Annotated in this window: 52 protein-coding genes and 1 tRNA gene (1 of these 53 running past the window's edge); 23 read left to right on the top strand and 30 right to left on the bottom strand. The window is 68.5% G+C overall.

From position 1 onward, the window contains the following. Positions 1 to 381 precede the first annotated feature (381 nt). A complete protein-coding gene (locus BLR49_RS04820) occupies positions 382 to 675 on the top strand; it encodes a type II toxin-antitoxin system Phd/YefM family antitoxin (RefSeq protein WP_092534255.1) in 294 nt (97 codons plus the stop codon). A 4-nt stretch (positions 676 to 679) separates the two neighbouring features. Beyond that, the gene (locus BLR49_RS04815; RefSeq protein ID WP_092534252.1) at positions 680 to 991 is read left to right on the top strand and encodes a type II toxin-antitoxin system RelE/ParE family toxin; all 312 of its coding nucleotides are present in this window, start codon (positions 680 to 682) and stop codon (positions 989 to 991) included. Positions 992 to 1053: 62 nt separating this feature from the next. On the opposite strand, the gene BLR49_RS04810 is transcribed toward BLR49_RS04815, so the two are convergent. The 3 genes from BLR49_RS04810 to BLR49_RS04800 form a co-directional block, all read right to left on the bottom strand. Then, the gene (locus tag BLR49_RS04810; protein ID WP_092534249.1) at positions 1054 to 2643 is read right to left on the bottom strand and encodes a DUF5597 domain-containing protein; all 1590 of its coding nucleotides are present in this window, start codon (positions 2641 to 2643) and stop codon (positions 1054 to 1056) included. A gap of 136 nt (positions 2644 to 2779) precedes the next feature. Then, positions 2780 to 3172: a C-glycoside deglycosidase beta subunit domain-containing protein gene (locus tag BLR49_RS04805; RefSeq protein WP_092534246.1), complete on the bottom strand. Its 393-nt coding sequence runs from the start codon at positions 3170 to 3172 to the stop codon at positions 2780 to 2782. 9 nt (positions 3173 to 3181) lie between these two features. Then, positions 3182 to 4216, bottom strand: a complete 1035-nt coding sequence (locus BLR49_RS04800; RefSeq protein ID WP_092534243.1) for a sugar phosphate isomerase/epimerase family protein — start codon at positions 4214 to 4216, stop codon at positions 3182 to 3184. Between the two features lie 311 nt (positions 4217 to 4527). Between BLR49_RS04800 and BLR49_RS04795 the strand changes: the two genes are divergently transcribed. Beyond that, a complete protein-coding gene (locus BLR49_RS04795) occupies positions 4528 to 5733 on the top strand; it encodes an ROK family protein (protein WP_176765781.1) in 1206 nt (401 codons plus the stop codon). Between the two features lie 108 nt (positions 5734 to 5841). Beyond that, the gene (locus tag BLR49_RS04790) at positions 5842 to 6126 is read left to right on the top strand and encodes a putative quinol monooxygenase (protein ID WP_092534237.1); all 285 of its coding nucleotides are present in this window, start codon (positions 5842 to 5844) and stop codon (positions 6124 to 6126) included. A 447-nt stretch (positions 6127 to 6573) separates the two neighbouring features. Here BLR49_RS04790 and BLR49_RS04785 read toward each other — a convergent pair whose 3' ends face one another. After that, a complete protein-coding gene (locus BLR49_RS04785) occupies positions 6574 to 6756 on the bottom strand; it encodes a hypothetical protein (protein WP_143013699.1) in 183 nt (60 codons plus the stop codon). Positions 6757 to 6937: 181 nt separating this feature from the next. Here BLR49_RS04785 and BLR49_RS04780 point away from each other — a divergent pair, with 181 nt between their 5' ends. Then, a complete protein-coding gene (locus BLR49_RS04780) occupies positions 6938 to 7729 on the top strand; it encodes a sugar phosphate isomerase/epimerase family protein (protein WP_092534230.1) in 792 nt (263 codons plus the stop codon). A gap of 57 nt (positions 7730 to 7786) precedes the next feature. Here the strand turns inward: BLR49_RS04780 and BLR49_RS04775 are convergent, their stop codons facing one another. Then, complete coding sequence (locus BLR49_RS04775; protein WP_092534227.1) at positions 7787 to 8068, bottom strand: hypothetical protein; 282 nt, start codon at positions 8066 to 8068, stop codon at positions 7787 to 7789. Positions 8069 to 8287: 219 nt separating this feature from the next. On the opposite strand from BLR49_RS04775, the gene BLR49_RS04770 reads away from it, so the two are divergent. Continuing rightward, the gene (locus BLR49_RS04770; RefSeq protein ID WP_092534224.1) at positions 8288 to 9289 is read left to right on the top strand and encodes a sugar phosphate isomerase/epimerase family protein; all 1002 of its coding nucleotides are present in this window, start codon (positions 8288 to 8290) and stop codon (positions 9287 to 9289) included. Positions 9290 to 9296: 7 nt separating this feature from the next. Here BLR49_RS04770 and BLR49_RS04765 read toward each other — a convergent pair whose 3' ends face one another. Continuing rightward, positions 9297 to 11552 carry an MMPL family transporter gene (locus BLR49_RS04765; RefSeq protein ID WP_092534222.1) on the bottom strand — a complete coding sequence of 752 codons (2256 nt, stop codon included), beginning with the start codon at positions 11550 to 11552 and terminating at the stop codon, positions 9297 to 9299. Positions 11553 to 11836: 284 nt separating this feature from the next. Here BLR49_RS04765 and BLR49_RS04760 point away from each other — a divergent pair, with 284 nt between their 5' ends. The 3 genes from BLR49_RS04760 to BLR49_RS04750 all read left to right on the top strand — a co-directional run bounded on the left by BLR49_RS04760 (position 11837) and on the right by BLR49_RS04750 (position 14905). Next, positions 11837 to 13861, top strand: a complete 2025-nt coding sequence (locus BLR49_RS04760) for a hypothetical protein (RefSeq protein WP_092534219.1) — start codon at positions 11837 to 11839, stop codon at positions 13859 to 13861. A gap of 70 nt (positions 13862 to 13931) precedes the next feature. Beyond that, on the top strand, positions 13932 to 14390 hold the full coding sequence (locus BLR49_RS04755) for a DUF2218 domain-containing protein (RefSeq protein ID WP_092534216.1): 459 nt from the start codon (positions 13932 to 13934) through the stop codon (positions 14388 to 14390). Positions 14391 to 14467: 77 nt separating this feature from the next. Further along, a complete protein-coding gene (locus BLR49_RS04750) occupies positions 14468 to 14905 on the top strand; it encodes an organic hydroperoxide resistance protein (protein ID WP_092534212.1) in 438 nt (145 codons plus the stop codon). Between the two features lie 244 nt (positions 14906 to 15149). On the opposite strand, the gene BLR49_RS04745 is transcribed toward BLR49_RS04750, so the two are convergent. From BLR49_RS04745 to BLR49_RS04725, 5 genes are all read right to left on the bottom strand, one after another. Then, positions 15150 to 16640 (bottom strand): MFS transporter, encoded by a 1491-nt coding sequence (locus BLR49_RS04745; RefSeq protein WP_092534209.1) that lies wholly within the window; start codon positions 16638 to 16640, stop codon positions 15150 to 15152. A 10-nt stretch (positions 16641 to 16650) separates the two neighbouring features. Then, on the bottom strand, positions 16651 to 17403 hold the full coding sequence (ispD, locus tag BLR49_RS04740; protein WP_092534206.1) for a 2-C-methyl-D-erythritol 4-phosphate cytidylyltransferase: 753 nt from the start codon (positions 17401 to 17403) through the stop codon (positions 16651 to 16653). Between the two features lie 48 nt (positions 17404 to 17451). Beyond that, on the bottom strand, positions 17452 to 17946 hold the full coding sequence (locus BLR49_RS04735) for a CarD family transcriptional regulator (RefSeq protein ID WP_092534203.1): 495 nt from the start codon (positions 17944 to 17946) through the stop codon (positions 17452 to 17454). 75 nt (positions 17947 to 18021) lie between these two features. Next, positions 18022 to 18720, bottom strand: a complete 699-nt coding sequence (locus BLR49_RS04730; protein ID WP_092534200.1) for a response regulator transcription factor — start codon at positions 18718 to 18720, stop codon at positions 18022 to 18024. Then, positions 18717 to 20024, bottom strand: a complete 1308-nt coding sequence (locus BLR49_RS04725; protein WP_092534197.1) for a sensor histidine kinase — start codon at positions 20022 to 20024, stop codon at positions 18717 to 18719. Before BLR49_RS04725 ends, BLR49_RS04730 begins: the two co-directional genes overlap by 4 nt. Positions 20025 to 20096: 72 nt before the next feature. Here BLR49_RS04725 and phoU point away from each other — a divergent pair, with 72 nt between their 5' ends. Further along, positions 20097 to 20747: a phosphate signaling complex protein PhoU gene (gene phoU, locus BLR49_RS04720; RefSeq protein WP_092534194.1), complete on the top strand. Its 651-nt coding sequence runs from the start codon at positions 20097 to 20099 to the stop codon at positions 20745 to 20747. Positions 20748 to 21647: 900 nt separating this feature from the next. Here the strand turns inward: phoU and BLR49_RS04715 are convergent. The 3 genes from BLR49_RS04715 to BLR49_RS04705 form a co-directional block, all read right to left on the bottom strand. Next, positions 21648 to 22385: a phosphoglyceromutase gene (locus tag BLR49_RS04715; RefSeq protein ID WP_092534191.1), complete on the bottom strand. Its 738-nt coding sequence runs from the start codon at positions 22383 to 22385 to the stop codon at positions 21648 to 21650. A gap of 146 nt (positions 22386 to 22531) precedes the next feature. Further along, entirely contained in the window at positions 22532 to 22864 is a 333-nt protein-coding gene (locus BLR49_RS04710; protein ID WP_092534188.1) for a histone-like nucleoid-structuring protein Lsr2, read from the bottom strand. A gap of 159 nt (positions 22865 to 23023) precedes the next feature. Next, positions 23024 to 23099: transfer RNA gene (locus BLR49_RS04705), tRNA-Thr, on the bottom strand. Between the two features lie 122 nt (positions 23100 to 23221). Here BLR49_RS04705 and BLR49_RS04700 point away from each other — a divergent pair. Continuing rightward, positions 23222 to 24304, top strand: a complete 1083-nt coding sequence (locus BLR49_RS04700; protein WP_092534185.1) for an asparaginase — start codon at positions 23222 to 23224, stop codon at positions 24302 to 24304. Between the two features lie 93 nt (positions 24305 to 24397). On the opposite strand, the gene BLR49_RS04695 is transcribed toward BLR49_RS04700, so the two are convergent. Further along, a complete protein-coding gene (locus BLR49_RS04695; protein WP_092534182.1) occupies positions 24398 to 26020 on the bottom strand; it encodes an alpha/beta hydrolase in 1623 nt (540 codons plus the stop codon). A gap of 173 nt (positions 26021 to 26193) precedes the next feature. Here BLR49_RS04695 and BLR49_RS04690 point away from each other — a divergent pair, with 173 nt between their 5' ends. Then, complete coding sequence (locus BLR49_RS04690; RefSeq protein ID WP_092534179.1) at positions 26194 to 27126, top strand: helix-turn-helix domain-containing protein; 933 nt, start codon at positions 26194 to 26196, stop codon at positions 27124 to 27126. Between the two features lie 36 nt (positions 27127 to 27162). Here the strand turns inward: BLR49_RS04690 and BLR49_RS04685 are convergent, their stop codons facing one another. The 6 genes from BLR49_RS04685 to BLR49_RS04660 all read right to left on the bottom strand — a co-directional run bounded on the left by BLR49_RS04685 (position 27163) and on the right by BLR49_RS04660 (position 33443). Beyond that, a complete protein-coding gene (locus tag BLR49_RS04685; RefSeq protein ID WP_092534176.1) occupies positions 27163 to 28416 on the bottom strand; it encodes a DNA polymerase III subunit delta' in 1254 nt (417 codons plus the stop codon). A 284-nt stretch (positions 28417 to 28700) separates the two neighbouring features. Then, the gene (gene tmk / locus BLR49_RS04680) at positions 28701 to 29408 is read right to left on the bottom strand and encodes a dTMP kinase (RefSeq protein WP_245690459.1); all 708 of its coding nucleotides are present in this window, start codon (positions 29406 to 29408) and stop codon (positions 28701 to 28703) included. 214 nt (positions 29409 to 29622) lie between these two features. Next, positions 29623 to 30855: an OmpA family protein gene (locus tag BLR49_RS04675; protein WP_092534171.1), complete on the bottom strand. Its 1233-nt coding sequence runs from the start codon at positions 30853 to 30855 to the stop codon at positions 29623 to 29625. A gap of 142 nt (positions 30856 to 30997) precedes the next feature. Then, positions 30998 to 32041 (bottom strand): sensor histidine kinase, encoded by a 1044-nt coding sequence (locus BLR49_RS04670; protein ID WP_245690457.1) that lies wholly within the window; start codon positions 32039 to 32041, stop codon positions 30998 to 31000. Beyond that, positions 32038 to 32802 (bottom strand): response regulator transcription factor, encoded by a 765-nt coding sequence (locus BLR49_RS04665; protein ID WP_092534168.1) that lies wholly within the window; start codon positions 32800 to 32802, stop codon positions 32038 to 32040. The genes BLR49_RS04670 and BLR49_RS04665 overlap by 4 nt, the downstream gene beginning before the upstream one ends. Before the next feature lie 41 nt (positions 32803 to 32843). Beyond that, a complete protein-coding gene (locus BLR49_RS04660; RefSeq protein WP_092534165.1) occupies positions 32844 to 33443 on the bottom strand; it encodes a DUF3060 domain-containing protein in 600 nt (199 codons plus the stop codon). A 566-nt stretch (positions 33444 to 34009) separates the two neighbouring features. Between BLR49_RS04660 and BLR49_RS04655 the strand changes: the two genes are divergently transcribed. The 9 genes from BLR49_RS04655 (at position 34010) to BLR49_RS04615 (ending at position 43354) form a co-directional block, all read left to right on the top strand. Continuing rightward, positions 34010 to 35233, top strand: coding sequence for an arginine deiminase (locus BLR49_RS04655; protein ID WP_092534162.1), 1224 nt, complete (start codon positions 34010 to 34012; stop codon positions 35231 to 35233). A 34-nt stretch (positions 35234 to 35267) separates the two neighbouring features. Then, entirely contained in the window at positions 35268 to 36275 is a 1008-nt protein-coding gene (argF, locus tag BLR49_RS04650; protein WP_092534159.1) for an ornithine carbamoyltransferase, read from the top strand. Positions 36276 to 36282: 7 nt separating this feature from the next. Then, positions 36283 to 37263 carry a carbamate kinase gene (arcC, locus tag BLR49_RS04645; RefSeq protein WP_092534157.1) on the top strand — a complete coding sequence of 327 codons (981 nt, stop codon included), beginning with the start codon at positions 36283 to 36285 and terminating at the stop codon, positions 37261 to 37263. A 128-nt stretch (positions 37264 to 37391) separates the two neighbouring features. Then, positions 37392 to 38519 carry a serine/threonine protein kinase gene (locus BLR49_RS04640; RefSeq protein ID WP_092534154.1) on the top strand — a complete coding sequence of 376 codons (1128 nt, stop codon included), beginning with the start codon at positions 37392 to 37394 and terminating at the stop codon, positions 38517 to 38519. 193 nt (positions 38520 to 38712) lie between these two features. Continuing rightward, positions 38713 to 39687 (top strand): DMT family transporter, encoded by a 975-nt coding sequence (locus BLR49_RS04635; protein ID WP_245690456.1) that lies wholly within the window; start codon positions 38713 to 38715, stop codon positions 39685 to 39687. Positions 39688 to 39738: 51 nt separating this feature from the next. Then, the gene (locus BLR49_RS13850) at positions 39739 to 40002 is read left to right on the top strand and encodes a creatininase family protein (RefSeq protein ID WP_092534148.1); all 264 of its coding nucleotides are present in this window, start codon (positions 39739 to 39741) and stop codon (positions 40000 to 40002) included. Positions 40003 to 40038: 36 nt separating this feature from the next. Further along, entirely contained in the window at positions 40039 to 40803 is a 765-nt protein-coding gene (locus tag BLR49_RS04625) for a creatininase (protein WP_092534145.1), read from the top strand. Further along, positions 40793 to 42436, top strand: a complete 1644-nt coding sequence (locus tag BLR49_RS04620) for a BCCT family transporter (protein ID WP_092534142.1) — start codon at positions 40793 to 40795, stop codon at positions 42434 to 42436. Before BLR49_RS04625 ends, BLR49_RS04620 begins: the two co-directional genes overlap by 11 nt. A 207-nt stretch (positions 42437 to 42643) precedes the next feature. Next, positions 42644 to 43354, top strand: coding sequence for a TetR/AcrR family transcriptional regulator (locus BLR49_RS04615; protein WP_245690452.1), 711 nt, complete (start codon positions 42644 to 42646; stop codon positions 43352 to 43354). 371 nt (positions 43355 to 43725) lie between these two features. Here BLR49_RS04615 and topA read toward each other — a convergent pair whose 3' ends face one another. The 4 genes from topA to BLR49_RS04600 all read right to left on the bottom strand — a co-directional run bounded on the left by topA (position 43726) and on the right by BLR49_RS04600 (position 49117). Continuing rightward, positions 43726 to 46677, bottom strand: coding sequence for a type I DNA topoisomerase (gene topA / locus BLR49_RS04610; protein ID WP_092534136.1), 2952 nt, complete (start codon positions 46675 to 46677; stop codon positions 43726 to 43728). Between the two features lie 157 nt (positions 46678 to 46834). Further along, a complete protein-coding gene (locus tag BLR49_RS13605) occupies positions 46835 to 47257 on the bottom strand; it encodes a hypothetical protein (protein WP_245690450.1) in 423 nt (140 codons plus the stop codon). Positions 47258 to 47263: 6 nt separating this feature from the next. Next, the gene (locus BLR49_RS13600) at positions 47264 to 47611 is read right to left on the bottom strand and encodes a hypothetical protein (RefSeq protein ID WP_245690449.1); all 348 of its coding nucleotides are present in this window, start codon (positions 47609 to 47611) and stop codon (positions 47264 to 47266) included. 153 nt (positions 47612 to 47764) lie between these two features. Beyond that, positions 47765 to 49117, bottom strand: a complete 1353-nt coding sequence (locus tag BLR49_RS04600; RefSeq protein WP_092534133.1) for a diguanylate cyclase — start codon at positions 49115 to 49117, stop codon at positions 47765 to 47767. Between the two features lie 209 nt (positions 49118 to 49326). Here BLR49_RS04600 and BLR49_RS04595 point away from each other — a divergent pair, with 209 nt between their 5' ends. Continuing rightward, the gene (locus BLR49_RS04595) at positions 49327 to 50058 is read left to right on the top strand and encodes a response regulator transcription factor (protein WP_092534130.1); all 732 of its coding nucleotides are present in this window, start codon (positions 49327 to 49329) and stop codon (positions 50056 to 50058) included. 25 nt (positions 50059 to 50083) lie between these two features. Continuing rightward, a complete protein-coding gene (locus BLR49_RS04590) occupies positions 50084 to 51802 on the top strand; it encodes a sensor histidine kinase (protein WP_092534127.1) in 1719 nt (572 codons plus the stop codon). Positions 51803 to 52033: 231 nt separating this feature from the next. Here the strand turns inward: BLR49_RS04590 and BLR49_RS04585 are convergent, their stop codons facing one another. The 5 genes from BLR49_RS04585 to BLR49_RS04565 all read right to left on the bottom strand — a co-directional run. Next, on the bottom strand, positions 52034 to 52549 hold the full coding sequence (locus tag BLR49_RS04585) for a PH domain-containing protein (RefSeq protein ID WP_092534124.1): 516 nt from the start codon (positions 52547 to 52549) through the stop codon (positions 52034 to 52036). Positions 52550 to 52553: 4 nt separating this feature from the next. Continuing rightward, positions 52554 to 53570, bottom strand: coding sequence for a phosphatase PAP2 family protein (locus BLR49_RS04580; RefSeq protein WP_092534121.1), 1017 nt, complete (start codon positions 53568 to 53570; stop codon positions 52554 to 52556). Next, positions 53533 to 54567 (bottom strand): class C sortase, encoded by a 1035-nt coding sequence (locus BLR49_RS04575; protein WP_092534118.1) that lies wholly within the window; start codon positions 54565 to 54567, stop codon positions 53533 to 53535. The genes BLR49_RS04580 and BLR49_RS04575 overlap by 38 nt, the downstream gene beginning before the upstream one ends. Before the next feature lie 179 nt (positions 54568 to 54746). Next, a complete protein-coding gene (locus tag BLR49_RS04570) occupies positions 54747 to 56330 on the bottom strand; it encodes a SpaH/EbpB family LPXTG-anchored major pilin (protein WP_092534115.1) in 1584 nt (527 codons plus the stop codon). Between the two features lie 117 nt (positions 56331 to 56447). Next, a protein-coding gene (locus BLR49_RS04565) for a CshA/CshB family fibrillar adhesin-related protein (RefSeq protein WP_092534112.1) crosses the window boundary here: on the bottom strand, positions 56448 to 56555 show its end. 2553 nt of this gene lie beyond the right edge of the window; 108 of the gene's 2661 nt are visible here — the last part of the coding sequence; its start codon lies off the right edge, out of view; it ends in the stop codon at positions 56448 to 56450.

Genomic DNA, 56555 nt, shown 5'->3' with positions numbered 1-56555 from the left:
AGGAACGCATCATCAAATTCGCGCTGGTGTTCCTGGACGATCACCCCTCAAAGACACCAGGAATGCCGCGCCCAGGTTCCCCGCGCGCGTCGAGCACGCGGGATGGCCCGCGAGAACGCTCCACCGCCGTCGAGGACGCAGTCCCGGAGAGCGTCCTGGGCGGCTGCCCAGCGTTCTCGACGGCGGAGCCGCGTCCTCGGCGAGCCGAGACAAGCCCTCAGCGGCGCAGGACCTTGATACGCACGGCGGCCAGGCGGTCCAGCGGCAGCAGGTTCAGGCGCTCGTCGCCGTTGAGGTTGCGTCCGCTCACCCACTCCCCGCCTCACAGCTCTGCTATCATGCTGATGATAAAACGTCTTCAATGAGGGGTTGAGGATATCCATGCCAGTCATCCGCCCGATCTCCGACCTGCGCAACAAGTTCACGGAGATCTCAAAGACTGTCCACGATGCCGACCGCCCGGTCTTCCTGACTCGCAACGGGGTGGGTGACATGGTGGTGATGAGCATCGAGCACTACGAGGCGCTCGCGCTGCATCGGGAGATCACCGAGGCGCTGGCCGCGGCGGAAGTCGAGATGTCGACGACCACGGAGCGGTTCACCACGGCCGACATCCGCGCCGACCTCGACGAGCTCCTGGCAGCCAGAGCGACCGAGCAGTCGCAGAGCGTATAAAAACATGTATCAAGTCGTCGTCCTGCAGTCAGTCCGTAAGACGATGTCTGCGATCAACGCCCAGCTGATCAACGAGCTCAACGCGCCTGAAGCTGCTGACCGTCTAACCGAGGCGATTATTCGGACAGTCGACTCCTTGAGCACCATGCCCTACCGTCACCCGGTATATAGGCCATCGCGTTCACTCCGGCACGAGTACAGGTACGCACGTGCCAGAAGCCATCTGGTGTTCTATCGCATCGACCAGGCCGAGCAGGTGGTCACGGTCACCCACATCGTGCACAGCAGCAGGGATCTTGACTCTCACCTCGACTGACGACGCCGTTTGTCACTGTCACATTAGCTGCCGGAGGCGAAGGAGACAGGCTGCCGCAGCGCTCACCGCCGCAGGACCTTGATGCGCACGGCGGCCAGGCGGTCCAGCGGCAGCAGATTCAGGCGCTCGTCGCCGTTTAGATTGCGTCCGTTCAGCCACTCCCCCGCCTCGTAACGGCCCTCGACGGCGTCGTCGATCTCCACGATCTCGCCCGGGGCGCCGGCCGGCTCCAGCATGAGCCCTTGGCCGATCACGAGCACCTCGTCCTCACCCAGGTCGATCAGCACGCCCATGGCGCGCGTGTCCGCCGGGGCGGGCATGAGCGCCTCCTCCAGGTTCTCCTGCTCGCCGCGCGCCTGCGTGCGCACCTGCACACCGGCATCCAGGAAGATCCGGCTCAGTACATCTGCGGCCCCGCGCACGGTCCAGGTCAGGCCGCCCAGCTCGACGACGGCGCTCTCACCCGACTCCAGTAGCACCGGCCGGATACGGCCGGTGCGCTGCGCCGCCACGATCACGTCCTCCGCTCCGGTGAGCAGGTGGTAGGCGGCGGCGAACTGTCCGTCCGGGCGCAGGTCGTCCACCCCGAAGACGTTGAAGCCGACCGCCCCCGAGCCGACCGCCCAGAAGACGTTGCCGACGGCCACCCGCGACTCGGGCACCAGCAGGGCGTTGTCCTCGCGCACATACCCGGCCACGGCGCCCTTGACGTCGTCGACGTAGATGTCGGGGCCGAGCAGGGCGAGCGTGGGAGCGGCGGCCTTCCACACGTCCACGACACCGGCCACGGGCCCGCCGCTGGGGTACTGGCCCGGCAGCTCCTGCCCCGGCTGGGGTCCCAGCCAGGCGTTGGCGTAGTAGGCGACGTCCAAGTGCTCAGCCGCGGCGGCGGCCAGCGCCTCGCAGTAGGAGGCGAAGCCCCAGGCCATGAAGACCTCGTCGGCGCCCGGGCCGTCCCCGAACACCTGCGCCCACGTGCCCGAGGCGGGAGAGCCCTGCTCGCGCCACAGCCGCGAAGCGGTGCCAGTGGCCTCTGGGTGCGCGGCGAGCCAGTCCAGCAGCGCCGTCGGCACCGGAGCGGCCCAGGCGGCCTCGGCGTCGGCCGCACGGTCGCGGGAGGCGCCCAGCAGCCCGGTCTCGTTCTCCACCTGCACCATGACCACGGTGCCGTCGGCGTCCACTTCGGCGATGTGGCGGGTCAGGGCGGTGAAGGCGCGCCGGTCGGCCTCCAGCAGAGCCGGAGAGAACACCGACAGCACGGGGGTGCCGGGTCGGGTGAAGGCGCCGGTGGCGCCGTCGGCGCCGGCCTGCGCGCGTGGGAAGCGCCCGGCATCGGCGCGTACCCAGCGGGGCGCGTAGGTGGAGGCGGCGTTCTTGAAGGCACCGAACCAAAGCAGCGTCAGCGCCAGGCCGCGCTCGCACGCCAGGCCGATCAGGGCGTCCACGCCCGTGAAGTCGAAGGTGCCCTCGCGAGGCTCCACCAGGTGCCAGCTGACGGTGGCGGTGACGGCGTTGCCGCCAAGCTCGACCACCCTGTCGAAGGCGGCCCGGGCGAGCTCGATGTCGGAGCTGGTCGAGTTGTGCAGCTGGCCGCCCAGCAGCAGCCGGGGCCGCCCCCCGACCACCGGGTGACGGCTGTCTTTGCGGTTCATTATGAAAGTCTCCTTCGTCTTTCGGGTCGGTAGCGGCGGTGGCGGCTGTGGTCGGTTGTGGATTCGGTGCCCGACGGCGGCGGTCCAGCGCGGATGCCGACCGAGCCGCCGCCGTCGGGATGCACCTGAGGCGGTTCTAGACCGTGACGGTGCGCTTCATCTCGCCGGAGAAGGGCACGGGGATGTAGGCCACGCGCGCCGAGACCCGCAGCAGCACCTCGTGCTCGCCGGGGGCCAGCCCGCCGTCCTTGAGCACCCGCACCGTCGCCTCGTCGGCGTACTCCCAGCGGAAGAAGGTGACCGTCTCCATCTCCTCCAGGGTGAACCAGTGCTTACCGTCGTCGGCGGTGAAGCGGATGTCCTCGCGGGGCACCGCCTGGCCGTCCACCTCTACCTCGACGTCGTGCACCATCGACAGCGGAATGCCGCGGTAGTACGGGATGCGGGTGCGCATCTCGAAGCCGATGGTCTTGCCGTCCTCCTCGACGTTGGCGAGGGAGTTCTCAGTGAAGATGTATCCGTCGAACATTGGTCCTACTCACTTTCCGTCGTTCTTGCCGTCGTTGAGGTGCCGCTCCATGAGCTCCTGGTGGCGGCGCACCTGCTCCAGATCCTTGATCTCCTCGCCCGGCAGGGTGAAGCGCTGCCCCTCGTACTCGGAGCACACGTAGCCGTCGAAGCCGAGCTGGTTGAGCCGGGTGAAGATGCGGCCGTAGTCGATGGAGTACTCCTCGCCCTCATCGGTGACCTCCCAGAACTTGCCGTGGAAGGACTTGATGTAGGGCAGGTACTCGTCCAGGGTCTCCAGCGGGGTGTTCTCGTACCCGGTGGACATCATGGCGTAGAAGCGGTCCTGGAAGCTGTGGAAGTGCCGGCTCAGCTCCTCGGGGAACATGTAGTCGTCCGGGTTGTCCGGGTTGCGCGGGAAGAACTGGCGCGGGTCGGTGCCGCGGGCGAAGATGTCGTCGATGTACTTGATGACGTCCTCGTTGACCCCGAGCGTCTCGCGGAAGTAGTTGGTGGACACGCGCGGGTGGCGCTGGCAGTAGATGCCGAAGTCGACCACGAGCCCGACGTGCGGGTTGTCGACCTCCTTCATCTCCTTGATCCAGGCGGCGGTCATGGGGTGGTCGTAGCTCATGCCCGCGTGCACCTCCACCGCCATGGTGATCCCCAGCTTCTCCGCCAGCGGCAGGGTCGGGCGGATGACGGCCGGGTCAGTCTGGGAGACGATGCGCACCAGCGGGAAACCCAGCCGGTGGGTCAGGCGCAGGTCGGCACTGAGCAGCTCTACCTGCTCCTCCAGCGTCAGCCAGCGGTTCTTGTACAGCGAGGAGTTGATGAAGATGTCGTTGGAGACGCGCTCCAGCGGGTGGCGCTCCATGATCGCGTCCCACTCGGCGAGGGTCTCCTCGCTGGCGCGCGCGGCACCGCGGATCATCTCATCGGAGAGGATCTCAATGCCCTGCGTGCCCATGTCCTCGACGGCGGCGACGGTGCCCTCAAGCCCGAGGCCGCCGCGTCCGTAGGCGTCCTGCAGCGAGTACAGGGAGACGCCCTTCTTGATAGTCATGTATCCGTCCTCTCTCCGTCCTTGGAGGGTTCCTGGAGGGTGCTTGTCAGTGCAAGCGCGGCCGGCAGGCGCCGCGGGCGGGATTGCCCACGGGTGATAGCCGCATCTTTCTCGGGATGCCCCGGTTGCCCCGAGGCTATGGCGCCGCAGGTGCGCAGGGCCAGGCCCCCGGGCGCGGCTTCTGCACGATCACGGCATTAGCCCCGCCGCCGACGCCTACCGGCCCGCCCGGCGTGCCCGTCTGTTCTAGGCTGGGCCCACGCCGACGCCCTCCCCCTGCGGCGCCGTGGTCACTATCCCGGGAGGCAGCCGTGTCCAGCCCCATCTCCGCAATCGACACCGACGTGCTGACGACCGTTAACCTCATCCGTACGGGCCGCGCCCGTACCCGGCAGGAACTCGCCCGCTTGACCGGCATGGGGCGCAACACGATCTCCTCGCTGATCAACGTCGCCATAGAGGCCGGGCTCATCGCACCGGACGGGTCCGCGCCGTCTACGGGCGGCAGGGCGCCGGCCACCTGGCGCTTCCGCCAGGAGGCCGGGCTGGCGCTCGTCGTCGGCGTACACACTTCGACGCTGCGCCTGGCGGTCACGGATCTGGCCGGGAAGCCGATTGAGCGGCGCACCCTGAACTGGCCCATCACCCGCGGTCCCGCGGCGACGCTGGCACGGGCCGCCGAGGGACTGCATGACATGGTGCGCGGCCACGATCTGCCGGTGTGGGCGGCGGCCGTCTCCCTGCCCGGCCCGATCGACCAGGAGACGGGGCGTCCATCGAGTCCGCCGATCATGCCGGGCTGGGACGACTTCGACATCATCGGCACCCTCAGCCGCTCCCTCGAAGTACCGGTCACCACGGGAAACGACGTCAACATCATGCTGCTCGGCTATGCCTCGGCGCTCCCCGGCAGGGTCAGACGCGAGCCCGCGAACATCCTCTACCTGCAGGTCGGCACCGGCATCGGCGTGGGGATCATCTCCAACGGCCACCTGCACCTGGGGGCCGCGGGAGCGGCCGGCGACATCGGGCACGTGCAGGTTTCCGGCATGGACTCGGTGATCTGCCGCTGTGGTCGCACCGGCTGCCTGGAGGCCGTGGCGGGCGGCTGGGCGCTGCTGCGCGATGCCCGCCGCGCCGCAGTGGAGGGGCTGAGCCCCCACCTGCGGGAGTGCCTGGACCGCAGCGGCGAGTTGACCACCGAGGACATCGTGGCCGGCGTGAGCTCGGGCGACACCGAGTGCGTCACGCTGATGGTGCGCTCGGCGACCGCCGTCGGCGACGCGCTGGCGATGCTGGTGAGCTTCTTCAATCCAGACCGGGTGGTGCTAGCCGGCCCGATGCCGCAGGGCTGCACCATGTTCCTCGACGTCATCAAGCGGATCGTGGGGGAGCGAGCGCTGTCCCTGGCCACGGCCGACCTGGAGATCCTGCCCGCCACCAGCGGACTCGACGACGAGCTGCGCGGCTGTGCCCTGCTCGCCGTCGACTCGGTCTTCAAGGCCGCCACCGCCTGATCCGCCCGCCCCCATTCGCCGAGATCGGTAGAAGTAACATGCCGAGATCGGTAGAAGTAGCATGCCGGAACCGACAGTTGTTACGCGCCGTCCCTCGAAGGAGTTCCCGTGATCCGCATCATCGCCACATTCAAGGTCCGCCCCGACGCCGTCGAGGGGTTCACCGCCAAGGCGCGTGAACTGGTGGCGGGCTCACGCGCCGAATCCGGAAACATCTCCTACGAGTTGCTGCGCGCCCGCGACGACGACGCCACCCTGACCTTCCTCGAGGCGTGGGCCGACGACGACGCCATCGCGGCGCACAACGCCTCGGCGCACTTCACCACGCTCATCCCCCAGCTAATCGCCCTGTCCGACGGCGACCCCGCCATCGTCCAGTACGAGCAGGTCTGAATCCGGCTCTTCGCGTTTGCGGATGTGGCCTCTAGCAGTCGTGGATGGAGCCCTGGCTCGCCTCTTGGCTGCCGAAGAACAGGCCTCGTCCTCCAGGTGTCTGCATCCGCTACCACGCACACACCGACCCTCGGCGCACATCACGAAAGTGGGATCGTCCTAGTGCGCACAGTGTCAGCACCGGGACAAGGCATCATCCGATTCAAACCGGAAGAGCCAGTAGTGTCCATCGGTGACCAGTTTCGGCGCTCTCCTCCACAGTATCAGCTGGACACCGAAGGAAAACCGCGTTAAGTCAACCACAGCGATCCGCGTACAACCGCCACCATGCGGCAAAGTGGTCACCGATGGACATTTTCAGTTAGGCAGCCGCCCCCTGAACGCTTCGGCCGACCAGTGCATGCAACAAACTCCCCGGTCGTGGGCGCCGCGCACCCAGCAGGAAGGTCAGCCGTCGGGCGTCGTGGTAGTGAAGCCGGTTCCGGCGATCACAGTATGGAACGCCGCCAGCGGCACGGCCGCAACCACGAACACGCGCGACAGCAGTTCAGCAATTAGGCAACCGTAACCCCGGATGAGGTTGGGAGCACGGAGGAGGTATGCGATGCCCTCATCCTGTGCCGCTTCCATGTCCGTAGCACAGATGAAGGTACGGACCTGCAGGCGCTGTAAGTAGGGTTTTGCGGGAGCCAAAAGTGGGAGATTGCAGACTCCTTCCGCCCGGGACGTGCAGTACCAGCCGCATCCCCCCTGCCGGAGGCGGCCCGCCCGCACGAGGATGGCAGAAGCCGGTCAAGGAGGATCCCCCGCCATGCAAGCGCTCAGTGTTCAGCTATACGCCGTTCGCGACGCCCTCGCCGCAGACCTGGAGGGCACCCTCGCCCGCATAGCCGAGATCGGCTACGCCCGGGTTGAGGCCTTCGCCTTCGTCGAGCAGGCCGCGCGCCTGCGCCGCGCCCTGGATGCCGCCGGGCTGGCCGCCCCGAGTGTGCACGCCTCGATCATTGAGGCTGCGGACCCAGAGCCGGTGCTGGAGGCGGCGCAGGAGGTCGGAGCCGAGCTGCTCATCGACCCGTACCTGCCGCCAGATCGTTGGCGGACCGCAGACGACGTCGCCCGCCTGGCCGAGAGGGCCAACGCGGCGGCCGCACTCGCGGCGCAGGCGGGGATGACGCTCGGCTACCACAACCACTCCTGGGAGACGTCCACACTGATCAACGGCAGGCACGCGCTGGAGGTCTTCGCCGACGAGCTCGAGTCGGGCGTGGCGCTGGAGGTGGACACGTTCTGGGCCGCCTTCGGCGGTGCGGACGCCCCGGCGCTGCTGCGACGGCTGGAACAGCGGGTCAAGGCGATCCACATCAAGGACGGCATCATGCCGACCACTCCCCCACCGCTTCCCGACGACGCCGAGGGGATCACCGCCGTCATGGCACAGTACACCGCCCAACAGCAACCGGCCGGCCGCGGCGAGGTCGACATAGTCGCATCATTGCGGGCGGCGCCACAGGCGCTGCGCGTGGTTGAGTTCGATGATTACGCGGGCGACATCTTCGAGGGCATCGCGACTTCGCTGGCCTGGCTACGCGAGCACGACGCCTGAGCCCGCGCACGGCGCCCCGGCTCCCAGCCCGGTTGGGCGCCGTCGTGGAGCATCGTCTTACTTGCGTCGCCTCAAGAGCCGGGGCTGCTTGTCATAGAGCTTCGCCGTACCCTCCTCCGGCATGGGGATGTAGGACGGCGACTCCTTGTGGGGTCCGTAGGGCTCGGTGCCGGCCCAGGTGTCAACCACCCAGCACTTGAACGCCCACAACGCCCCGACGATGGGGCCGTACTTACGGGTCTTCTCCCGCACCTGGTCACCACCGACGAAGGAGGTGGAACGCATATCGGCCTTGAGCCAGTTGAGGAAACGGTTGCGCAGGGACTTCTTCTCAGCCATGCGTACATGATATCGGTCACATTCGTTCTGCGGAAGGGCTGCTATCCGATGAACCGTGAAGAACGCAGGCCTTCTGCACCGTGCGCACAGAAGTCAGGTGATCGCCCCTGTCGGCGGCGGGACCGGCGTCGGTAGCTTCGTGGGCGTCGGGGGGCTCGGGTCGTGCGACGCCGCCGCATCAGCCTCCAGACGACCGTTCGTCTGCGAAGGAGCTTTATCATGCCGCGTCCGATCAACCTGTTCACCGGCCAGTGGGTGGATCTGCCGTTCGAGGAGGTGTGCACCCTGGCGGAGCAGTGGGGCTTCGACGGCCTGGAGGTTCCCGTGGCCGGCGACCACCTGGACGTCTACCGCGCCGCCGAGGACGACACCTACTGCCAGCAGTGGAAGGACACCCTGGCACGCCACAACCTGAGCGTTTACGCCATCTCCAACCACTCCACCGGCCAGTGCATCTGCGACGACCCGATCGACTTCCGTCACCGCGGCCTGCTGTCGGACAAGGTGTGGGGCGACGGCGAGGCCGAGGGCGTGCGCACCCGCGCCGCCGAGGAGCTCAAGCTCACCGCCAAGGTGGCCGCCAAGCTCGGCGCCAAGGTCGTCACCGGCTTCACCGGCTCCAAGATCTGGAAGTACGTGGCCATGTACCCGCCGGTAGGCGCCGACGTGATCGCCGACGGCTACGAGGACTTCGCCCGCCGCTGGAACCCGATCATCGACGTCTTCGACTCCGAGGGCGTCAAGTTCGCCCTCGAGGTCCACCCCAGCGAGATCGCCTACGACTACTGGACCACCAAGGCCACCCTGGACGCCATCGACAACCGCGAGGCCTTCGGCATCAACTGGGACCCCTCCCACATGATCTGGCAGCAGATCGACCCGGCCGTCTTCCTCACCGACTTCGCCGACCGCATCTACCACGTCCACTGCAAGGACACCAAGACCCACTTCGACGGGCGCAACGGCCGCCTGTCCAGCCACCTGCCCTGGGACGACCCGCGCCGCGGCTGGACCTTCGTCTCCGCCGGCCTGGGCGAGGCCGACCTGGACGGCTACTTCCGCACGCTGAACCAGATCGGCTACGAGGGACCCATCTCGATCGAGTGGGAGGACTCCGGCATGGACCGCCTGCACGGCGCACCCCTCGCCCTGAAGTTCGCGCGCGAGCACGTCTACGACCTGCCCGAGGCCGCCTTCGACTCCCACTTCGACAACCGCTGAGCGCGTCTCAGACCTGCTGACGGAAGCGCTGGTACAGGTGGGCCAGGGGAGCCGGCGCCCACCAGTTCCAACGGCCGAGTACCGTCATGGTCGCGGGGACCAGTAGCAGCCGCACCAGTGTGGCGTCCACCGCGACCATGACGGCCAGGCCGACCCCGAGCTCCTTGATGGCGATCATCTCGCCCGAGACGAAGCCGAGGAACACCGCAATGATGATCACCGCGGCCGAGGTGATGATGCGCCCCGAGCGCTGGAGGCCACGGGCAACGGCGTCGTCGTTGTCGTGACCGGCCTCCCAGTACTCGTTGATGCGGGCCAGCAGGAACACCTCATAGTCCATGGCCAGCCCGAATCCGAAGGCCATCAGGCAGGCCACCACGAAGGTTTGCAGGCCCGGGGTCTGCGGCAGGCCGAGGCGGACATGCTCGAAGAGCCAGGAGGTGGCGCCGAGGGCGGCGATCAGCGAGGCGCTGTTTATCAGCAGCGCCTTGAGCGGAACCACGAGCGAGCCGGTCATGCAGAACAGCAACAGGAATACGGCTGTGATGACGATGAGTGCCGCCCAGGGCGCCCGCTCGGCCATGGAGTCGATGAAGTCCTCCTGCTGGGCCGCCGCGCCGCCGACCCAGTACTCATATCCGGGTTCCATGCCGCGGATGGTCTCGACGGCGTCGCTCGCCTGCGGGCCGACCGGGTCCTCTACGTCCATGAGGACGCTGATCAGCGTCATGCCTTCCTGCCCGGGAAGCTCCGCGGCGGTGACCCGAGCGACGTCGTCCAGTGCCCGGATGGCGGAGACGAGCCCGTTTGCGTCGTCGGCACCGGCCTGAGCCACGACGCTGATAGTGGGCGTGGCCAGCGCGGGGTAGTCGTCCTGGATGATGTTGTAGCCGGTACGCACCGGTGCGTCCTGCGGCACGTACTCGATGATGTTGGTGCGCATGCGCGCCGACCCGATCGGCGCCACCATTACGGCCAGGACGGCGGCGACTGCGGCCATGACGATCCACGGGTGCGCCACCACGCGATGCGACAGCCGACTGAATACGCCGTGATCCGAGGAGGAGTCGCCGACGGCGCGCAGCACGCGGCCCACCCCGGGAACCCGGCTCAGCGCACTCGGGCGAACCAGGCGGCCGCCCAGCAGCGTGATCACGGCGGGCACGAGCGTTATGGTGCACAGCACCGCCACCAGCGCCACGGCAATCGCGCCCGTGGCGATCGTCTTCAGCATGGAGGAGCTCATCACCAGCAGTCCGGCGATCGAGCAGGCGATCGTCAGCGCCGAGAAGGAGACCGTGCGCCCGGCGGTGGCAACGGTACGTTGGACACTGACGCGCACCAGTTGCTTCATCTGCTCGCCGGCGGGCAGCTCCTCGGACCGCTTGGCGGCCCCATGGCCGGCCTTCGCGAGCTGTGCGGCCACTTCCTCGCGGTAGCGGCTGACGAACAGCAGCCCGTAGTCGATGGACAGGGCGAGGCCGAGTATGGAGATGACGTTGAGGATGAAGGACTGTACTTCGAGGACGAAGGTCAGGCCCCACAGCGCCGCCATGCCGATGACTATCGAGGCGAGCGCGTTGACAACGGGGAGCCCTGCCGCGAGCAGTCCGCCGAAGATGATCACCAGCAGGATGAGGGCCACGGGGAGGCTCACGGACTCCCCCTGGGCGAGGTCTCTTTGCACCAGTTCGCCGATCGAGTCGCCGATCAGCTCTGAGGACACGGCGTACGCCTCGGCGCGCGGCTCGTAGGTATGCAGGGAGTCGACATAGGCCCCCTCCGCAGTCTCGGCCACGCGCTCGGAGACGGAGGCGACCTCCTGCTCGGACAGGTCGGCGTCGAGCGTGACGATCACGACGTAGCCGTCACCACCAGTTGACAGCAGGGCTCGCGCCTCCTGCGAAGTGGGGTCGGGCAGCGCAAAGGCGTCGGTAACCGAGGCGACGCCTTCCAGCTCACCCAGGCTCCCGCGAGCGGACGTAGCCGCAAGGCCTGCTCCGGCAGGATCGCCAACCACATCCACGCCGTCGACGACGATCGAAATCACCTCCCCGGCATCCTCGTTGGATCTGGTCAGGTCGGCGACGACGCTGGACTCGGTGTCCGGGGTGGTGGCGTCGCCGCTGGCCAGTCTCTGGAACAGGCCGCCGGCCCCCCAGCCCTGGAAGACGAGGGAGACCGCGACGGCGACCAGCAGGACCCAGCCGATGACGAAACTCGCGGGGTGGTGGGAGACGGCGCGACCGATACGACTGAACATGAGGGACCTTTCACGGAGGCGGCCGCGCCGGCTCCGTGCGACGAGCGGGAGCCGGCACAACCATAGAACAACGATCGTTTTCGTTTACGCTTCCACCGTAATCCGCGCTCGGAGTGGCGTCAACACCGCACCGCCCGCGTCCAGCACAGGCAATTCACGACCTTGGGGACACTGCACGACCTTGTTGCCCGTTCCACGACCACCCCGAGGCCGCGCAACGTACACCGAGGTCGTTATTCGCGCACCGACGCCCCTGACCCGCCGTCGGCTGACATTCTTGGGTAATGCGCCCCTCCGCCGAACCAGCCGACGCTACCGAAGACAACACCGCACCGCCCGCGTCCTCAGGCTCCCGATCCGCCGCTGACCCGGCGTTCGCGCCCCCTCCGCCGTCGCCCGTCCGTGAGACCGCCGACAAGTCCCGGGCCGTCGCCGAGTTCCTGCGCGGGCTGCGCGTCGGCGGGGCGTTGCTGGCCCTCGGGGGCATCGTGTGGGCCGCGTACCAGGTCTCCATCAACCCGGGCATGGTCGAGATCGCGGTGGATCAGATGCTCCCCATGCTGACCCTGTTCGCTCTCGTCGCCCTGGTGGCTTGGGCGTGTTACGCGGGCTTGATCGGCGGCCTGCGCGCCCGCCGTCGCCGCGTGGTGAGCGTGACCCTGCTAGCGATTCTCCTGGCCGCCTTGCCAACATTCATCGCCGCATTCCGCTTCGGCGCGTTGTGGCGGAGCCAGTCCCGGGCGATCGGCATGGATTACCCGGGGCTGTTCCCGCTGGCCATCGCCGCCGCGGGGCTCGCCGTCACCGTCACCGCCGATATCTTCGTGCGCCTGCTACGCAGGCCGCGCCCGGATGTGCGCCTGCCTCTGAGGCGCCGCCTGCGCCCCACGCCGACGGCGCTCGTCGCCACCGCCGTGGTGCTCGTTCTCGCCACCTCTGCGGTCATGGTCCCGGCCCTGTCCTTCCCCTCCCGATCCGTGTGGCTGACCGCCGTCCGCCCGGTATCCGTCCCCGAGACGCTCGACGACGACGTCGCCTGGCAGCGGGTGTTCGCCGCGGACGAGCCGGTCCGGGGCGTCATCGCGGGAAGCTTCACCCCGATTGTGGTCACCGACCATGGCGTCCTCGGCCTCGATCCCAATAGCGGCTACACCGACTGGGTCCACACCCGCCCGGCGGAGACCATCGCGCTCGGCGACTGCGCCGACGGCCCCAAGGGAGCCTCCTGCCACGCGGCCCTCAGCCCGAACCGCGCCCACCTGGTCATCGCCTACGACGCCGGCCCCACTCGTACCCTGTTCGTCGGCATCGACACCGCCACCGGACGAGTCGCCTTCGAGCACATGCACCAGTACACCTACCCTCCCCAAGCCGACCAGCGCGCGCGGGTTCAGATCACCGACCACGTGGTCATGATCGATCAGGACATCCTGTCGCTGGAGGACGGCTCTGTCCTGGCCACCGCGCCGAGAGTCCGTTTCCCCGCCTGCGCGGGGGATGCGGACTGCGCCACTTCTAAACCGGTCTTCGCGTCGTTCTTCCAAGGCGGCCACTCGACCCTCATCCTCGGCGCGCACTGCCCAAGCGATCGGAGCGGTTGGTGCGAGTTGACGCTGGTCCCCGATGACGATCTCACCGCCATCACCACTGTTGGCGGGTTCGTCCCCGCCGCGAACGGGAGCGGTCCGGTTGTCGTCGACGGTTGGAGCGTGCGTTACCGCAATCCCGACGCGGCATACCAGGAACTCGAGGAGTCGGGCGCGGATTCCAAGACCCGATCGCTGGAGGCCGTCAGCCTCGACGCCCTGTCCGGCGCGGTCGCGGGGCCTGCGGTCGCCCTGGGCGATCTCACGGCGCCGGTAGACGACGACGGCACCCGGACCCTACGCCTTCAGGGCCCCTCCACCGATGTCGTCTTCGATCCCGCCACCGGGCAGGTCGGCACTGTTCAAGAACTAACCGAACAAGCCTACGGATTCGGTTACCTCGACACCCTCACCGCCAGCTGCTCAGGCGACGCCGTCACCGAAGACGGCAGGGACCTAGAGGTGCTTCGCGCCGACAACACCACTGCAGTCCGTCTGAGCTACGCCGACATCCAGGACTCCGACAATGCCTCCTCCGCCGCTCCGCGCTACCGCGACGACGGCTACCTGGTGCCGGCGCCCGGCATCATCGCCCTGGTGTGCTCGCGCTCCGCATCCACTGGGGGAGCGGGTGCCTCCGCGCCCGCTGACTCCGGCGGCGCCGAGACGGTGATCATCGGGCTCAGCAACCGGCCGGCCGCACACATGGACCGCCCCGCCTAGGACGCCGGCCGATCCGCCGTCGGCGATACAGCCTTGGCCACTCCGTCCCGATTCAGGCTAGCCTGTCCTTATGAGCGCCGGATTCGCGTTTACAGACGTAGCCCCCGTTTTCGACCACCGCTCGGTCGCCCGCGTGGACACAGACCGGCCCGCCTACTACGGCCGCCGTCTCGTGAACCACATGACGCACAAGCTCGAGGCGACCTGGGATGAGGCCGCCTCCACGGGTCGCCTGGTCTTCAACCGTGAAGGGCCGGTGGTCGGCGTCGCGGACCTGACCTGCGAGGACCGAGCACTCGTCCTGACCCTGTCGGCCTCCGCGCAGGAGCTGCCGCGCCTGGAGGACGTGGCCGGACGGCACCTGGCGCGCTTCGGCTACGAGGATGGCCTGGTCGTCTCCTGGACGCGCGACGACGGTTCCGCCGGAACCGCACAGGGCCCCCTGACCAAGGAGGACCTGGAGCGCATGCGCCGCGAGTACGAGGCCCGGGCCGCGCGCGAAGGCACCGGCCCCAGCAACCTGAACTAAGCTAGCCAACGGTGCCGGGAAGGTCTTCACTCTCGCGCACATCTGCCCCTGTTCACCCAACCGGAAAGGACATCCCCATGCCGGAGCTCACCAACCCCCTGTACACGATTGAGGCCCTGGCCACCGGGGACGGCCGCAACGGCCACGTCACCTCCGCAACCGGCCGCATCGACACCGACCTGGCCGTGCCGAAGGAGATGGGCGGCTCCGGCGCCAACCTGCCCAACCCCGAGGAGCTGTTCGCAGCCGGCTACGCAGCCTGCTTCCACTCCGCCCTGCAGGTGGTCGCCCGGTCTCAGAAGGCCGAGTTGGGCGACTCCAGCGTAGGCGCCCGGGTCTCCATCGGCTCGAATGGTGCGGGCGGTTTCGGCCTCGCCGTCGAGCTGGAGGTCGTAATCCCCGCGCAGCCACACGACGCCGCTCAGGCGCTGGCCGAGGCCGCTCACCAAGTGTGTCCCTACTCCAACGCCACCCGCGGCAACATTCCGGTGACCGTCACCGTCTCCGACGACTAGGGCCTGTCGCGCGTTCAGCCATCAGAGCTGAGCACTCACGCCGTCGAGCGCGTGCCCGAATCGGTCTGCCGTACCCGCCCGCGCACAGCAGACCGATTTGGGCACGTAACTTCTACCGATTTGGGTACGTAACTTCTACCGATCTCGGCGAGAGGGACCTGCGGCTCACCCGCCTGCCGCTCCGCCACACCCCTGCCGCTCCGCCACACCCCCTGCGGCTCACCTGCCGCGCCCCGCTCGGCTACTACTCGACGACGGTGATGCGGCCGACGGGGTCCTTGACCCGCAGCATCAGCAGCAGCCCGACGCCGAGCACCGCCACGATCCCGAGAATGCCCCAGTAGCCGGCGCCACCGCCGACCACCCGGGTGCCGACCCAGATGCTGGCGCCGTACATCGCCGGCGCCATGAAGGACACCGCCCGCCCGGTGGTGGCGTACAGGCCGAAGATCTCACCCTCGCGTCCCTCTGGCGCCAGCCGCGCCAAGTAGGAACGGGCGGCGGACTGTGCCGGTCCCACGCAGCCTGACAGCACCAGTCCGAGCACCCAGAAGATCCTCGCCCCCGCCGAATGGAGGAAGAACACCGCCGTTCCGGCCCCCACCAGCACCACCAACGCTCCCAGGATCACCCGGCGCGGCCCGAGCAGGTCATCCAGCCGACCGGCGGCGATGGTTGCCACCCCGGCCACCACATTGGCCGCCACCGCAAAGACGATCACGTCCCCCGAGGAGAAGCCGAAGGTGTTCTGAGCAATGATCCCGCCATAGGTGAACACCCCGGCGAGCCCGTCACGGAAGACGGCTGCCGCCAGCAGGAACCACAGCACCTCCGGGTGGGTGCGGTAAAGGCCCACGAGTGTGCGCCACAGGTGCCTGTATGAGGCCGCCAGGGACTCGTGCCGCATGATCCGCGGCGGCGCCTGGATGGGGTCGGTGGGCTCGTTCTCCAATCCAGCGAGCGCGCGGGCGTCATCGCCCTCCGCCTCCTCGATGGCCGCCCAGCGCCGCCAGGCCCGCTTGCCCGACTGGGTGACCAGCACCGGAATCGCGCACAGGCCGAACCAGCCGGCGGACACCAGCATGGACACGCGTATATCCAGGCGGTTGTCATCCGTCACCCCGAACCAGCCGACCTCCGGGTTGATGAAGCCGACGTACAGGATCAGCAGCAGCACGATCCCGCCGAGGTACCCCATACCCCAGCCGAGCCCGGAGACGGCACCGACCCGGTCCTTGGTGGCCAGGCGGGCCAGCAGGCCGTTGTAGTTGACGGAGGCCAGCTCGAAGAACACGTTGCCCACGCCGAGCAGCGTCACGCCCAACCACAGGTAGCCGGGCTCGGGCAGCACGAAGTACATGGCCGCGCTGACGGCGACCACCACCGCCGTGTACGCACCCAGCCAGAACACACTGCGCCCGGCACGGTCGGAGCGCTGCCCGGTGACTGGAGCCAGCAGCGCGATGCAGGCACCCGCAATTGCCAGCCCCACCGAGAGCGCCGACTGGTTGGCGGTGGGGTCGCCGAAGTCGGAACTGGTCAGGTAGACGGAGAAGACGAAGGTGGTGATCACCGCATTGAAGGCGGCCGATCCCCAGTCCCACAGTCCCCAGGCCACCACCGGCCAGGTGAGCAGCTTGCCGCGCGGGGCGACGGTGGCACCGCCGTCCGCCGCACCCGCGGGGCTGAACGCGGGGTTGAATTCTGAGTCCCGTCCCGGAACATGAGGCCTCATGCCTCAGAGCCTAAGACTGCTCACGCTCCCCACGGGCAAGAATCTCGGCGAGGGCCAGATCCAGCGGCGTGGTCACCTTCAGGGCGAGCGGGTCCCCGGCGACGACGGCGACCTGACCGCCCATGGCCTCGACGAGCGCGGCGTCGTCCCGGGCGGAGCGCGCCTCGTCATCGGCACTGCCGGCCCCGAACCGATGCGCGGCCTCCAGGGTGGCGCGGGAGAAGCCCTGCGGGGTCTGGACGGCCCGCAGCCGCTCCCGGTCCGGGGTGCCGACCACGCGCTCGATCGCCTCCTCGACGGCGACCTCCTTGACCGTGTCGACCACGGGCAGGCCGGGGACGACGGCGTCGTGCCCGGAGCGCACGGCGGCGACGATGCGGCGCACCAGATCGGGCGGGGTCAGGGCGCGGGCGGCGTCGTGCACGAGCACGATCTCGGCGTCGGGCCGGGCCCTGAGCGCCGCGGCGAGCCCACGGGCGACCGAGGCCTGCCGGGAGGCGGGCGAGCCGGCGACGACGCCGATCCGCCCCGGGTCCGCCAGGTCGGCGACCTCGGCGGTGAAGCGCTCGACCGCGGTGGCCGGGGCGGTGATGCTGATGTGGTCGATGACGCCGGCGGCGAGCAGGCCGCGTGTTGCCCGGTGCAGCAGGGACTCGCCGCAGATCTCCACCAGCGCCTTGGGTCCGCGCCCCCCGAGCCTGGTGCCGGAGCCCGCGGCGGTGAGCACGGCGACGGCGGTGCTGTGTGAGGGCGTGTCCGACATGCTCGGGAACCTACCAGCGCCGTCCCGCCGCCTGCGCGCCGTCCGGTCTCAGGCAGCGGTGCCGGAGGCCAGCACCTCGTCAAGGGTGTTCTCGGCCTCCTCCTCGGCGGTCTTCTGCGCGAGGGCGAGCTCGGAGACGAGGATCTGCCGGGCCTTGGCCAGCATGCGCTTCTCCCCGGCGGACAGGCCGCGGTCGGTATCGCGGCGGGACAGGTCGCGCACGACCTCGGCGACCTTGATCACGTCACCGGAGGCGATCTTCTCCTGGTTGGCCTTGAAGCGGCGCGACCAGTTGGTGGGCTCCTCGGTCAGCGGCGCCCGCAGCACCTCGAAGACGCGCTCGAGCCCGGACTCGTCGACGACGTCGCGCACCCCGATGAGGTCGACGCTGTCTGCCGGGACCAGGATGGTCAGGTCGCCCTGTGCGACCTCGAGCTGCAGGTAGGTCTTCTCCTCACCCCTTACCTTGCGCTGCCGGATGTCGATGATCCGGGCGGCTCCGTGGTGGGGATAAACAACGGTCTCGCCGACTTCAAATGTCATGTGTGAGGTCACTCCAGATTTGTAGCGGGACCACAAGTTTATCAGGAAATATCGCCGGAAGGCCGGGGAGCTAGCTCACACGACGAGCCGGTAGCCCACTCCGCGCACGGTGGTCAGCAGCTTCGGAGAGCTCGGATCCTCCTCGATCTTGGCGCGGATCCGCTTGACGTGGACGTCCAGGGTCTTGGTGTCGCCCACATAGTTGGTGCCCCACAGGCGCCCGATGATCTGGCTGCGGGTGAGCACGCGGTCGGGATGGCGCAGGAACAGCTCCAGCAGCTCGAACTCGCGCTTGGGCATGGGCACCACCTGTCCGGCAACGCTGACCTCGTGGCGGCTCACATCCATGGTCACCCGCCCCGCGGTCAGCACCGACTCCTCGGGGGCGTCCTCGGCGGTGCGGCGCAGCACGGCGTGCACCCGGGCGACGAGCTCCCGGTAGGAGTAGGGCTTGGTGACGTAGTCGTCGGCGCCGAGTTCCAACCCGGCGATCTTGTCCATCTCCGCATCCCGGGCCGTGAGCATGATGACGGGGACGCGGGAGGTGCGGCGGATGCGCCGGCACACCTCCGCACCGGACATGCGCGGCAGCATCAGGTCCAGCAGGACCAGGTCGATGGGGCCGGGACCGTCCGGGGCTCCGGCCGCCTCGAAGCGCTGAATCGCGGCCGCTCCGTCCTGCGCCTCGACGACGTCGAAGCCGTCGCGCCGCAGGTTCAGTGCCAGCGGCTCCCGGTAGTTCTCCTCGTCCTCAACCAACAGGATGCGAGTCATGGACGTACCTCCTGCGGATCCGCGTCCGGTGTCGCGGGCGATGTGCTCGGCGGTGCCAGTGGAACGGGCGCATCGGAGATGGCGGCGATGGCGGCGAAGGACGCGCCGGCGGCGCCGCTGGCCACCGCCTGGACCGCCTCGGGGGCAGGGCCGGGCAGGTCCGCCGCGGTGCGATGCCGGGGCAGCACCAGGGTGAAGGTGCTCCCCCGCCCGGGGGCGGACCACAGCTCAACGGTGCCGCCGTGGTCGGCGGCCACGTGCTTGACGATCGACAGTCCCAGGCCGGTGCCGCCGGTCGCGCGGGAGCGGGCCTTGTCCACCCGGTAGAAGCGTTCGAACACGCGCTCCTGCGCCTCCTTGGGGATGCCGATCCCCTGGTCGACGACGGCGATGCGCACCAGCTCCGGGTCGTTGGCGTCGACGCTCAGGCCCACGCTCACGCGGGTGCGCGGATCCGAGTAGCGGATGGCGTTGTCCAGCAGGTTGCTGACGGCGGTCACCAGCAGCGACGCGTCCCCGAGTACGTGGAGGTTCTCGGTGCCGCCAGAAACGAGGACGACCTCTTTGGCGTCCGCCTCCACGCGCACCCGGTCCAGGGCGTCGACGACGACATCGTCGACGCTCACGTCCTCGGGCTCGACCAGGGCGTCGCCGTCCTGCAGCCGGGACAGCTCGATGATGTCTCCCACCAGCAGCTCCAGGCGGCGCGACTCCCGGCTCATGCGCTCGGCATAGTCGGCGACCAGCGCGGGATCGTCGGCGTTGTCGCGCACGGTCTCGGCCAGCAGCGAGATCGCGCCGACCGGCGTCTTGAGCTCGTGGGAGGCGTTGACGACGAAGTCGCGGCGCATGTCCTCCACCCGGCGAGCGGCGGTACGGTCCTCGATCAGCACCAGGACCCGACCGCGGCCGATACCGGCCACACGCACTTGCAGGTGGAAGTTGCCGGCGCCCGCGACGCGGCCGCGCGCCACCGTGATCTCGGCGTCCTGGGCCCGGCCGGTGGCGCGCACGCGGTCAACCATCTGGGCCACCTGCGGTTCACTGACCTCGTCGTCGTGCACGATGTTGTAGGTGTAGGCGGCCGCGGAGGCGCGCAGCACCTCGCCGTCGTCGTCGAGGAGGACGATGGTGGAGCTCAGCGCGGCGAGTATGGGGATCAGCCCGTCCCGCTCGAGCGTGGAGCCGGCGACGATCCCGTTGCCACGGACGTCGCGGGTGGAGTGCCCGAGGGCGAGTCCTGCCGCGGCGCCGGTCGCGACACCTGCGACGGCTACGGCGATGATCAGCCAAACGGTTCCCACGCCCCCTAGGGTAGAGGTGTGGCCGGGTGATCCGCGAGCCCGGCACCGCGGCCGCTATGTGGGAGGCTCATCGTGCGTGACATCTTCAACCAGGAGCTGAAACAGCTGGGGACCGACCTGGCGTCCATGGCCGCGCAGGTCGCCACCGCCATCGAACGCGCCGCCGAGTCCCTGCGCACCGGGGACATCATCGTCGCCGAGCAGGTCATTGACGCCGACGAGCGCATCAACGACCTGCAGCGGGACATCGACGACATGTGCGTCATGCTGCTGGCCCGGCAGCAGCCGGTGGACCGGGACCTGCGCAATGTCATCTCCGCCCTGCGCATGGCCCAGACCCTGGAGCGGCAGGGGGACCTGGCCCGTCACGTCGCGGCCATCGCCCGGGGACGCTACCCGCTGACTCCGGTGCCCGAGCCGATCCTCGGACTCATGGTGAAGATGGCCGACGCCGCGGTTCGCGCCGGCCGCGATGTGCGCACGCTCATCGAGACCCAGGACCTGGAGCTGGCCGCCGAGATCCAGCGGCGCGACGCCGAACTGGACGCACTGCACCGGGAGTCCTTCCAGATGATCCTCGACCCGGAGATCGAGCTCACCCGCCAGCAGGTGGTCGACGCGGTGCTCATGGGGCGTTTCCTGGAGCGCTTCGGCGATCACTCGACGTCGGTCGCCCGCCGCATGGCCTACCTGGTCTCGGGCATCACCGTGCCCAGCGACTAAGTCCTCCTGCGCCCACCACCTCACCAACGAGGCGGGCTTGGGGACCAAAAGGTCGTACTCGGCAGGGCAGAACTCGCCGAGTACGACCCCAACAGCCCAAACACGTCCCCACATACCCGAACCACACACACGTTCGTGCCGATACCCCGCGAACGCCCCGTAAGCGAGTCATCGGCGTGATGGCGGTGTTTAAGGTCGGGGTCTTGGTTGGTGTGGTGCGGGAAGGTCGGGGCGATTGTGGTCTGGGGGGGTTGAGCCGGGACGGTGCCTGACATCCGCGGGTAGATGTACGGGCCGTGAGAGCACGGTCCCCGCGGGCAAGGGCTCCGCCCGATCCGCCAGACCCGTGCGAAGAAGTCCAGCCCCCGCCGCAGGCACCCAACGGTGCAAGCCCAACACCTGCCGGGCCCCGGCCACCGCGCCCCTGGTGCCGGTCCGCCAGCTCCCGCCCGCCCCGCCCGGCCAGGGGTGCTCCCAGGTGTACATCCACTGTGCATCGACGCTGAACCGACACCGGTTTGGACCCCCTCGGGCCGGTTCGGACCCCTTGCGCCGGTTTGGACCGCCCACGCCGCACGCAACGGCGGTCCAAACACGGGACAGCGGTCCAAACAGAGTTCCGGGGTCTAAACAGGGGGACAGCGGTCCAAACAGAGTTCCGGGGTCCAAACAGGGGGACAGCGGTCCAAACCGAGGAGGCCGCCAGCACACCTCCCCCGACACACCGGCCCAAAGCACCACGCTCGCGCCGATAACCCGCGAACGCCCCGTAAGCAACCCCGGTGGGAGAATGCGACGGGGCGGGACGACTGTTCGTCATCCCGCCCCGTCTTATCAGTCAAGGCCTGCCGCGCCTGAAGCACGCGCTCCCGGTGCGGATGCCGGTCGGCCGCTAGCGACTCACTTGCCCTGGTTGGCGACCGCGGCGATCTTCGCCTCGGCCTCGGGGTCCAGGTAGCGACCGCCCTTCTTGATGGGCTTGAGGGTCTCCTCGTCGAGCTCGTAAACGAGTGGAATGCCGGTGGGAATGTTGACCCCGGCGATATCCTCATCGGAGATGTCATCGAGGTGCTTGACGATGGCGCGCAGCGAGTTCCCGTGGGCGGCGATCATGACCGTCTTACCGGTCTTGATCTCGGGGACGATCGTCTCCTCCCAGTACGGCAGCAGGCGCGCCAGGACGTCCTTCAGGCACTCGGTGGCGGGAATCGGCTCACCGGCATAGCGCGGGTCGGAGTCCTGGGAGAACTCCGAGCCGAGCTCAATCGCCGGCGGCGGCACATCGTAGGAACGGCGCCAGAGCATGAACTGCTCGTCGCCGTACTGCTCGCGGATCTCCTTCTTGTTCTTGCCCTGAAGGGCGCCGTAGTGGCGCTCGTTGAGCCGCCAGTGGCGCTCCACCGGGATCCAGTGGCGGTCGGCCGCGTCGAGAGCCAGGTTAGCGGTCATGATGGCGCGGCGCAGCACGGAGGTGAAGAGCTTGTCAGGCAGGACGCCGGCCTCCTTGAGGAGTTCACCGCCGTGGGTCGCCTCGGCGCGTCCCTTCTCCGACAGTGCGACGTCCACCCAACCGGTGAACAGGTTCTTAGCATTCCATTCGCTCTCGCCGTGGCGGAGCAGCACAAGGGTGTAAGCCATGGGGAACATTGTGCCAGGACCTCCCGGACGCCACCAGGCCCCGGGTCCTACAAAAGGAACCGGGGCCTGGTGAACGCAAGCCTGGTTGCGACGCGTGAGCGTCTGCCGTGGCGCTGCGACCGCGGCAGAACGGCGATAGCCTCGGCTCAGCCGTTGTTGGCGGGGTTGTTAGCCGCCATGTAGGCCTCACGCACCGGAGCAGGAATGCGCCCGCGGTCGGACACCTCGTAGCCGTTGGCACGGGCCCACTCGCGAATCTTCTGGGTGACGCCCGTCGGCGGACGACGGCGGAGCGTCCGGCGTCCACCGCGACGGCGGGCCTTCACAGTCCATTCCTCGATCGACTCGCGCAATGCGGCCGCGTGTTCCTCATTGAGGTCGATCTCGTAAGTGACGCCGTCAAGAGCGAAGGTGATGGTCTGAGTCGCCTCGGAGCCGTCGATGTCATCCACAAGAACAATCTGGGTCTTCTGTGCCATATTGGTCCTCCTTGCCACAGATTACGTGGATCCCGCGTCCAGTACGGGATCACCCCACGAAGGAGAATATACATAACGGGCCAATTGAGGCAAGGTAATCGGGAATTCTTAGCGTGTCACGGGCGGACCGCACCGAAACCGCTCGCGCCCGACGCCAGGTGGAGCCACCTGTGGGAATCGAACCCACGACCTATTCATTACGAGTGAATCGCTCTGCCGACTGAGCTAAGGTGGCCTGCCGCCAAAGCGGCGAGACGCAGGCTACCGCCTGACCGGCGCGACACGCAATTCGCCGCCCCAGTCCCAGACGGTGGTTTGGAGCACAACGCCGGGCCGGGCGATGCGTACCCTGGCCATATGCACATCCACTTCACCTACGCCGGCGGCACCATCGGCATGGTCGATTCTCCCCGCGGACTTAGGCCCGGCGCCGACCTGGAGGGCTGGTTGTCCGGGTTGATTCCAGGCTTCGCCGCGCCTCCTCTCACTCCCCGGGAAACCGCGGCACCGCAATCCAATGCCCCGGCGCCAAGGCCTTCACCAACCCCCGACGCGACATACTCACTCACAGCATTGCAACCGCTGCTCGACTCCGCGGATGCCACGCCTAGCACCTGGCAGGCAATCGTCGACGACGTGCGTCGGCACGCCGGTCGGGCGGACGCATTCGTGGTGCTGCACGGCACCGACACCCTGGCCTATACGACCGCGGCACTGTCCTATGCGCTTACCGAGCTCAGTCAACCGATCGTGGTCACCGGTTCTCAGCTGCCCCTGAACGCGGCCGGATCCGACGCCGCCGCAAACGTCACCGGCGCGCTGTATGCGCTCACGCACGGTGCGCCCCGCGGGGTACACCTGTTCTTCGGCGGGCGCCTGCTGGCCGGCAACCGGGCCACGAAGCTCTCCACCTGGGCCTTCCAGGGCTTCGACTCCCCGCTCTCCCCGGCCCTGGCCGTCGCGGGCGCCCCCTGGCACTGGTCACCGGGCGGTCCGACTGCCGGCGCCGGCTGGTCCTCGCCGCTGCCCTTCACCACCCACGACGTTGTCGTCGTCGATCTGGTCCCCGGGCTCAGCGCCGCCCGCCTGCGGGCCGCCCTGACGCCGTCGCCCGTGGCGGTGATCCTGCGGGCCTTCGGCGTCGGGAACCTGCCCGGGGCTCCGGACGGCCCGGTGTCCGTGCTCGCGGAGGCGGTGCGCGCCGGTATCACGGTGGTGCTCGCCTCGCAGTGCCTTCAGGGTGAGGTCGCGCTCGACCGCTACGCCGCCGGCGCCGGTGCCGCCGAGGTCGGTGCGGTGGGCAGCGGTGACATGACCCTGGAGGCCACCTATGCGAAGCTGCAGTTCCTGGCGTCCCAGGGGCTGCGTGGCGCCGAGCTCGGGGCTTGGCTGGGGCGGAACCTGGCCGGAGAGCTCACGGAGCCGGCCGCCCAGCGCTGAGGCGCCCCTCCCCTGCGCCGAGATCGGTAGAAGTTACGTGCCGAGATCGGTAGATATGGCGGCAGCCGGTTGTCTCCACCGGCCGGCGCGCAATCAGCCGCAGGTGAGTCCCGCCTCCGGCAGGACGCCCGCCAGCAGGTAGTCGTCGACGGCGGCGGTCACGCACTCGTCGGACCGCCCGTAAGCGGTGTGCCCATTGCCCTTCCAGGTGACCAGGCGAGCGTCGTCGAGCTGCTCGGCCAGCGCCTGTGACCAGGAGTAGGGAGTGGCCGGATCACCGGTGGTGCCCACCACCAGGATGGGGGCCGCGCCGGAGGCGTGGATCTCGGTCCGCTCGCGTGTGGACTCATGCCCCCAGGCCTGGCAGAACAGATCGGAGTAGCCCAGGTCGACGCCGAAGGTCGGGGATGCCTCCTGCAGCGCCCTCCGCTCGGCCTCCCAGCTGTCGGCGTCGCCGACCACCGGATAGTCCAGGCAGTTGATCGCATTGATGGCCTCGTTACCGTTGCCGCTGTAGGAGCCGTCGCTCTCCCGCGAGGCGAACAGGTCGGCGACGCGCAGCAGCACCGAGCCGTCGTTCTGGTTCATCGCCTGGTCCAGTCCCTCGGTGAGCACAGACCAGGATTCGGACTGGTACATGATGCCGAGGATCGCGGACTCCGCGAGCGAGTAGGTCAGGGGCCGGTCGGGATCGGAGGTGGGAATCGGCGCATCCGCGGTGACTTGGAGAAGGTCTCGGATCTGGGCCACGCCTTTGTCGACATCACCACTGAGCGGGCACTTGTCACCGCTGAGGCAGTCCTCCACATAGACGCGCAGCGCATTCTCGAAACCGGCGGCCTGCCCGAGGGTTATCTCGCCGGCACTCAGAGTTGGGTCGATGGCGCCGTCAAGGACCATTCGGCCGACGTTGGAGGGGAACAGCTCAGCATAGGTGGCGCCCAGGTACGTGCCGTAGGAGTAGCCGAGGTAGGTCAGGACGTCTTCGCCGACGACGGCGCGCAGTACGTCCAGGTCGCGGGCGGCGGAGATCGTGTCGACGTGGTCGAGCAGGCCTACGGGAGTACTGGCCGCGCACTTGCCCTCATACCAGGCGGCGTACTCCTCCACCTCCTCCTGGACGGCAGCCTCGTCATCGGCGTAGGCATCCCCGGCACCGGTGGCCGCCTCGAGCTCGGAGGCGGAGCGGGCCGCGTCCAGCTCGGCGTCGGTCAGGCAGTCGATCGCCGTGGAGCTGCCGACGCCACGCGGATCGAAGCCGATCACGTCATAGGACTTGAGCAGGGCGTCGGAGAAGTAGTCGTCTACGGACTCTACGAGGCTCAAGCCCGAGCCGCCCGGGCCACCCGGGTTGATGAACAGGGTCCCGATCGCGGTGCCGTTGGCGGAGCGCCGCTTCATGGCGATGTCGATGGTCTGTCCATCCGGCTCCGCGTAGTCCAGGGGCACGGTGACATAGGCGCAGCTGAAGTCGGCTTCGCCGTCGGCCTCCTCCATGCCGGCCTCCGCGCAGGGGTACCAGTCGGCGTGCTGGGTGTAGTAGTGCTCCAGGCCGGCCGGAACGGACGCGGTGGTAGAGGCCGTTGCTCTGGCCGCGGCCGAGGGGCTGACGCCCGAGCCGGGGATCAGGCTGTCGCAGGCGACCAGGCCGGCCGCGGCGAGCACTGCGGTGACGGCCGCGAGCGCGCGGCCGGGGCGAGCCTTGAGGAAGTCCACTCAGGCAGCCTACGGGTATGAGCGTATCCGTCCGGCACGCCACCGGGTGGAGTCCTCCCCATTGCGACGCACCCGTTAAGGATGCCGTGCCCCGGCACCGGCGTCCGTGGCGGCCCCAGGCAGGCCCTCGGCGGACCTCCCACGCCCTCTCCGCTGCGCATAGCCTGGAAGTCATGAGCCAGCAGCCGCCCAAGTCCGTTGACGCCCGTGCCGAGATCAAGGACTTCCTGACCACGCGTCGAGCGAAGGTGACCCCGCAGATGGTGGGACTACCCGTGGTGGCCGGACACCGCCGCGTGCCGGGGCTGCGACGCGAGGAGGTCGCCATGCTGGCCGGCGTGAGCGTGGACTACTACACGCGGCTCGAGCGCGGCAATGCGGCCGGCGCCTCCGAGGAGGTCCTGGACGCACTCGCCTCCGCGCTGCTGCTGGACGACGCCGAGCGGCAGCACCTGGTCGACCTCGCCCGCGCCGTCACCCCCACGGGGCGGGTGCGTCGCCGTCGTGCCCGCACCAAGAGCTGTGTGGTGCGCCCGGGCACGCAGTGGATTCTGGACTCGATGGTGATGCCGGCCGCGGTGCGCAACGGCTCAGGCGATTACCTTGCGGTCAACGACATGGCCCGGGCCCTGTACTCCCCCATGTTCGTCGACCCGGTACCGGATGTTTCCGGCCAGCACCCGAATATGGCGCGCTTCGTCTTCCTGGATCCGCGCTCGCGCGACTTCTTCCCAAACTGGCAGGCGGGGGCGGAGGACCTCGTGGCCATGCTGCGTCTGGAGGCCGGCACTGATCCGACCGACCCGTGCCTGCAGGCACTCATCGGAGAGCTGTCCACGCGCAGCCGGGACTTCGCCGACCTGTGGGCGCGCCACGACGTCGGCTACGTGTGCCGTGCGGAGAAGGTGATCAATCACCCGGTCGTCGGACGGATGCACCTGTTCTACGAATCCGCCGCCATGACGTCCGCGCCCGGCATGACCATGCTCGTGTACGGGGTGGAGCCCGGCAGCGCGAGTCAGGAGGCCATGAGGCTGCTGTCCTCCTGGGCAGCTACCGAGCTGGCGCCGACGGATGCCGCCGCCCAACCGACCGAGCAACGCTGAAGCCTCCGGGGCCTGTGCGAGTACGCCCCGCAGCACCTACGCCTGGGGCCGCAGCTGCACCATGAGGGCCTCCACCGCCAGCAGCGGCGCCGCGTTGGACCGCAGCCGGGTGCGACACTCCTCAATGGCGCCGATGCGCGTCAGCGACTGCCGCGGTCCGGTGGAGGCGGCCACCTGGGCCACGGCGTCGGACAGGTCGATATTGACCTGCTCCACGTCACTGCCGAGCTGCACCGCGAGCACGTCCCGGTAGAAGGACAACAGGTCGATCATGGCCCGGTCGAGCACGTCGGTGCGGGCCCGGCGGGCGCGCCGCTTCTGGTCCTCCTCCAGCTGCCGGACCTGGGCACGCAGCGACGGCGGAACCCGACCGCCCTCCTCCAGCCCGAGCGCCCGCAGCAGGGCGGCCTTCTCGGCGGCGTCCCGCTCGGCGGTGGACTGGCCGGCCTCCGCCTCGGCGGCGTCCACCAGGTCCGCGGCGGCCAGGACCGCATCACCCACGCTGCGCAGCGATATGGGTGCCAGCAACAGGCGTCGGCGCCGCTCCCAGGCGCCGGGGTCGGTGGCCAGGTGCCGGGCCAGTCCTATGTGGGACTGGCTGGCGCGGGCGGCACGGGCGGCCAACTCCGGGTCGGCGCCGTCACGGCGCACGAGCAGCTCGGCGACGGCGTCGGCGCTCGGAATGCGCAGCGTGACCAGGCGGCACCGTGAGCGAATGGTGGGCAGCACGTCGTCGGCGCTGGGTGTGCACAGAATCCAGACGGTCTGCGGCGGGGGCTCCTCAATCGACTTCAGCAGCACGTTGGTGGTGCGCTCGGCCATGCGGTCGGCATCCTCCACCAGGATCACCCGCCAGTTGCCGGTCCAGGGGCGGCGCTGCGCCTCTCCGATCAGCGTCTTGACCTCGTCCATGGTGATCAGGAGCTTCTCGGTGGCCATGCGCACCACGTCGGGGTGGGCGCCGCTGAGCACGTCGCGGCAGGCCTTGCACGCCCCGCAGCCGGGTACCTCCCCGGTGCACTGCAGGGCGGCCGCGAAGGCCCGGGCGGCAACGCTCCGGCCGGAACCGGGAGGGCCGGTCACCAGCCAGGCGTGGGTCATGGCCGAGGTGTCAACGTTGGCTACGGCTGCAGGTGCTACGTCGGCGTTCTCCGGCGCCGGCTGCCGGGCGGATGGAGCCTGGCCGCCGTCTCCTGCGCGGGCGGCGACGACGGCGCGGGCGGCCTCGGCGGCGGCCCGGAAGGCGGCGACGACCCGCTCCTGGCCGACGACGTCGTCCCAGACGCTCATGCGCGCTCCCGCGTGGAGGGCAAGAGCGCCCGGCCTGCGGTCGACGTCGGGATGGAGCGGCTCACGCCCACAGGGTAGCGGCATCCACCGACGCGGTCAGCCCGCCCTACCCGCCCGGCACATGCCGCCCACCGAAGCCGCCAGCCACACGCCGGTTTGGCCTTGGTACGCCGGTAAGCGGTCTGCTGCGCCCCCTACAGGCACACAGCCAACAGCTAAGTGGAGTGGTAGACGATTGCGACCGATCTCGGCACGTAACTTCTACCGATCTGGGCACGTAACTTCTACCGATCTCGGTGCAGGAACGCGGCGCGGAAGGAGGCAAGCTGTGCGGCGGTACCACGCTCGGCGATCAGCCGCTCCATGTGCCCGGCCACGTCCGCGGCCACCTCCTCCGCGGGCCGGTCGGCGTCAACGATCTTGATACGTTCGGGCTCCCGACTCGCCAGCACCAGGAACTCCTCGCGCAGGGCGACGTGGAAGGCGTCGGGCTCGCGCTCCAGCCGGTCCCGGCGCCCGCGTGCACCGGCGCGCGCGGAACCGACGGCAGGGTCGGCGTCGAGCAGAATGGTCAGGTCGGGCAGCAGGCCGTCGGTGGCCCACAGGGACAGGTCGCGCACCTCCTGCGGGCCGAGCGCACGGGCCGCGCCCTGGTAGGCCACTGAGGAGTCCAGGTAGCGGTCGGTGAGCACCACCTCGCCGCGGGCGAGGGCGGGGCGCACCACCGTGGCGACGTGGTGGGCGCGGTCGGCGGCATACAGCAGGGCCTCGGCCCGCGGGCTCACCTGGCCGCCGTGCAGCAGCAGCTTGCGGATCTGACTGCCGAGCTCGGTGCCACCGGGCTCGCGCGTACGCCGGCAGGCGATCCGGGCCTCATCCAGCAGGGAGCACAGCTGTTCGATCTGGGTGGTCTTGCCGACCCCGTCGCCGCCCTCGAAGGAGATGAACAGGCCACGGTGAGCACGCGCGGGCGCGGAAGCGGACGAGTTCACGGCGCCAGCGTAGCCGGACGCAGCGCGCCGTGCCCCGTTCTCGCCTGGCGCCGGGCCCGCCTCTGTCACCAAATGCACCACTTTCCGAGCGCCTACCAGCATCCAAAGACGAAAAACCGCATGATCCCGCGAACGCAGTCGGCGGATACGGCAACAGCCGGGCGTAAAGCGGTGCATTTCATGACACCGCTTTACGCCCAGCGCCGCACCCGCATCAGAAGGCCGGGACGTATACCTCCACGCGGCGGTTGAGCTGGCGCCCGGCCGGGTTGTCCGAACCGTCCGCGTTCTCGTTGGGCGCCACCGGCCGCGTCTCACCGAAGCCCGCCGCCTCAAGCTGCGCCGTCACCCCGTCCTGCACCAGGGCGTCGAGCACCGCCTGGGCGCGCTGCTCGGACAGGGTCTGGTTGAATTCCTCATCCGAGATCGAGTCCGTGTGCCCATAGACGTTGGCGGCGGGGACCCCCGCCTCGTTGAGCAGCCCGGCCAGTTCCTCCAGCGTGGCGTCGGCGTCGGCGCGAATCTCGGCGGAGCCGAAGTCGAACAGGATCCCGTCCTCCAGGGTGATGACCGTCCCGCAGGACTCAACCGGCTGGGCCGCATCAATGCTCGGGAAGGACCCGATGGACCCCACCGGGGGCAGCGGCTCGGCGTCGACCTGCACGCTCTGGGCGCCCCGGGTGACCAGTGCGGCGCCATTGCCCTCGTTGACGATGCTCAGCCCGGTCTCGGCGTCGCTGTACGTCCCCGAGCCGTCGCCCTCATTGGTGATGCTGACCGTCCGGGTGGAATACACGCCCGAGCCGTCCCCGCCGATCACGATCGACTCGCCGGTGGCGGAGTTGTCATAGGTGCCGGCGCCGTCCTCCCCGACGACGACGCTGAGGGTCTCATCCGTGTAGGTGCCGGTGCCGTCGGTGTCCACCACGATGCTGGTGGTGCCGTCGTCGTAGGTGCCCGAGCCGTCGCCGTTGTTGACGATGCTCACGGTGCCGTCGTCATACACGGCGGCGCCCTCGCCGTCGTTGACCAGGGAGGAGCTGCCGTCGGAGGTGACCACGGAGCCGTCTGCGCCGACGACGGTCCTACCCCCGTTCAGGTTCCCCGCCTCATCGCAGCGCGCCGGGGAGACGGTGATGCCCGGCCGGGAGGTGAGGCCCGTGGTCAGATCCGGCGTGAGACTTCCGGTGGAGGCGGTCAGCAGCCCCAGGTCCGGCAGCGCGAACAGCGGGACCGGCGGAATCTCGCCGACCTGGTACCCGGCAACGGCCAGGGCGGAGTCGGTCGCGGCGGCCGAGGCGCTCGCCTGCGCGCTCTGCGTCGCTGCGGCGGTCGCCGTGGGGGCCTGCGCCTCCGGGCTCTGGGAACCGGATGCCGGGGAATCGGTGCCCGAGCAGCCGACCAGGGCGAGGGTCAGGGCTGCGGCGGCCGCGAGCCCCGCCGACATGCGGGGAAACCGGTGGTGCTGGGGGAAGGCGAGTTGGGAGTGCACGGGTCGAGTCCTTGTCTGTCGAGTTGTCTGTCGAGTTGTCTGTCGAGTTGTCTGTCAGGTGATCCGGTGGCTGCCGGTCCGGGGGCCGGCTGAGTGCTCAGCCTTGGCGCGCGTGAGTGCTGGGACCGGCGGCGGACGGTCCCATGACCGGCAGCGTCAGCCACACCCGGGTACCCACGCCCTCGCGCGAGGCCATGCGGACCTGGCCGCCGTGCCTGCTCACGATCGTGCGCACCAGGGCCAGGCCCAGCCCGGATCCGGGCAGGGCCCGGGCATTGCCCGCGCGCTCCAGCTCGTGGAAGACGCGGGCCAGGTCCGCCTCGGGCACGCCGATGCCGGTGTCGGCCACCTCGATGGTGACGGCGCCGGCCTCCTCCCGACCGCGCACCTCCACGGCGCCGCCATGCGGGGTGTACTTGGCGGCATTGGCGATGACGTTGTAGACGGCCGAGTAGAGCAGGTCGCCGTCGCCGCGCACGTGCGGCAGCGGCCAGGGCACGGCGGGCAGGTCCAGGCGCACCCGCACCGCCGCGCCGCGCCCGGCGGCCTCCTCGATGACGGCGGAGACCGCGTCCTGAACCGTCTCGGCCAGGTCGACGTCCTCCAGGGCCAGCGGGGCGGTCTCCAGCTCGGCGAGCTTGCGCAGGTCGGTCAGCAGTCGGCTCATCCGCCGCGACTGGGCGTCCACCACCTCCAGGTCGGCGGCCACGGCCGGGGCGGCGGTGCGGGAGGCGTCGGCGACGGCGGCGCGCACCGCCGTCAACGGGTTCTTCAGCTCGTGGTCCAGGCGCCGCAGGAACTGGCGGTGGCGGTTACGGGACTCCTCCTGCACGGTCTCGCGCAGCCGCTGCTCGGCATTGCGCCGACGGGTGCGGGCGAGCGCGGCCAGCGCGACGGCAAGGAGCAGCGCCGTGCCGGTCGCTCCCACGGCGGCGGGCACGCCGACCGTCACATACAGGTTCAATCCGCCCCAGATCACCTGCGCCAGGATCGTCAGCACCACGACCGCGACGACGGCGCACCCCCACCACAACCACAGTAGTCGGCCGCCCCCGGCCCGTCGTCCGCCCCCGGGGCCGGCGTCGGGCCGTCCGATTCCCGGCGCTGTCCCGCGCATGTCTCGAGGCACGGCGGCGCTCATACGTGCACCTCAGCGCGGAAGCGGTAGCCGCCCTGGGGCACGGTCTCGATGAAGGTCGGGTTGGTGGCGTCGTCGCCCAGCGCCCGGCGGATCTCGCGGATGCGGTGGTCGACGGCGCGCGTGGAGGAGGCGAAGTCGATGCCCCACAGGGCGGACAGCAGCGCCTCGCGGGTGTGCAGCTCACCGGGATGGCTCATGAGGAAGTCGAGCAGGGTCACGGCCTTGGGAGTCAGCGACAGCTCCCGGCCCGCCAGGGTGACGCGGCGAGCGGCCCGGTCCACAGTCAGTTCCCCCGACACCAGCCGGGAGGCGGCGGTCAGCGGCTGTCCCGCCCCGCGGGTGCGGCGCAGGACGGCGCGAATCCGGGAGGCCAGCTCGGCGGGGTCGAAGGGTTTGGACAGGTAGTCGTCGGCACCGTCGTCCAGGGCGGAGACGCGCTCGTAGGAGGCGTCGACCTGGGTGAGCAGGATGATCGGGGTCCAGGTGCCGCCGGCCCGCACCCGCCGCACCAGCTCGCGCCCGTCCATGCGGGGCATGAGCACGTCGCTGACGATGATGTCGACGTCGTAGGCGGCGAGCAGGTCGAGCGCCTCCACGCCGTCACTCGCGCGCATCACCCGGTAGCCGCTGCGCTCCAAGTAGGAGCCCAGCGAAGTGCGGATGGGGGCCTCGTCGTCGACGAGCAGGACGGTCGCGGTCGGCGCGGTGGACGGTACGGGTGCCGCAGGGGCGGCGGGCGGGGCGGGAGCGGGCCGGGGCATTGGTTCTGGACCGGGGTGAGTTGGATGTCCGGGCGTGCCGGTCAGTTGCTCAGCTGCTCGACGGTGTTGCCGGCACCGATGTCCTGCACGGCCGGGTCGCCGTCGAGGTAGTAGACCTTCACGTCCGAGCCGAAGGCCAGCACCTCGTCCACCTCGCGGACGTAGACGGTCACGTCCGAGCCCTGCACGGTCAGAGTCCCGATGCTCTCCGCGGAAACGGTGACCTCCGATCCCTGAATCGTCAGGCTGTTGAGCTCACCGACAAGGTTGTAGGTGCCCCCGGAGCTCTGGATCGCGTAATCGCCGGAGACGTTCTCCTGGGTGCTGCCGGCAATGACGCCGAGCCAGTCGGAGTTGGTGATGCCCGCGGTGGAGGATCCGGAGGCACCCGCGCCCGCGGCGTCGCCGTCGGCCTTGTCGGCGCCGGCGTCCTCGGCGTCGTCTGTGGCGGTGTCGTCGCTGTCGGTGTCCTCGGAGTCATCAGTTTCCTGCGTGGCCTCCTCGGTGGCGACGACGGCGGTGGTCTCCTGCGAGGAGGCGGACTCGCCGTCGGAGCCGCCGACGCTGATGGAGCAGGCGGCCAGGGAGGCGCCCAGGGCGAGGACGGCGGCGGGGACCAGGAGCTTGTTGGGGATACGCATGGGGGTTCCTTCCGGGGTTCAAGAAATCGTGTACCGGAAGATTACAGGCCCGCATACCGCCAGGCTGTCGCCACCCTGTCGCAATCCTGCGACCCGGCCGCAAGTCACATTCATAGCTCTTCCGCCTCGAGAGCGCGGCGGGGCGGCACCTGAGACCGACCTTTGCGAGCTGTCGGCGGCGGCCGGGATGACGGCAACGCAGGGCAGGCCGCCAGAAAGCCGGGTAGACGCCGAGAACACGCGCAGCCGTGGAGGCGCCGTCCGACCGCCGACCAGCAAGCAAGACTATCGAAACTGTGGTTATCTACAAAGATCAACGTTTGACCGTTCTTCACCACACCCACCCCAGGACGTCCAAACATCGCCTGCGAAAACCTGCGTGAACGAGCCTCTCCGAGAAAGGCCGCCCGCCACCCGGGCTAGACTTTTTGCACAAACGTACCAGAAATCCGCCCACCCCTCTTTTAGGTTCACACGAACATTGGTACGCTTGTCCCAATCGTGACGGGGCACCCACCCCACGCAGGCACGCAGGTGTGCCGAAGATCAAGACCTGGAGACACGACATGAAGTTTTCCGTCGCCTCTGAGATCGGCGAGCTAGCAACGGTCATCCTTCACCGCCCCGGCAGGGAGATGAACCGACTCACCCCGGACAACAAGGACGAGCTTCTGTTCGACGACGTGCTGTGGTTGGAGAGGGCCCAGCAGGATCACGACCAGTTCGCGGCGATCCTCAAACAGCGCGGCGTCAATATCCTGTATCTCCAGGACCTCCTCACCGACACCATCGAGGTCCCCGCGGCCCGGGAGTACCTGCTCGAAGGCGCACTCACCCCTGATCACACCGGCCTCACGGCCGCCCCCACGGTGCGCCGGTGGGCCGAGGAGGCCCCCGCCGCGGTACTGGCCGAGGTACTCATCGCCGGCATCACCAAGGCAGAGCTCCTTGAACAGCTTCCCGGCGTCTCCTCGATGGTCATGTCCTCCATCGACGACGAGGACCTCCTGCTGTCGCCTCTGCCCAACCACCTGTTCACCAGGGACTCCTCCAGCTGGATCTACGACGGAGTCTCGGTCAACACCATGCGCCGCACCGCCCGCCGCCGCGAGACCCTCAACTATCGGGCCATCTACCGGTGGCATCCGCTGTTCGCCAACGCCGACTTCCCCCTGTGGAACGATGGCACGCTCGGCCGCGAAATGAGCATCGAGGGCGGCGACATCCAAATCATCGGCAACGGCGCGGTCATGATCGGCGTTTCCGAACGTACCTGCCCGCAGGGCGTGGAGCATCTGGCGGCGAAGCTCTTCGCCGGAGGCATTCGTGAGGTCGTCGCCGTGCGCATGCACAAGTCGCGTGCACAGATGCACCTGGACACCATCATGACGATGGTGGACCGCGGCACCTTCACCAAGTATGCGGGCGCCGGGATGCTCCCCACCGTCACACTGCGCCCCGGCGACAGCCCCGATGAGATCGAGGTCAGGGAGAACGCCCCCGAGCTCATGCACCAAGTCATCGCCGAGGCCCTCGGGCTCGATGAGATCGTCGTGTTGACCACCCCCCAGGACTCCCGCTCCGCCGCCCGCGAGCAGTGGGACGACGGCGCCAACTCCTTGGCCATCGCCCCCGGCACGATCATCACTTACGAGCGCAACGTCAACACCAACAGGTACCTGACGAGCAAGGGCATCGAGGTGCTCACCATTCCCGGGTCGGAGCTGGGCCGCGGCCGTGGCGGACCACACTGCATGAGCTGCCCAGTCCTGCGCAATCCCGTCGACTGATCCATCCGCATTCGAAACACATCAGGAGAACAACATGCCGCATCCTTTGTCCGGGCGCTCCTTCCTCAAGGAGCTCGACTTCACGGCCTCGCAGTGGAGCATCCTGCTCAATCTGGCCGGCCAGCTCAAGGCCGACAAGCGGGCGGGCCGGGAGGTCCAGCGCCTCAAGGGTAAGAACATCGCCCTGCTGTTCGGAAAGACCTCTACGCGCACTCGCTGTGCCTTCGAGGTCGGCGCCGCCGACCAGGGAGCCAGTACCACCTACCTCGACCCCTCCGGCTCTCAGATGGGGCACAAGGAGTCCGTCGCCGACACCGCCCGCGTGCTGGGGCGCATGTTCGACGGCATCGAGTTCCGGGGCCGCAAGCAGGAACACGTCCAGCAACTCGCCGACCTGTCCGGCGTGCCGGTGTGGAACGGGCTGACCGACGACTGGCACCCCACCCAGGCCCTGGCCGACCAGCTGACGATGCTGGAACACGCGGAGCGGCCGCTGAAGGAGATCTCCTTCGCCTACCTGGGCGACTGTCGCAACAACGTTGCCAACTCGTTGCTCGTCTCCGGGGCCCTCATGGGCATGGACGTGCGCCTGGTCGGGCCCGCCGAACTGCTGCCCGCCGACGACGTCGTCGCCTCGGCCAGGCGCCTGGCGGAGGAGTCCGGCGCCCGGATCACCATCGGCTCCGACGTCGATGAGGGCGTCAAGGGAGCCGACTTCCTGTACACAGACGTGTGGGTGTCCATGGGCGAGCCGAAGGAGGTATGGGATCAGCGCATCGCCCTGCTCAAGCCCTACCAGGTCAACGCCTCCCTAGTAGAGCGGACTGGCAACCCGGACGTGAAGTTCCTGCACTGCCTGCCGGCCTTCCACGACCGCAACACGACCGTCGGGGAGGACATCTACACCAAGACAGGACTGGACGGCCTGGAGGTGACCGACGACGTCTTCGAGACCGAGCGCAACGTCGCCTTCGACCAGGCGGAGAACCGTATGCACACCATCAAGGCCGTCATGGTGGCGACCCTGGGCGAATGGGACTGATGCGACCATGAGAATCGTCGCCGCACTCGGAGGCAATGCGCTCATGCGTCGGGGAGACAAGCCCGACGCCCGCACCCAGATCGCCAACGTCAAGCGGGCGGCCAAGGCGCTGGCCGCACTGGCCGAGGAGCATGAGCTCATCATCACCCACGGCAACGGCCCGCAGGTCGGAACGCTGGCTCTGGAGTCCGCCAACGACGAGCGGCTGAGCGAGCCCTACCCCTTCGACACACTCGGAGCCGAGACCCAGGGCATGATCGGCTACTGGCTCCTCCAGGCCATGCAGAACGCACTGCCGGGCCGCCACGTCGCCTCGCTGATCAGCCAGACCCTGGTCCTTTCCGGCGATCCGGCCTTCAACAACCCCACCAAGTTCGTGGGCGAGGTCTACGACGAGGCCACGGCCCGGGCGCTTGCGGCCGAGCGAGGCTGGACCGTCAAGCCCGACGGCGCCCATTGGCGTCGTGTGGTCGCCTCTCCCAAACCGCAGCGTTTCATCGAGACGCGCATGGCCCGCATCCTGCTTCAGGCCGGCGCCGTAGTCGTCTGCTCCGGCGGGGGCGGAGTACCGGTGATCCGCAACGCCAAGGGCAAGCTGGAGGGCGTCGAGGCCGTCGTCGACAAGGATCTGACCGCCGCCGTGCTCGCAGAGCACCTGGAGGCCGACGCCCTGCTCATTCTCACCGATGTCGACGGCGTGAGGACCGGCTATGGCACCCCGCAGGAGCGGCGCATCGACCGGGCCACCCCGGCATCTCTGCGCGCCCTGGACCTGCCCGCCGGCTCAATGGGACCCAAGGTGGAGGCGGTGTGCCGTTTCGTGGAGTTGACCGGAGACATGGCCGCCATTGGCCGCCTGGAGGACACCACCGAGATTATCGACGGCACCGCGGGAACCATCGTCACCGCGGGCGGGGACTACGGCGGACCGGAGGACATCCGCCCGCCCATGCCGGGACTCATGTTCCCCCGTCACCAACAGTTCTGAACCTACCGAGACACACGTCGAGAAGGTGATGCCAGCACTCAACCACCAGATCTTCAAGAACCGACCCACCGTCCGCAACTATCAGGCAGCAGACGCACCGACACACACTCACTAAGGAAGTGACCACCATGACGAAGATCGTCAACTCATGGAACGACTTCGACCCGCTCAAGCATGTCATCGTCGGCCGGGCCGAGCACTCCGTCATCCCGCCGGAGGAGCCCGCAACCTCCGAGAAGGTTCCGATCGACTCCGAGATGCGCGGCATGTGGGGGCCCCGCCCCCTGGAGACCGTGGAGAAGGCGGCCGCCCAGCTCGACTTCCTCGCCAAGACCCTTGAGGAGCACGGCGTCAAGGTCGACCGCCCCACCCCGCTGCAGTGGAACCAGCACATTCAGACGCCGGACTTCCGCAACGACTCGATGATGACCTGCATGCCGCCGCGCGACATCCTGCTCACCATCGGCAACGAGATCATGGCCTCCGCCAACTCCTTCCGCTGCCGCTACTTCGAGTACCTGGCCTACTGGCCGCTCATGAAGCAGTACTTCGACGAGGACCCGGAGTTCAAGTGGACCCAGGCCCCTCGCCCCCGCCTGACCGACAAGTCCTACAAGCACAACTACTACGACGAGCAGATCTCCCTGGAGGAGCGGCTCGAACGTACCGCGAACAAGGACTTCGTCACCACCGAGGTCGAGCCCATGTGGGACGCCGCCGACGTGCTCCGGCTGGGCAAGGACCTGTTCATCCAGCACGGCCTGACCACCAACCGCACGGCCATGGAGTGGTTCAAGCGCTACTACCCGGACCTGCGGGTGCACGCGGTCAACTTCCCGGGCGACCCCTACCCGATCCACATTGATGCGACCTTCGTGCCGCTGCGGCCCGGTCTGATCATCAACAACCCGCAGCGTCGTCTGCCCGAGGAGCAGCGCAAGATCTTCGAGGCCAACGACTGGCAGATCGTCGACGCCGCCCAGCCGGCTCACGACACGCCCCCGCCGCTGTGCTACTCCTCGGTGTGGCTGTCCATGAACTGTCTGGTGCTCGACCACAAGACGGTCATCTGCGAGGCCTCCGAGGTCCACCAGATGGAGCAGATGGACAAGCTCGGCATGAATGTCATCCCCGTGCCGTTCCGCGATGCCTACCCCTTCGGCGGCGCGCTGCACTGCGCCACCGCGGACGTTTACCGCGAGGGCGGCTGCGAGGACTACTTCCCGAACCAGGTCGAGGACCCGACCCTCGTCTGATCCGAGAACTCAGCGCCGTCACCGCATGCCGTGGGTGACGGTCGGCGACGACCGTCACCCACGGCGTGGGCGTAGCCGGACGTTCTCGGCCACATGCAGTCGACCGATCGCCGTGTCTTCGCCAGTCCCACACTTATCACTACTCTGTCGCCGGCGCTCTTCGTCGGCGACGCCCCCCGCAAAGGAGCGGACGTTGGACTCATCGAGTCGAGAAAAACTCAAGGGATTCGCATTCATGTTTCTCTCATCGAGCCTGATGGGAGGAATCGGCGCCTTCGCCCGCTATATCGAGGCGCCGGGGCTCTTTATTTCGTTCAACCGCAGCTTCGCCGGATTCCTGGGAATGACGGCGATATTCCTGGCAACACGGAGATTCCATAAGTTCCGCAACTTCAGGATATCTCCTGCCGTCATCCTCACGGGCATCTTCCTGGGCCTGCTCTCCGGCCTCTACGTCATGTCCACCCAAATGACGACCCTGTCGAACGCCGCCTTCCTCATCTACACCGGACCCGTATACTCTACGGTACTGGCGACGATCTTCCTCAAGGAGCCCTTCACAAAGGTCACCGGCCTATCACTGGCCGCCGTGCTTATCGGCTGCCTAATGATTATAGGCATCATAAACTACACCTCGGGCGAGGGATTCACCGTCAGCCTAGACCTTGACCCCAAGTACATGGCCGGCAATCTCGTAGCCCTGGCTTCCGGCGTGGCCTACGGCCTCTTCCTCTTCTTCAGCCGCTACCGGACCGATGTCGACTCCGATATACGCTCCTACTGCAACTTCACCTTCGCGATCATCACACTAGGCACGATCCTCCTCGTTAATCGCCCGGACCTGTCTGAGATGACCGCCCGCGGCTGGACCGTGCTCGTCGTGGCAGCCTTTATCACCGGGTTCGGCGCCTTCTTCTTCCTGACGGTCGCCTCGAAGATCCTACTCGCCTCCGAACTGGCCACCATCTCCTACCAGGAGACAATCATGGCCACGTTGCTCGGTATCATCCTGTTCAGCGAACACATCACCTTCACCCAGGGGCTCGGCGGCGCCCTCATCATCGCCGGAGGCGTCTCTCAGATCATATTCTCGACGAAGAACGACAAGCAGGAGGCCCCCGCAAAGTCCGGCGCAGACAAGGCATTCGCCGACTCGACGAGCTCCTGAACACTCGCCCCCATCAATCCGACGAGCCATCACGCACGCTACCGCCACCATTTGCCAAGGAGTCCATATACCCATGAACACGAACAACATCATGAGGCTCGATGCCTTATCCCCGTGGGAGCCGTCGAGCAGCACGGACCACACATGCCTGTGAGCGTCGACGTCCTTCTGTCAACTACGACGGCCGAGTTGACCGCTGAGCACCTGGGAGCAGCCCTTGTGGGGCCAACCATCACCACCGGTTACAAGTCCCAGCAGCGCTCAGGCACTTTTCTCCACCCGGACCGCGGCCGCCCCCAGTACAAACGAGGCTGAGACATCCCCAGCCGAGCACGAGAAAGCACTGATCTCATGAAACAGACCGTACTCATGAAGGAAATGGACGCCTTCACCTACCGCGAACGCCTCGCCACCAACCCGATCGTCATCATCCCGGTCGGCTCATTGGAGCAGCACGGGCCCCACATGCCCCTGTGCGTGGACGAGCTGCTTTCAACCGACATGGCCATCGCCGTCGCCGAAAGGATAGGTGCCGTCGTCGGACCGGCCATCACCTTCGGTTACAAGTCCCAGCAACGCTCAGGGGGCGGGTATCACCTGGCGGGCACCGTTAGCATGACGGGCAAGACCTTTATCGACCTTGCTAAGGAGATCACCCTTGAGCTGGCCGAACACGGAATACGCAGGTTCGTCTTCTGCAACGGCCACTACGAAAACTACCAGTTCCTCTTCGAGGGCGTCGACCTGGCGGTACGTGACCTGCGGGCGCGAGGCATCGAGATCATCTGTCAACTCATATCCTACTGGGACTTCGTCGACGACGCGACCATAGACCGGCTCTACCCCGAGGGCTTCACGGGTTGGGATCTTGAACACGGCGGGGTGCTGGAGACCTCCCTCATGCTCCTGCTACACCCCGACCTGGTCGACATGGAGCGGGTCTCCGACGACCCGCCCGCCGTCCTGCCAAACTACGACATCCTTCCCATCAAACCCGAGTTGACCCCGCCGTCGGGCTGCCTGTCCTCGGCGAGGAACGCAACCCTGGAGAAGGGGCGGATCCTTCTGGACACCGCCGCAACCGGCATGGTCGAGGCTATCCGCCATGAGTTCTGAAGACGGCCCCAGGGCCAATGACTTCGGTGAGGAGCTGGATGGCTCTGCCCAGATCAGCGCCGATGCCAGACGCCACGATGACAACAACATCAGAATCGCGGCGGTGGCCGTTGTCGTCCTACTGGCCCTGGGGACCGTCCTGTTCCGGGAGCAGGCCTCCACCATCATCGATGTGGCCCGCACTTTCGTCACCGAGTACTTCTCCTGGTACTTCGTCGTCTTCTCGGTCCTCGCCCTCGCCTTCGTCCTAGTCATCGCCTTGTCTCCCTCCCACGGATCTATCAGACTCGGCGGCCCGCAGGCGAGGACCGAGTATGGACGCTTCGCCTGGTACTCGATGCTCTTCGCCTCGGGGCAGGGCATAGGACTCATCTTCTGGTCCGTCGCCGAGCCCGTCCTCCTCAAGACCGATGACCCTCTCGCCGATTCCAATCCGGGAGACGTCGACTCGGCATCATTGTCCTGGGGATACTTCCACTGGGGGCTGACCGCCTGGGCGATCTACTGCGTCGTCGCCCTGTGCATCGCCTACTCCACATACAACTGCGCACAGCAACCCACATTCCGGGGCGCCTGTGAGGATCTCTTCCCGGCACGGCACCGGCGCCACACCGGGTTGGCGATCGAGCTCTTCGCCATCCTCGCAACGATCCTGGGCCTGTCCACGTCCTTCGGTTTCGCCTCACTGCAGTTGTCCTCGGGGCTGTCCGCGCTGCTGGGCATCGAGGTCTCCACCTCCGGCAAGGTCGCCGTCATCACCACGATGGGAGCGGTCACCGCGATCTCGGTCTACTTCGGGATCAACCGCGGAATGCGGCTCATCTCAGAGCTCAACTCCGTCCTATCCGTGGTCCTTGTCTTCCTCACCCTGGTCTTCGGCCCGACGATGTACATACTGCACATCCTGCCGCAGTCCGTCGGCGAGTTCGTCGATCGGTTCGTCGCCATGTCGGTGTACTCCGAGCCGGAGGTCCTGGGCTCGGGCATCACCACGTGGAGTGAGTCGTGGAACGGGCAGTGGACCACCTTCATCTGGTGCTGGTGCATCGCCTTCTCCCCTTTCGTCGCCTCCTTCATCGCCTCGATCTCCAAAGGGCGCACGCTCAGGGAGTTCGTACTCGGAGTGCTCGGCATCCCAACGATCATCGTCATGATATGGATCGGTGTCATCGGTGGTGCCGCCCTGCACTACGACACAGAATCGAATGGTGCGGTCGGAGACTCCCTCAACGCGGACGTCTCTGCAGGACTGTTCACGGCGCTCGGCTTCGTGCCCCTCGTCGGAGGTCTACTCATCCTGGTATCCACGGTACTGGTGGGGACATACTTCGTGACCTCCCTGGACTCCGGAGTGCATGCACTGTCGGGATTCGTATCCATGGGTGCGAAGGCATCCCCGCGGTTCCGGGTGGTGCTCGCGATACTCATCTCGGCCCTGGCGATAGCTCTGCTGACCCTGGGCGGGGGCAAGGCTCTGACCACGATTCAGACCGGAACCATCGTCGGCGCGCTGCCCTTCAGCGTCGTCATCCTGCTCATGATGGTGAACATCGTCCGCAGGCTGCGGAGGCGGCAAAAGCATGCCGGTACCAGCCCGCCCCGCGACATCTGCGCACGCCGGGCTCAGTCTTGAAGATCGCAGAAGAGCCGCTCAGTCCCGCCTCCGCGCTCTTCGCCGCACTGGAGGATGAATCCTTGCTTGTCTGGGCTGTTGCATACTGTTACCCGTGGCCGAGTCCACCGGTGCCGGTGGACCCGTCGAGACCGCCCCGGAGGCGAGATAGCCGCAGGCTGAGACCGGAAGGCCGACCGCTCACGCGGACGTTAACATCATCGTATTGTGAGCACCGACACTCCCAGAACCCCGGCGACGTCCAAGGGCGCGGCACGACGTCGCAGCATCATCGACGCGGCCGCCGAGATCATCCGTGAATCCGGTCCCAGCGCCGTGACTCATCGTGGCGTCGCGGAACGAGCCGGCTGTTCGCTGTCAGCCACCACGTACTACTTCTCCGGCCTGGATGACCTGCTTTACGAGGCCGGGCGAGTGAACATCGCCCTGTGGGCAGAACGCGCCGAACGTGTCGCCAGAAGGGTCGAGGCGCTGGATCACTCTCCCTCGCTGGAGGAGGCCGTCCAGCTCCTGTTGTCGGCCACCCTGCCCGATGCCGGACCGTACCTCGGCCACTACATGCAGCTTATCTCCGCCAACACCTCCGTGCCCGTCGGCCGCGCTTACGGGGAGGGGCGCAACCGGCTGAATGCCGCCGTCGACCGTGTGGTCAATGGGCTCGGTCTGTACCTCACAGCGGAGACCGTCATCGCCACGGTCGACGGAGCCGCGGTGACGGCGCTGAGCGAGCATCGCGATGTCCGCAGCACTGCCCTGGCCCTGCTGCGACGCCTGGTGCAGTTGTCGGAGTTGAGCTCCACCGTTCTCGCCGATGCCACCCCCGAGGAGTTCCGAACCCGCATGAACCGCGAGATGCCACTCCCGACCCGTCGTCCCACCGACATCGGTCGTGATGACTGCCGAAGTCGGCGGCAATGAACAGCTCTTCGCGTTTGAGGGTGTGATGGTTCCGGCCCAGGCTGCGATGTGGGGACGTGCTCGGGGTGGCGGGCGGGTCTGACCGCAGTCCGGGCGTCGGGATACCGGTGCCTGCTGGCAGTTGGTGTACTGACTCGCATTCAGATCGCCACCGTAGTCGTGCTCCTCCTCAAGCGCTGGAAGCAGGAGCGGGCCGCAGCCGGTCGGAACGAGTGGAGTTTCGTCAGCCTGCGACTGCGGTCGCACCAGTTCTGGAGCCACTGGGTCCCCTACCTCCGGTGCCGCCGGCGGCACCCGTTGCCGTCTGCGTCGTAGGTGTCACCGTTTCTACCGATCTCGGCACGTAACTTCTACCGATCTCGGCGAAGGGGTCAGCGGGCTGACTTGCGGGCAGTCGTTTTCCTCCCCGCTGTCTTCTTGGTGGCGGTCTTGGAGGTGGTGCGCTTCCTGGCGGGGCCCTTGGCGCGCTTCTCCGCGAGCAGCTCGTAGGCGCGCTCGGGGGTGACGGTGGCCGGGTCGTCGTCGCGGCGCAGCGTCACATTCGTCTCCCCGTCGGTGAAGTAGGGGCCGAAGCGGCCGTCCTTGATCACCACCGGGCGCCCGGTGGCCGGGTCGGTGCCGAGCTCGCGCAGGGGACCGCGGGCGGCCGCCTGGCCGCGGCGCCGCTTGGGCTGGGCGAACAGCTCCAGCGCCTGCTCCAGGGTCACCGTGAACAGCTGTTCCTCGCTCTCCAGGGAGCGCGAGTCCGTGCCCTTCTTCAGGTAGGGGCCGTAGCGGCCGTTCTGGGCGGTGATGTCGACGCCCTCGGCGTCCTGCCCCACCACGCGCGGCAGGCTGAGCAGATCGAGGGCCTGCTCCAGGGTGACGGTGGCCAGATCCATTGACTTCAGCAGCGACGCGGTGCGCGGCTTGGGGCCCTTGCGCGACTTGCGGGCCGTGGACTTCGCCGCCGACTTGGCGGTGGTCTTGGAGCCGGTCGGCGTATCGGCCGCCTCCTCAGGCGTGGACGGAGCCTCCGGCTCGGGCAGGATCTCGGTGACGTAAGGCCCGTAGCGGCCGTCCTTGACGACGATGGTGTGCCCGGTGGAGGGGTCGGTGCCGAGTTCACGGCCGTCGTCGGCGGCGCGGGTGAACAGCTCGCGTGCCTTGGCCACGGTCAGCTCGTCGGGCGCCAGGTCCCCGGGGACGTTGGCGCGCTTGCCCTCGGCGTCCTCCAGGTAGGGGCCGTAGCGGCCCACGCGCAGGGTGATGCCCTCGCCGATGTCGATGGAGTTGACGGCGCGGGCGTCGATCTCGCCGAGCCCGTCCACCAGGGCCTTCAGCCCCTGGCTCTCCCCCGCTCCGCCGACCGCTGCGGCCGCAGGTCCCGACGGCGCCGCGCCCGCACCGGCCATTCCCTGCTGCCCGTAGTAGAAGTGGGTGAGCCACTTGACCCGGTCCTCCTCGCCGGCGGCGATGCGGTCCAGGTCCGCCTCCATGGAGGCGGTGAAGTCGTAGTCGACCAGCTCGCTGAAGTTCTCCTCCAGCAGGCGGGTGACGGCGAAGGCCAGCCACGTGGGCACCAGCGCCTGGCCGCGGTGCTCCACGTAGCCGCGGTCGGAGATGGTGGACATGATGGAGGCGTAGGTGGAGGGGCGGCCGATCTCCCGCTCCTCCAGCGCCTTGACCAGGGAGGCCTCCGTGTAGCGGGGCGGCGGAGTGGTCTCGTGCCCGGCGGCCTGCGCCCCGAGCGCGACCAGTTCCTGCCCGGCGATCATGGCGGGCAGACGCACCTCCCGGTCCCGGCCGGCCGCAGCGTTGCCCGCGGACCCGCCCGCCCCGGAGCCGCCGTCCGACGGCGCCGATCCGTCCGTCACCGCGGGCGCGGTCTCGGACTCGTAGCGCTCGGCGTCGCGCCCCTCCTCATAGGCGGCCAGGAAGCCGCGGAAGGTGATGACGGTGCCGGAGGCGCTCAGCCCCGCGGTGTTGAAGGTGATGCCGGCGTCGCGGGAGCCGCCGTCGGCGGGGCGCAGCGGCACGTCCACGCGCACGGTCGCCGTGGAGCCGGTGGCGTCGGCCATCTGGGAGGCCACGGTGCGCCGCCAGATGAGCTCGTACAGGCGGAACTGGGAGCCGGTCAGGCGCCCGGACACCTGTGCGGGGGTGCGGAAGTGATCGCCCGCGGGGCGGATCGCCTCGTGCGCCTCCTGAGCGCCCTTGGTCTTGGTGGCGTACACGCGCGGCTTGGGGGCCACGTACTCGGGCCCGTAAAGCTCGGCCACCTGCCCCCGGGCGGCGGCGATCGCCTGCCCGGACAGCACCGTGGAGTCGGTGCGCATGTAGGTGATGAAGCCGTTCTCGTACAGGGCCTGCGCCACCCGCATGGTCTCCCGCGGGTTCATGCGCAGCTTGCGGCTGGCCTCCTGCTGCAGGGTGGAGGTGGTGAAGGGCGCGGCCGGGCGCCGCCGGTAGGGCTTGTCCTCCACCTGGGCCACCCGCGGCACGGCCCGGGTGATGGCGTCGGCGACGGCGCGGGCGGCGCCCTCGTGCAGGTGCACGGTGCCGGCCTTGACGGCGGCGGGGCGCAGCGCTCCGGCGTCGGTGAAGTCGCGGCCGGTGGCCACGCGCCGCCCATCGAGGGTGGTCAGGCGGGCGGTGAAGGCGGCCTCCGTCCCGGCGGGTGGGCGCAGCGAGCTGCCGGCGGACAGGTCGGTGGACAGCTGCGCCTCCACCCCCCAGTAGCCGGCCGCCTTGAAGGCCATGCGCTCGCGCTCGCGCTCGACCACGAGCCGGGTGGCCACCGACTGCACGCGCCCGGCGGACAGGCCGGCGCGGACCTTGCGCCACAGCACGGGGCTGACCTCGTAGCCGACCAGCCGGTCGAGGATGCGGCGGGTCTCCTGGGCGTCCACCCGGTGGGTGTCCAGGTCACGGGTGTTGTCCAGGGCGCGGGTGACCGCCTCCTTGGTGATCTCGGTGAAGGTCATGCGCTTGACCGGAACCTTGGGCTTGAGCACCTCCAACAGGTGCCAGGCGATGGCCTCCCCCTCACGGTCGTCGTCGGTGGCCAGGTAGAGCTCGTCGGCGTCCTTGAGGGCCTTGCGCAGCTGCGTGACCGTCTTCTTCTTGTCCGGGTTGACGACGTAGTAGGGCTTGAAGCCGTCGGTCACGTCCACGGCGAACTTCCCGTACGGCCCCTTCTTCTGCGCTGCGGGCAACTCGGAGGGCTGGGCCAGGTCGCGGATATGGCCGACCGACGCCTCGACGTCGAAGTCCTTCCCCAGGTAGCCGGCGATGGAGCGGACCTTGTTGGGGGACTCGACGATGACGAGCTTCTTGGACACGAGCGACCTTTCTCACTCCAAACACATACATTGCCCTGGACATACCGACCGCAGGGCCTCACGAGCGCGGCGGCGGGAGCCGACCGGCAACCGCTCCGGGTGAGCGTAACTCACCGTTGCCCAGGGCAACACTATGCCGTTCCGCAGCCACTCGGCCTCAGGACAGCTCTGCAAGCGCGTCACGGGCCGCCGCCAGCCGCCGCTCGGTCGCGGCGTCGTCGTATACCAGGCTCAGTCCGCGGCATTCCGCCGCCAGTTGCGCCAATGAACGTACCTCGGGGAAGCCTTGGGATGCGAGGGAAGCGAGCTCGTAGACCAGGGCGTCGGTCTCCTTCTCGATCATCGCCGCCGAGTCGAGGATGCGCGCCACCGGCTCCAGGGCCGCGGAGGTCGCCGCGGGCACGCGCACGCCGACGCTCACCAGCGCCGCCACCTCGCGTGGCAGCATGACCCGCTTCATCTCGTGGAGGGAGCCGAAGCCGAGTCCCTCCAGCTCCTTTGCCAGCTCGACGGCGCCGTGTTCACCGATCCGGCGGCGCGAGGCCGCGTGTGCGGCCAGCTCACGCTCTGCGGCAGGCACCCTGCGTTAGGCCTTCTCCAACTGGGCCCGGGCGGTCGTGTCCATCGGCTTGATCCGCACCGACAGATACCCCTCGCGCAGAGGCACGATCGTGGCGAACACACGATAGTCCAGGCCGTCCAGCGCCCGGTTGGTTACGTAGGCGCACACGGGCATGCCCTCCTGGAGGTCGTCCCACATGAGCCGGAAGAGGCCGGCGGGCATGTCCAGGTGGCGGATGATGTTGTGGGCGGCACCAATTAGCCGGTCGCGCGAGTAGCGGGACAGGGTGTCGAAGGTCCGATTGGTGTTCTGGATGACCCCTGGTGTCCGTGGTGGAGAAGAAGATGTCCTCCGGATCGAACAGGCGCTCATAGCCGATCTGCGATTCCACGGAATTCCTCTTCTGCTCGGTGGATGCGTTGCCCGGGCCGCCGCGCGCCCGACACCCCGGCCGGCCCCTCAGCAGATCCGGGCTCAAACCACTTTAGGGTCGATTCAAACAGCCACGTCCGCTTTGTGAGATCGTCACCCCTGCATCCGCGCCAGCACCTCACGGACGGTGGCCACCCGCTCACGGATGACAGGCTCGTCCAGGGGCACCACGACGCCGCGCGCCTTGGCGGCCAGCTCGGCCAGGGTCGACGTCTCCGGGAACCCCTGCTCACCCAGTTCCTTCGCCTCCCGGAGCAGGGCGCCGGCGTCCGCCCCCTCGGTCAGCGGCTGAGTGCCCTCGTCCCGCAGGGCGCGGATCCACCGTTGGAACGGACGCTTGACCCGGTCCAGGTTCGATACCAAGGAGCGCATGTCCGCGTCCAGGCGCTTCGCCAGGTCCGCGGCGTTCCGACAGGAGGGCACCAGCGACTCCAGGTCGGCCATGAGTGCCTCAGCGAGGTCGCCGATGGCGTCGGCGGAGTCGTCCTCATCCCCGTCGAGGACCGCCGCGGCGAAGATGCCCGCCATCAAGGTGTGCAGCCGCATCATGGAGGCGCGGAAGCGCACCTCAGAAACCACCTCGTAGAGCGCCACCAGGGAGGAGTTGAACTGCTGTAGCAGTGCCACAGCCTGGGTGCTACGCTCCCTGACCCGCTCGGCGACGGCGGGCGCGGAGGAGTCCAGGTCGGGGCTGGTCACCTCTGTCACCAGGGAGCCCACTCTGGCGGCCCGGTCGATGACAGAGCGCACCCCAGTCGTCCACAAGCCCAGGCCGTTGATCAGGTCCTGATAGTCACCCAACTGGTGGACCAGTTCGTCGGTGTCTCGCTCGATGGCGCCCATCATGGACAGGATGATGGACATGGGACTGTCAGACTCGGCACGATGCGGCACCCGCACCCCCTCGGCCACGAGCAGCGCGAGCTCACGGGGCAGGGCGGCCCTGGCGAAGGAGTGCAGCCCGCGAAACCGCTCCTTGCCCAGCTCCTCGGACAGGAGCCGGGCTCCGTACTCGCCCACCTCGTGTCGGCTGTGACCTTGGGCGGCGTACTCACGCTCGGCGGCGCGCACCCGGGCGTACATCTGCTTGATCGGGTCGAACAGAGCATGGTTGCTCGGGCGCACCCGCACCGATAGATAGCCGTCGGCCAGGGGTGTCACGGTGGCGAAGACCCAGTAGTCCAGGCCGTCCTGTGCCCGGTTAAGGACGTAGACGCAGGCGGTGCGCCCCTGCTCAAGCTCGTCCCACATGAGCCGGAACGCGCCCGCCGGCATGTCGTCATGGCGGATGATGTTGTGCGGAGCGCCACTGAGCTGCTCCGCGCTGTACCTGGAAAGGGTGTTGAACACCCCGTTGGTCCTGCGGATGATGCCTTTGGCGTCGGTGGTCGAGAAGAACAGGTCCGCGGCTCCGAAGCGACGCTCGTTGCCATCGACGTATTCCATGAGACTCCTGTGAGAATAGACGGTGGGGGCGGCACCGGTCTGGGCGCCGCATGGCCGGGACCAGCCCCGACCCGACAACCGGGGCCATGCTGCCACACGCGATCGGGGCGCAGGAACTCGCACCTATGTTCGCCGTCGCCCCACCTGGCATTCGAGCCCCACCCGCGATTCACAGCTTCAGCACAGCATGGATGTGTTCAATGAGGCGCATGAGTACCCCCACTGAAACGCTCACCCGCCCTGACGGCTCCCCCATACGCGTTCTGGTCGTCGACGACGAGCAGACCCTCGCAGACCTGCTCGCCTCCGCGCTGCGCTATGAGGGCTGGGAGGTGAGCACCGCCGGCACCGGCAGGGCCGCGGTGCGCATCGCCCAGGAGCTCGACCCCGACGTCATCGTCCTGGACATCATGCTGCCCGACTTCGACGGCCTGGAGGTCATGCGCCGCATCCACGGGCACCAGCCCACCGTGCCCGTCCTGTTCCTGACCGCCAAGGACGCCGTCGAGGACCGGGTAGCCGGACTGACCGCCGGCGGCGACGACTACGTCACCAAGCCCTTCTCGCTGGAGGAGGTCGTCGCCCGGCTGCGCGCCCTGCTGCGTCGCTCCGGCGCCGGCGCGGAGAGGCCGTCCAACGTGCTGGAGGTCGGCGACCTGCGCATGAACGAGGACTCCCATGAGGTGTGGCGCGGGGAGGACGAGATCCGCCTGACCGCCACCGAGTTCGAGCTGCTGCGCTACCTGATGCGCAACCCCCGCCGGGTGCTGTCCAAGCCGCAGATCCTGGACCGCGTGTGGAACTACGACTTCGGCGGACAGGCCAACATCGTGGAGCTGTACATCTCCTACCTGCGCCGCAAGATCGACAAGGGCCGCGAGCCCATGATCCACACGATGCGCGGGGTCGGGTACGTGCTCAAGCCGGCCACCGCCCAGTAGCCGCCCCTGTTACCGCCAGGTACTGATGGTGCGCATAACCCCACGCAGCCTGAGAACCCGGCTCGTCGTCGGCGTGATCGGCATCGTCCTGGTCATGGCGGCCGGCATTGGAGCACTGTCAACGCTCATGCTGCGCCACTCGCTGATGGACCGGCTGGACGAGCAGCTCACAGCCGCCTCCGAGCGCGCCGCCGCCCGCCGCCAGGGCGCCGCCCCCGCTGGCAGCGACACGGGCAAGGCTCAGGGCAACGACCCCAGCGCTCAGCCTCCCGGCGACGGCGCCACCCCGCCCACCGGCACGAGCGGAGACGTACCCCTTGGCCTGGACGCCGTCGGGCAGTCCACCGGCACGTTGACCGTCATCGCCTCCGGCGCGCGCGGCGAGGACGGCTCCTTCAGCGCCACCTCAATGATCAAGGCGGGCTACATCGACGACGACGGCACCTACCGCACGCTCACGGACGCCGAGTGTGCGGTGCTGCTGTCGCTGGAGGTCACCGGCGAGCCGGTGACCGTATCCGTCGACTCGCTGGGCAACTACCGCGTGCTCGTCACCGAGGACTCCACCAGCGGCGACATTGTGGTAACCGGCCTGTCGACCACCGGTGATGAGAAGCTGATCCGCACCCAGTTGCTCGCCCAGCTGTTGATCGCCATCATCGGCGCGCTGAGCGCCGCACTCGCCGGCGGGACCATGGTGCGGGCGGCGCTGGCCCCCTTGGAGCGCGTGGCGGACACGGCCGAGCGCGTCGCCTCCCAGCCGCTCGCGCGCGGTGAGGTGAGCATCCGGGAGCGGGTCGACGCCGCCGACGTTGCCTCCTCCCAGGAGATCGGGCAGGTCGGCAACGCCCTGAACACCCTGCTCGGGCATGTCGATGAAGCACTTACGGCCCGCCAGCGCAGCGAAACGCAGGTGCGCCAGTTCGTCGCCGACGCCTCCCACGAGCTGCGCACCCCGCTGGCCTCCATTCGCGGCTACACCGAGTTGATTCAACGCAGCGGCGCCGACGCCGTGCTCCCGGAGGACTCCGTGCATGCCCTGGAGCGGGTGCATTCGGAGTCGGTGCGGATGACGGCGCTGGTGGAGGACCTGCTGCTGCTGGCGCGCCTGGATGCGGGACGCGAGCTGGAGCACGCGGAGGTGGACCTGGTGGAGATCGTCGTGGACGCCGTCTCCGACGCCCGCGCCGCCGGACCCGATCATGTCTGGGAGCTGAACCTGGAGGTCCTTGAACCGCCTGCGCAGCTGAGCCCCGAGGCGGCTGCGGAGTTCATCCCCGAGCCGACGCTGGTGGTGGGAGACGAGGCGCGCCTGCGACAGGTGATGGTCAACCTGTTGGCCAACGCCCGCGTCCACACCCCGGCGGGCAGCCGAGTGACCACCACCCTCTCGCGCGGCGACGCCGGCACCCTGGTGATCCGCGTCGCCGACGACGGCCCGGGCATAGCCCCGGCGGTGCGCGAGCGCCTGTTTGAGCGCTTCGCCCGCGCAGACGCCTCCCGGGAACGGCGCACCGGCTCGACCGGCCTGGGCATGAGCATCGCCCTGGCGATCGTGCAGTCGCACCACGGCAGCCTCACCGTGGAGTCCCACACCGATGCCGACAACCACGGCACCACCTTCACCGTGACGCTGCCGACGGCCCCACCGCCCGAGGACGCCGCCTGCGGAGGGCGTCCAAAAGAACGCTGTTCTCACGGCCCGCACATCTGCCCGCGGGTGTCAGGCACCTGCCCGGAGTAACCCCCCAGACCACAATCACCCCGACCTTCCCGCACCACGGCAACCAAAACCCCGATCTTAAACACCACCATCGCGCCGGTAACTCCCCTTCGGCTTGGACGCGGCCCCCGCCTCCTCTCCGGCTCCTTCCTTCCGCGACAGAACGCTGCGGGTGATCGGGGAGGAGGTGCCGAGGAAGGCGTCACCAGCCTACGGCTGACGCAAGTAACCGGGGAGCCTCATGCGCCCCGCTCAGTCGTCGGGATCGGCGTTGATAGCACCCTCGACGTCGTGGAAGAGGAGGTTGGAGATCTCAACCTGCACCATCTCCACGTCGGGCACGTCGACGAGCACGAGGGGCTCATCCGCGCTGGTCTGCAGTGAGAGGCTGCCGCAGCGGAACAGGCGGTCGGTGATGGTCCGCTCCTGCTGGACGTCGGAGATGCGGGACAGCGGCAGGTCATGACCGGTCTTGTTGATGATGCCGGCGCGGGTGATGACGCGCTTGGAGGTGACCGTGTAGGTCGTCGTCATCCAGCGCAGCCAGGGCACGAAGAAGGCGGGCAGGAGCGCCACGAGGATGACGGCCCACAGCGCTATGACCGCGCCGGTGCGCCAGCTGGCGTCAGGGAGCAGGACGGAGACGACTACGCCGGCGATGAGCAGGGCGAGGAGAACAATGATGCGCCACAGCAGGACCTTGGGGTGGGTGCGCATGTGGCGCACGACGATCTCGTCCTTGCTGAGCAGCTTCTGGGGTAGAGCCATGGCCTCAGTGTGCCACCCGGCTCGGCAGCGCGTCGCCCAACCGGCGCGCACGCGGCGTCAGCAGGGCCAGCGCCGCCATCCCCGTGCACGCCACGGCGACGGTGCCCACGGACCCGGCCGCGTAGGCGATGAAGGTTCCCGTACGGCCGAGGGCCTGAATGGTGGCGGGGGTCGGAACCCCGCCTACGGCTACGACCCCGCGCCAATTGAGCACCTCCAGCGCCAGTGCCGCCGCCCCGGCGAGTATTCCGAGCCCGCCCAGTATGGCGGCCGCCGACAGGCGCTCCGCGGGCGCGCCTTCCGGACCGTTCGCGCCGCCGCCGACACGGGGCACCTGATCCGCCGATTCGGCGGGCTCCCGTTCCTCGTCCGCCCAGGCGCCGCCGGCGATCGCCAGCGCGCCCCAGGCGGTGGCCAGCAGCAGGGCGGCGATCACGTCACCTGGGCGATGCCACTGGCACACGAGGGTCGAGTAGCCCATGGCCGCAGCCAGCAGTGCCCCCGCCCAGGCCGCCGCCGGGCGCCACCGGGGCCGGGCCACCAGGATAAGCGCGACGGCGGCGGAGGCGGCCATGGCGGTGTGCCCGGAGGGCAGCGTGTTCATGCCGCCGAAGCGCTGGGACAGCCCATGGTCCGGGCGCCACAGGATCATGTACTTCAGCACCTGGGTGGAGACATTGATGGCGACGACGGCGCCCGCCGCCCACAGCGCCCGCCGCCTGCTGCCGCGCCACAGGGCGCCGATCAGGACAACGAGTACCAGCCCTATCGCGGCGGGCAGGGAGACGACGTGCAGCAGGCTACGCGCATGGTCGGACACGAAGTGGGCACCGATCAGCGAGCCGGCGAAAGCCGCCTGCTCGAGCAACTGCCCGGTCGGGTGTGCCACCGACAGCCACCAGACTGCGGCCACGCCCACGGCACAGGCGACGGCCAGCACGCCCGCGAGGAGCCGGTAGCGCCCACCGGACCGCCGGTTGTTGTCAGGGATGCTTGCCGAACGGAGGTTGGAAGTCGTCATTAGGCCCGGATAATACGGCCTCCGACGGTGAAGTCGCCTCGGGAGCAACCTGAGAGGACTCGGGGCTGGACTTGGAACGAGCCGGCCGCTTGCGGGGCGGGTAGCCGGAGCGCCACACGTACAGGCCCACCAGGATGAAGCCGGCCGCCAGGCCCACGGCCCACCAGGGGAATGCGGGAACCGTGGGAGGCTGCCCGGCGGCGTCGAGGTCCTCCTGCGGAGTGGGGTAGATGCGCTCGCCGGTCACCAGGATGCGGTGTGTGTTGATACCCAGGGGCGTGCAGGTGACCAGGGTGACCAGGTCGCGGCCCTCCTCGGCGCGCAGTGCCTCGGTCTCATCGGGCTCGACGACCTTGGTGTCGATCACCTGGTAGGTGAGTACCTCGCCGAAGACCTCGATGACGAACTTGTCCCCCACGCCGACCCGGTTCAGGTCGGTGAACATGCGGGCGTCCGCCAGGCCGCGGTGGCCGGTGATGACGGAACGGGTGCCGGCCCCGCCCACAGGCAGGGAGGTGCCCTCAAGGTGCCCGAGCCCAGTGAGCAGAGTCTCGTCGCTGGTGCCGTGGTAGACGGGCAGGTCGAGGTTGATGGCGGGAATGCGCAGCCTGGCCATGAGGCCGGCGCCGTTGGCGTCCAGGATGGAGTCGTAGTCCAGGGCGTCGTCACCGCCGGATCCGGCACCGGTGGGGATGTTGGCGTTGGCCTCCAGCACGGCCCCGGATGAGAGGGCGTCGTTGTAGGCGTGGGCCTGGGAAAGCTGGACGGCTGCCGCTGGGTCGGCGGTGTCGACGGCGACGTCGTAGGAGGTGATGATCTTGGACTGGTTGTACTGGGTGACCCAGGCGGCGACAGTCGGGTAGGCGAACAGCAGCATCCCGGCGATCGCGAGGAGGGCGGGCAGCAGGGCCAGGGGCTGCAGCCGCCAGCGCCGGGGGCCGGGCTCCGCCTGCCCGGCGGGCGTGGCGGACGGGCGGCGTCGCACACGTCGGCTCATAGGGTCTCCTCCACTCGGTTGTCGGCAGGTGTCGAGGGCTGGGCCACGGCGCAGTATGCGCCCGGCACGGCGATCCGCGCGCGCGTGGCGGGCAGACCCGGATGGGGCCTGCCCGCCACGCATTTGCAACCGCAGGTGTTGCCAGGGGTGGGTCCCGCTAATGCGAGTCCCTGCCCGGGTCAGCCCTGGGCGCGCTGGCGGTTGCGGGCCACGAGGACCGAACCGGCGGCGAGGAGGACCAGGGCGGCACCGATCAGCATCATCAGCAGCTGGCCGTTGGCACCGGTCAGCGGCAGGTTCGGCACGTTCTGCTTGGTGTTGTCGATGGTGATGTTGTCGGCGGTGGTGGTGCCGGCGGTGATCTTCAGCGCCGTGTTGGCGGCGTCACCCTGGGGCAGGGTGTAGCCGGCCGGGGCGGCGGTCTCAACCAGCACGTAGCAGCGGGTGGTGTTGTCCGGGGAGATCTCGTCCTCGGTCTGCCCGGCGACGCCGACCTTGGAGTCGACGAATAGGCCGACCAGGTTGATCTGGCCGTTGGCGTCGGAGGTGAAGGTGTCCACGCCGTTGATCGAGATCGCCTCGCCGGTGGCGGTGCTCTTGTCGCAGGTCTCGGCGAGGGGGTCGGAGGAGTTGTAGACCTGGAAGGTGGCGCCGGCCAGGGCCTTGCCGTTGTCGGCGTCGGTCTTGGTGATCACGGCGTTGCCCCAGCTGGAGACCACCGGGTTGGTCGGGGTGTCCGGCGGGGTGTCGCCGCCCTCGGTGTCCACGAACAGGTGGGCGGTGTTGGGGATGTTGCCGGACTCGGTCACGGAGTTGGCGGTGGCGGTGAAGGTGATCACCAGCTTGGAGTCCGCCTTGCCCTTCAGGAAGGCACGGCCGGCCTCGTTGAACTCGACCTTGAGGTTCTGGCCCGTGGTGACCGAGTAGTAGTCGGGGTTGACGTCCACCACATCGTCCAGCTTCACGGACTTCACGGCGCCGTCGGTCAGGGCAGCGTTGAGCGGGTCGGTTACATAGAAGGCGGTGAACTGGTCACCCTCGGCGATGCTCGGGACGGTGACAGTCACCGGGAACTCGAGCTGCGCGGCGGTCTGCAGGCCGTTGGCCGTGACCTCAACGCCCTTGGTGGGGGCCAGGACGACGGTGTTCTTGGGGTACACGTCGATGGTGTACAGCCACTCGCCGTTCTGCGTGGTGGAGGCGTTGTTGGCCTTGTTGTTCGGGAAGGGGATCGTCACCAGGAAGGGCGCGGCCTTCTTCGCGACGGTCGCCGGCGCCTCGGTCTCACAGACCAGGTAGGCGGCCACGGACAGGTCGGAGATGGTGGTGTCACCATTGTCGGCAGTCGGGTCGGAGGCCTTGCCAGTGTCAAAGGTGGCGGCCGTGCCACCCGGCAGCGTCAGCGACGGGGTGGCGTTGTTGGAGCCGCAGGCGTTAGCGGGGATGCTGAGGCTGTCCAGGCCGTTCCAGGCCGCCTGGGTGGTCAGGTCAAGGTTGGTGATCTTGTAGGCGGTGAAGACGACGTCGGCCACGCCCTTACCGGTCTTGTCGGTGGCGTCGTTGGGCGTGCCGGGGCCGCCCTGCATCGAGCCGCTCTCAAGCTTGTGGATGTTCAGCGTTCCCTTGGCGTCGGGGTTGATGTTGCCGACGGAGGTGTCGGCAGCGGCCGTAGCGGCGATGCCGCCCAGCCCGGCCAGGGTCAGGGCGAGGGCCCCGGCTCCGGCGGCGACTCGGCTCGCCAGCGTGCGAGTGCTGGTGCTCATGGGTTGAGGTTCCTTTCATCTGCGCCGTCGTCGGCGGCGCGTATGAGGGGGGGGTTGATTAAATCTGGTTGGTTGAGGCCGGCTGCCGCCCGTGCGGTCGCTGTGCCGGCACGGGTCTCAGCTCGGGACGTTCTGTGCGCGGCGCCTCCTCACGAGTCCGGCGGCGAGGGCCAGGGCGGCCAGGACGCCCCCGCCGATCAGGAAGGTGTCGGCCCCGAGGCCGCC

The organism is Actinomyces ruminicola (assembly GCF_900103885.1).
GTDB classification, from domain to species: domain Bacteria; phylum Actinomycetota; class Actinomycetes; order Actinomycetales; family Actinomycetaceae; genus Actinomyces; species Actinomyces ruminicola.
This window is presented reverse-complemented; position numbering and strand designations above follow the sequence as displayed.

What these genes read in the sequence shown, in the direction of transcription:
- BLR49_RS04785 (WP_143013699.1), bottom strand. Translation starts at nt 6,756, where the DNA reads ATGGAAGCGGCACAGGATGAGGGCATCGCATACCTCCTCCGTGCTCCC.
- BLR49_RS04570 (WP_092534115.1), bottom strand. Translation starts at nt 56,330, where the DNA reads ATGAGCACCAGCACTCGCACGCTGGCGAGCCGAGTCGCCGCCGGAGCC.
- BLR49_RS04590 (WP_092534127.1), top strand. Translation starts at nt 50,084, where the DNA reads ATGGTGCGCATAACCCCACGCAGCCTGAGAACCCGGCTCGTCGTCGGC.
- BLR49_RS04770 (WP_092534224.1), top strand. Translation starts at nt 8,288, where the DNA reads ATGCCGCGTCCGATCAACCTGTTCACCGGCCAGTGGGTGGATCTGCCG.
- BLR49_RS04715 (WP_092534191.1), bottom strand. Translation starts at nt 22,385, where the DNA reads ATGGCTTACACCCTTGTGCTGCTCCGCCACGGCGAGAGCGAATGGAAT.
- BLR49_RS04780 (WP_092534230.1), top strand. Translation starts at nt 6,938, where the DNA reads ATGCAAGCGCTCAGTGTTCAGCTATACGCCGTTCGCGACGCCCTCGCC.
- BLR49_RS04730 (WP_092534200.1), bottom strand. Translation starts at nt 18,720, where the DNA reads ATGACTCGCATCCTGTTGGTTGAGGACGAGGAGAACTACCGGGAGCCG.
- BLR49_RS04750 (WP_092534212.1), top strand. Translation starts at nt 14,468, where the DNA reads ATGCCGGAGCTCACCAACCCCCTGTACACGATTGAGGCCCTGGCCACC.
- BLR49_RS04815 (WP_092534252.1), top strand. Translation starts at nt 680, where the DNA reads ATGTATCAAGTCGTCGTCCTGCAGTCAGTCCGTAAGACGATGTCTGCG.
- BLR49_RS04745 (WP_092534209.1), bottom strand. Translation starts at nt 16,640, where the DNA reads ATGAGGCCTCATGTTCCGGGACGGGACTCAGAATTCAACCCCGCGTTC.
- argF (WP_092534159.1), top strand. Translation starts at nt 35,268, where the DNA reads ATGCCGCATCCTTTGTCCGGGCGCTCCTTCCTCAAGGAGCTCGACTTC.
- BLR49_RS04660 (WP_092534165.1), bottom strand. Translation starts at nt 33,443, where the DNA reads ATGCGTATCCCCAACAAGCTCCTGGTCCCCGCCGCCGTCCTCGCCCTG.
- BLR49_RS13600 (WP_245690449.1), bottom strand. Translation starts at nt 47,611, where the DNA reads ATGAGCGCCTGTTCGATCCGGAGGACATCTTCTTCTCCACCACGGACA.
- BLR49_RS04670 (WP_245690457.1), bottom strand. Translation starts at nt 32,041, where the DNA reads ATGAGCGCCGCCGTGCCTCGAGACATGCGCGGGACAGCGCCGGGAATC.
- BLR49_RS04665 (WP_092534168.1), bottom strand. Translation starts at nt 32,802, where the DNA reads ATGCCCCGGCCCGCTCCCGCCCCGCCCGCCGCCCCTGCGGCACCCGTA.
- ispD (WP_092534206.1), bottom strand. Translation starts at nt 17,403, where the DNA reads ATGTCGGACACGCCCTCACACAGCACCGCCGTCGCCGTGCTCACCGCC.
- BLR49_RS04600 (WP_092534133.1), bottom strand. Translation starts at nt 49,117, where the DNA reads ATGGAATACGTCGATGGCAACGAGCGTCGCTTCGGAGCCGCGGACCTG.
- BLR49_RS04800 (WP_092534243.1), bottom strand. Translation starts at nt 4,216, where the DNA reads ATGACTATCAAGAAGGGCGTCTCCCTGTACTCGCTGCAGGACGCCTAC.
- BLR49_RS04735 (WP_092534203.1), bottom strand. Translation starts at nt 17,946, where the DNA reads ATGACATTTGAAGTCGGCGAGACCGTTGTTTATCCCCACCACGGAGCC.
- BLR49_RS04585 (WP_092534124.1), bottom strand. Translation starts at nt 52,549, where the DNA reads ATGGCTCTACCCCAGAAGCTGCTCAGCAAGGACGAGATCGTCGTGCGC.
- BLR49_RS04810 (WP_092534249.1), bottom strand. Translation starts at nt 2,643, where the DNA reads ATGAACCGCAAAGACAGCCGTCACCCGGTGGTCGGGGGGCGGCCCCGG.
- BLR49_RS04710 (WP_092534188.1), bottom strand. Translation starts at nt 22,864, where the DNA reads ATGGCACAGAAGACCCAGATTGTTCTTGTGGATGACATCGACGGCTCC.
- BLR49_RS04575 (WP_092534118.1), bottom strand. Translation starts at nt 54,567, where the DNA reads ATGAGCCGACGTGTGCGACGCCGCCCGTCCGCCACGCCCGCCGGGCAG.
- BLR49_RS04690 (WP_092534179.1), top strand. Translation starts at nt 26,194, where the DNA reads ATGAGCCAGCAGCCGCCCAAGTCCGTTGACGCCCGTGCCGAGATCAAG.
- BLR49_RS04775 (WP_092534227.1), bottom strand. Translation starts at nt 8,068, where the DNA reads ATGGCTGAGAAGAAGTCCCTGCGCAACCGTTTCCTCAACTGGCTCAAG.
- BLR49_RS04685 (WP_092534176.1), bottom strand. Translation starts at nt 28,416, where the DNA reads ATGAGCGTCTGGGACGACGTCGTCGGCCAGGAGCGGGTCGTCGCCGCC.
- BLR49_RS04595 (WP_092534130.1), top strand. Translation starts at nt 49,327, where the DNA reads ATGAGTACCCCCACTGAAACGCTCACCCGCCCTGACGGCTCCCCCATA.
- arcC (WP_092534157.1), top strand. Translation starts at nt 36,283, where the DNA reads ATGAGAATCGTCGCCGCACTCGGAGGCAATGCGCTCATGCGTCGGGGA.
- BLR49_RS04620 (WP_092534142.1), top strand. Translation starts at nt 40,793, where the DNA reads ATGAGTTCTGAAGACGGCCCCAGGGCCAATGACTTCGGTGAGGAGCTG.
- BLR49_RS04765 (WP_092534222.1), bottom strand. Translation starts at nt 11,552, where the DNA reads ATGTTCAGTCGTATCGGTCGCGCCGTCTCCCACCACCCCGCGAGTTTC.
- BLR49_RS04820 (WP_092534255.1), top strand. Translation starts at nt 382, where the DNA reads ATGCCAGTCATCCGCCCGATCTCCGACCTGCGCAACAAGTTCACGGAG.
- BLR49_RS04675 (WP_092534171.1), bottom strand. Translation starts at nt 30,855, where the DNA reads ATGTCGGCGGGGCTCGCGGCCGCCGCAGCCCTGACCCTCGCCCTGGTC.
- BLR49_RS04655 (WP_092534162.1), top strand. Translation starts at nt 34,010, where the DNA reads ATGAAGTTTTCCGTCGCCTCTGAGATCGGCGAGCTAGCAACGGTCATC.
- BLR49_RS04580 (WP_092534121.1), bottom strand. Translation starts at nt 53,570, where the DNA reads ATGACGACTTCCAACCTCCGTTCGGCAAGCATCCCTGACAACAACCGG.
- BLR49_RS04760 (WP_092534219.1), top strand. Translation starts at nt 11,837, where the DNA reads ATGCGCCCCTCCGCCGAACCAGCCGACGCTACCGAAGACAACACCGCA.
- BLR49_RS04640 (WP_092534154.1), top strand. Translation starts at nt 37,392, where the DNA reads ATGACGAAGATCGTCAACTCATGGAACGACTTCGACCCGCTCAAGCAT.
- BLR49_RS04700 (WP_092534185.1), top strand. Translation starts at nt 23,222, where the DNA reads ATGCACATCCACTTCACCTACGCCGGCGGCACCATCGGCATGGTCGAT.
- BLR49_RS04755 (WP_092534216.1), top strand. Translation starts at nt 13,932, where the DNA reads ATGAGCGCCGGATTCGCGTTTACAGACGTAGCCCCCGTTTTCGACCAC.
- BLR49_RS04805 (WP_092534246.1), bottom strand. Translation starts at nt 3,172, where the DNA reads ATGTTCGACGGATACATCTTCACTGAGAACTCCCTCGCCAACGTCGAG.
- BLR49_RS04625 (WP_092534145.1), top strand. Translation starts at nt 40,039, where the DNA reads ATGAAACAGACCGTACTCATGAAGGAAATGGACGCCTTCACCTACCGC.